Annotated in this window: 51 protein-coding genes and 1 riboswitch (1 of these 52 running past the window's edge); of the genes, 22 read left to right on the forward strand and 29 right to left on the reverse strand. The window is 68.4% G+C overall.

Annotated features, from left to right (window positions below; all coding sequences use genetic code 11):
• From NI1_RS33215 to NI1_RS33255, 9 genes are all read right to left on the reverse strand, one after another.
• Nucleotides 1–720 (reverse strand): AMP-binding protein (locus NI1_RS33215; protein WP_157535473.1); only part of this gene is annotated, 720 nt, incomplete at its 3' end.
• Nucleotides 721–766: 46 nt separating this feature from the next.
• Nucleotides 767–2395, reverse strand: coding sequence for a monocarboxylic acid transporter (locus NI1_RS33220; protein ID WP_067829330.1), 1629 nt, complete (start codon nt 2393–2395; stop codon nt 767–769).
• The gene (locus NI1_RS33225; protein ID WP_067829332.1) at nt 2392–2745 is read right to left on the reverse strand and encodes a DUF485 domain-containing protein; all 354 of its coding nucleotides are present in this window, start codon (nt 2743–2745) and stop codon (nt 2392–2394) included. The genes NI1_RS33220 and NI1_RS33225 overlap by 4 nt, the downstream gene beginning before the upstream one ends.
• A 138-nt stretch (nt 2746–2883) precedes the next feature.
• Nucleotides 2884–4413, reverse strand: coding sequence for a sodium/solute symporter (locus NI1_RS33230; RefSeq protein ID WP_067829335.1), 1530 nt, complete (start codon nt 4411–4413; stop codon nt 2884–2886).
• 1 nt (nt 4414) lies between these two features.
• The gene (locus NI1_RS33235) at nt 4415–4744 is read right to left on the reverse strand and encodes a hypothetical protein (RefSeq protein ID WP_067829793.1); all 330 of its coding nucleotides are present in this window, start codon (nt 4742–4744) and stop codon (nt 4415–4417) included.
• Nucleotides 4745–4798: 54 nt separating this feature from the next.
• Nucleotides 4799–6310, reverse strand: coding sequence for an alpha/beta fold hydrolase (locus NI1_RS33240; protein ID WP_067829337.1), 1512 nt, complete (start codon nt 6308–6310; stop codon nt 4799–4801).
• A 34-nt stretch (nt 6311–6344) separates the two neighbouring features.
• Nucleotides 6345–7130, reverse strand: a complete 786-nt coding sequence (locus tag NI1_RS33245) for a LytR/AlgR family response regulator transcription factor (RefSeq protein WP_067829340.1) — start codon at nt 7128–7130, stop codon at nt 6345–6347.
• A gap of 143 nt (nt 7131–7273) precedes the next feature.
• On the reverse strand, nt 7274–8770 hold the full coding sequence (locus NI1_RS33250) for an HNH endonuclease signature motif containing protein (RefSeq protein ID WP_067829342.1): 1497 nt from the start codon (nt 8768–8770) through the stop codon (nt 7274–7276).
• A gap of 221 nt (nt 8771–8991) precedes the next feature.
• Complete coding sequence (locus NI1_RS33255; RefSeq protein WP_369690159.1) at nt 8992–10095, reverse strand: sensor histidine kinase; 1104 nt, start codon at nt 10093–10095, stop codon at nt 8992–8994.
• Nucleotides 10096–10244: 149 nt separating this feature from the next.
• On the opposite strand from NI1_RS33255, the gene dnaE reads away from it, so the two are divergent.
• Together dnaE and NI1_RS33265 are read left to right on the forward strand one after the other, a co-directional pair.
• Nucleotides 10245–13799, forward strand: a complete 3555-nt coding sequence (dnaE, locus tag NI1_RS33260) for a DNA polymerase III subunit alpha (RefSeq protein WP_084524145.1) — start codon at nt 10245–10247, stop codon at nt 13797–13799.
• Nucleotides 13800–13846: 47 nt separating this feature from the next.
• A complete protein-coding gene (locus NI1_RS33265; protein ID WP_084524176.1) occupies nt 13847–15013 on the forward strand; it encodes a glycoside hydrolase family protein in 1167 nt (388 codons plus the stop codon).
• A gap of 4 nt (nt 15014–15017) precedes the next feature.
• Here the strand turns inward: NI1_RS33265 and NI1_RS33270 are convergent, their stop codons facing one another.
• The 6 genes from NI1_RS33270 to NI1_RS33295 form a co-directional block, all read right to left on the reverse strand.
• Complete coding sequence (locus tag NI1_RS33270; protein ID WP_067829348.1) at nt 15018–16697, reverse strand: ABC transporter; 1680 nt, start codon at nt 16695–16697, stop codon at nt 15018–15020.
• Nucleotides 16694–18163: a glycosyltransferase gene (locus NI1_RS33275; RefSeq protein WP_067829349.1), complete on the reverse strand. Its 1470-nt coding sequence runs from the start codon at nt 18161–18163 to the stop codon at nt 16694–16696. The genes NI1_RS33270 and NI1_RS33275 overlap by 4 nt, the downstream gene beginning before the upstream one ends.
• Nucleotides 18160–19659: a hypothetical protein gene (locus tag NI1_RS33280; protein ID WP_067829351.1), complete on the reverse strand. Its 1500-nt coding sequence runs from the start codon at nt 19657–19659 to the stop codon at nt 18160–18162. The genes NI1_RS33275 and NI1_RS33280 overlap by 4 nt, the downstream gene beginning before the upstream one ends.
• Nucleotides 19660–19666: 7 nt before the next feature.
• Nucleotides 19667–21640 (reverse strand): hypothetical protein, encoded by a 1974-nt coding sequence (locus tag NI1_RS33285; RefSeq protein ID WP_067829354.1) that lies wholly within the window; start codon nt 21638–21640, stop codon nt 19667–19669.
• A 40-nt stretch (nt 21641–21680) separates the two neighbouring features.
• The gene (locus NI1_RS33290) at nt 21681–22322 is read right to left on the reverse strand and encodes an MspA family porin (RefSeq protein WP_245663530.1); all 642 of its coding nucleotides are present in this window, start codon (nt 22320–22322) and stop codon (nt 21681–21683) included.
• Between the two features lie 86 nt (nt 22323–22408).
• A complete protein-coding gene (locus NI1_RS33295) occupies nt 22409–22630 on the reverse strand; it encodes a hypothetical protein (RefSeq protein WP_067829357.1) in 222 nt (73 codons plus the stop codon).
• An 87-nt stretch (nt 22631–22717) separates the two neighbouring features.
• Between NI1_RS33295 and NI1_RS33300 the strand changes: the two genes are divergently transcribed.
• Together NI1_RS33300 and ilvA are read left to right on the forward strand one after the other, a co-directional pair.
• Nucleotides 22718–23155 carry a nitroreductase family deazaflavin-dependent oxidoreductase gene (locus NI1_RS33300; RefSeq protein ID WP_067829360.1) on the forward strand — a complete coding sequence of 146 codons (438 nt, stop codon included), beginning with the start codon at nt 22718–22720 and terminating at the stop codon, nt 23153–23155.
• Nucleotides 23156–23290: 135 nt separating this feature from the next.
• Nucleotides 23291–24634, forward strand: coding sequence for a threonine ammonia-lyase IlvA (ilvA, locus tag NI1_RS33305; RefSeq protein ID WP_439957330.1), 1344 nt, complete (start codon nt 23291–23293; stop codon nt 24632–24634).
• Here the strand turns inward: ilvA and NI1_RS33310 are convergent.
• Nucleotides 24631–25302: a response regulator transcription factor gene (locus NI1_RS33310; RefSeq protein ID WP_067829366.1), complete on the reverse strand. Its 672-nt coding sequence runs from the start codon at nt 25300–25302 to the stop codon at nt 24631–24633. The genes ilvA and NI1_RS33310 overlap by 4 nt on opposite strands.
• A gap of 164 nt (nt 25303–25466) precedes the next feature.
• Here NI1_RS33310 and NI1_RS33315 point away from each other — a divergent pair, with 164 nt between their 5' ends.
• Nucleotides 25467–26714 (forward strand): T6SS phospholipase effector Tle1-like catalytic domain-containing protein, encoded by a 1248-nt coding sequence (locus NI1_RS33315; RefSeq protein WP_084524178.1) that lies wholly within the window; start codon nt 25467–25469, stop codon nt 26712–26714.
• Here NI1_RS33315 and treY read toward each other — a convergent pair whose 3' ends face one another.
• The 3 genes from treY to NI1_RS38980 are packed head-to-tail and all read right to left on the reverse strand — an operon-like array spanning nt 26715 to nt 31444.
• Nucleotides 26715–29123 (reverse strand): malto-oligosyltrehalose synthase, encoded by a 2409-nt coding sequence (treY, locus tag NI1_RS33320; RefSeq protein ID WP_067829800.1) that lies wholly within the window; start codon nt 29121–29123, stop codon nt 26715–26717.
• Between the two features lie 11 nt (nt 29124–29134).
• On the reverse strand, nt 29135–31252 hold the full coding sequence (gene glgX, locus NI1_RS33325; protein WP_067829372.1) for a glycogen debranching protein GlgX: 2118 nt from the start codon (nt 31250–31252) through the stop codon (nt 29135–29137).
• A gap of 9 nt (nt 31253–31261) precedes the next feature.
• On the reverse strand, nt 31262–31444 hold the full coding sequence (locus NI1_RS38980; RefSeq protein ID WP_067829374.1) for a hypothetical protein: 183 nt from the start codon (nt 31442–31444) through the stop codon (nt 31262–31264).
• A 105-nt stretch (nt 31445–31549) separates the two neighbouring features.
• Here NI1_RS38980 and NI1_RS33335 point away from each other — a divergent pair, with 105 nt between their 5' ends.
• Nucleotides 31550–32812, forward strand: a complete 1263-nt coding sequence (locus NI1_RS33335) for an adenosylmethionine--8-amino-7-oxononanoate transaminase (protein WP_067829375.1) — start codon at nt 31550–31552, stop codon at nt 32810–32812.
• Nucleotides 32813–32821: 9 nt separating this feature from the next.
• Here NI1_RS33335 and NI1_RS33340 read toward each other — a convergent pair whose 3' ends face one another.
• Nucleotides 32822–33133, reverse strand: coding sequence for a hypothetical protein (locus tag NI1_RS33340; protein ID WP_157535475.1), 312 nt, complete (start codon nt 33131–33133; stop codon nt 32822–32824).
• A gap of 73 nt (nt 33134–33206) precedes the next feature.
• Between NI1_RS33340 and NI1_RS33345 the strand changes: the two genes are divergently transcribed.
• The 6 genes from NI1_RS33345 to NI1_RS33370 all read left to right on the forward strand — a co-directional run bounded on the left by NI1_RS33345 (nt 33207) and on the right by NI1_RS33370 (nt 38992).
• A complete protein-coding gene (locus tag NI1_RS33345; protein ID WP_067829380.1) occupies nt 33207–34361 on the forward strand; it encodes an 8-amino-7-oxononanoate synthase in 1155 nt (384 codons plus the stop codon).
• A gap of 67 nt (nt 34362–34428) precedes the next feature.
• Nucleotides 34429–35118, forward strand: coding sequence for a dethiobiotin synthase (bioD, locus tag NI1_RS33350; protein WP_067829381.1), 690 nt, complete (start codon nt 34429–34431; stop codon nt 35116–35118).
• A 169-nt stretch (nt 35119–35287) separates the two neighbouring features.
• Nucleotides 35288–35947: a response regulator transcription factor gene (locus NI1_RS33355; protein ID WP_067829803.1), complete on the forward strand. Its 660-nt coding sequence runs from the start codon at nt 35288–35290 to the stop codon at nt 35945–35947.
• Nucleotides 35948–35988: 41 nt separating this feature from the next.
• On the forward strand, nt 35989–37212 hold the full coding sequence (locus NI1_RS40005) for a sensor histidine kinase (protein ID WP_157535476.1): 1224 nt from the start codon (nt 35989–35991) through the stop codon (nt 37210–37212).
• An 89-nt stretch (nt 37213–37301) separates the two neighbouring features.
• Nucleotides 37302–37784: an SRPBCC domain-containing protein gene (locus NI1_RS33365; RefSeq protein ID WP_067829383.1), complete on the forward strand. Its 483-nt coding sequence runs from the start codon at nt 37302–37304 to the stop codon at nt 37782–37784.
• A gap of 59 nt (nt 37785–37843) precedes the next feature.
• A complete protein-coding gene (locus NI1_RS33370; RefSeq protein ID WP_067829385.1) occupies nt 37844–38992 on the forward strand; it encodes an alpha/beta fold hydrolase in 1149 nt (382 codons plus the stop codon).
• 19 nt (nt 38993–39011) lie between these two features.
• Here the strand turns inward: NI1_RS33370 and NI1_RS33375 are convergent, their stop codons facing one another.
• From NI1_RS33375 to NI1_RS33390, 4 genes are all read right to left on the reverse strand, one after another.
• Complete coding sequence (locus NI1_RS33375) at nt 39012–40067, reverse strand: ABC transporter substrate-binding protein (RefSeq protein ID WP_439957327.1); 1056 nt, start codon at nt 40065–40067, stop codon at nt 39012–39014.
• Nucleotides 40064–40858 carry an ABC transporter ATP-binding protein gene (locus tag NI1_RS33380; RefSeq protein ID WP_067829386.1) on the reverse strand — a complete coding sequence of 265 codons (795 nt, stop codon included), beginning with the start codon at nt 40856–40858 and terminating at the stop codon, nt 40064–40066. The genes NI1_RS33375 and NI1_RS33380 overlap by 4 nt, the downstream gene beginning before the upstream one ends.
• 197 nt (nt 40859–41055) lie before the next feature.
• A complete protein-coding gene (locus NI1_RS33385; protein WP_067829387.1) occupies nt 41056–42084 on the reverse strand; it encodes a FecCD family ABC transporter permease in 1029 nt (342 codons plus the stop codon).
• A gap of 33 nt (nt 42085–42117) precedes the next feature.
• A riboswitch (cobalamin riboswitch) is annotated at nt 42118–42253 on the reverse strand.
• 64 nt (nt 42254–42317) lie between these two features.
• Nucleotides 42318–42902: a TetR/AcrR family transcriptional regulator C-terminal domain-containing protein gene (locus tag NI1_RS33390; RefSeq protein ID WP_067829388.1), complete on the reverse strand. Its 585-nt coding sequence runs from the start codon at nt 42900–42902 to the stop codon at nt 42318–42320.
• A 106-nt stretch (nt 42903–43008) separates the two neighbouring features.
• Between NI1_RS33390 and bioB the strand changes: the two genes are divergently transcribed.
• The 4 genes from bioB to NI1_RS38585 all read left to right on the forward strand — a co-directional run bounded on the left by bioB (nt 43009) and on the right by NI1_RS38585 (nt 45247).
• Nucleotides 43009–44046 (forward strand): biotin synthase BioB, encoded by a 1038-nt coding sequence (gene bioB, locus NI1_RS33395; protein WP_067717147.1) that lies wholly within the window; start codon nt 43009–43011, stop codon nt 44044–44046.
• Nucleotides 44047–44058: 12 nt separating this feature from the next.
• Nucleotides 44059–44280, forward strand: a complete 222-nt coding sequence (gene bsaP, locus NI1_RS33400) for a biotin synthase auxiliary protein BsaP (protein WP_067829389.1) — start codon at nt 44059–44061, stop codon at nt 44278–44280.
• Nucleotides 44280–44999 carry a DUF2567 domain-containing protein gene (locus NI1_RS33405; RefSeq protein WP_067829390.1) on the forward strand — a complete coding sequence of 240 codons (720 nt, stop codon included), beginning with the start codon at nt 44280–44282 and terminating at the stop codon, nt 44997–44999. Before bsaP ends, NI1_RS33405 begins: the two co-directional genes overlap by 1 nt.
• A gap of 74 nt (nt 45000–45073) precedes the next feature.
• Nucleotides 45074–45247 carry a hypothetical protein gene (locus NI1_RS38585; RefSeq protein ID WP_169815671.1) on the forward strand — a complete coding sequence of 58 codons (174 nt, stop codon included), beginning with the start codon at nt 45074–45076 and terminating at the stop codon, nt 45245–45247.
• A 94-nt stretch (nt 45248–45341) separates the two neighbouring features.
• On the opposite strand, the gene NI1_RS33410 is transcribed toward NI1_RS38585, so the two are convergent.
• Complete coding sequence (locus tag NI1_RS33410; protein WP_281179524.1) at nt 45342–46184, reverse strand: NUDIX hydrolase; 843 nt, start codon at nt 46182–46184, stop codon at nt 45342–45344.
• A 77-nt stretch (nt 46185–46261) separates the two neighbouring features.
• Here NI1_RS33410 and nadA point away from each other — a divergent pair, with 77 nt between their 5' ends.
• Entirely contained in the window at nt 46262–47299 is a 1038-nt protein-coding gene (gene nadA, locus NI1_RS33415) for a quinolinate synthase NadA (RefSeq protein ID WP_067829393.1), read from the forward strand.
• Nucleotides 47300–47349: 50 nt separating this feature from the next.
• Here nadA and NI1_RS33420 read toward each other — a convergent pair whose 3' ends face one another.
• On the reverse strand, nt 47350–47568 hold the full coding sequence (locus NI1_RS33420; protein WP_067829394.1) for a cold-shock protein: 219 nt from the start codon (nt 47566–47568) through the stop codon (nt 47350–47352).
• A 44-nt stretch (nt 47569–47612) separates the two neighbouring features.
• On the opposite strand from NI1_RS33420, the gene NI1_RS33425 reads away from it, so the two are divergent.
• Nucleotides 47613–49397, forward strand: a complete 1785-nt coding sequence (locus tag NI1_RS33425) for an L-aspartate oxidase (RefSeq protein WP_157535477.1) — start codon at nt 47613–47615, stop codon at nt 49395–49397.
• Between the two features lie 256 nt (nt 49398–49653).
• Nucleotides 49654–50514: a carboxylating nicotinate-nucleotide diphosphorylase gene (gene nadC, locus NI1_RS33430; RefSeq protein WP_067829397.1), complete on the forward strand. Its 861-nt coding sequence runs from the start codon at nt 49654–49656 to the stop codon at nt 50512–50514.
• Nucleotides 50515–50517: 3 nt separating this feature from the next.
• Here the strand turns inward: nadC and NI1_RS33435 are convergent, their stop codons facing one another.
• Nucleotides 50518–51003 carry a tellurite resistance TerB family protein gene (locus NI1_RS33435; protein ID WP_067829812.1) on the reverse strand — a complete coding sequence of 162 codons (486 nt, stop codon included), beginning with the start codon at nt 51001–51003 and terminating at the stop codon, nt 50518–50520.
• 172 nt (nt 51004–51175) lie between these two features.
• Nucleotides 51176–52345, reverse strand: a complete 1170-nt coding sequence (locus NI1_RS33440; RefSeq protein WP_067829399.1) for a winged helix DNA-binding domain-containing protein — start codon at nt 52343–52345, stop codon at nt 51176–51178.
• Between the two features lie 333 nt (nt 52346–52678).
• Between NI1_RS33440 and NI1_RS33445 the strand changes: the two genes are divergently transcribed.
• The gene (locus NI1_RS33445) at nt 52679–53692 is read left to right on the forward strand and encodes an alpha/beta hydrolase family protein (RefSeq protein WP_157535479.1); all 1014 of its coding nucleotides are present in this window, start codon (nt 52679–52681) and stop codon (nt 53690–53692) included.
• A gap of 58 nt (nt 53693–53750) precedes the next feature.
• Here the strand turns inward: NI1_RS33445 and NI1_RS33450 are convergent, their stop codons facing one another.
• Nucleotides 53751–56240 carry an FtsX-like permease family protein gene (locus tag NI1_RS33450; protein ID WP_067829402.1) on the reverse strand — a complete coding sequence of 830 codons (2490 nt, stop codon included), beginning with the start codon at nt 56238–56240 and terminating at the stop codon, nt 53751–53753.
• 197 nt (nt 56241–56437) lie between these two features.
• Here NI1_RS33450 and NI1_RS33455 point away from each other — a divergent pair, with 197 nt between their 5' ends.
• Entirely contained in the window at nt 56438–57382 is a 945-nt protein-coding gene (locus tag NI1_RS33455) for an NAD-dependent epimerase/dehydratase family protein (RefSeq protein ID WP_067829403.1), read from the forward strand.
• 64 nt (nt 57383–57446) lie between these two features.
• A protein-coding gene (locus tag NI1_RS33460) for an arylamine N-acetyltransferase family protein (protein ID WP_067829405.1) crosses the window boundary here: on the forward strand, nt 57447–57671 show its start. The gene runs 651 nt beyond the window's last position; 225 of the gene's 876 nt are visible here — the first part of the coding sequence; it begins with the start codon at nt 57447–57449; its stop codon lies off the right edge, out of view.

The following is a 57671-nucleotide window of genomic DNA, read 5'->3' on the forward strand; positions in this document are numbered from 1 at the left end:
ATCCCACCACAGGTCACGGCCCTCGGTCCATTCGGTCTCGATCCCCGTGCGCCGCACCACCAGCACGTGTTCGACGGTGGCGGCGGCGTCCGAATCGCTGTGCGCGGCAAGCGCTTCGTCCACCGCCGCCTTGAGCGGAGCCGCCGTGCCCCGCCGCCACTGGCCATCGGCGGTGATGACCAGCCGGGCTTGTGCGTCGTCCACCCGCTGCCGTAGTGCGCTCGCCGAGAATCCGGCGAACACCACCGAGTGCACCAGCCCGAGCCGCGCGCACGCCAGCATGGACACGATCGCCTCGGGAATCATCGGCAGATAGATGGCGACCCGATCCCCGGCGCGCAGGCCGAGATCGGTGAGAACATTCGCGGCCCTGGACACTTCGGCCAGCAGTTCGGCGTAGGTGAGGTCCCGGGTATCACCGGGCTCGCCTTCCCAGTGAATCGCGACCTGATCCCCGTGCCCCGCTTCGACATGCCGATCCACGCAGTTGTAGGCCACATTCAGCTGCCCGTCCGCGAACCATTTCGCGACCGGCGCGGCCGACCAGTCCAGCACCCGGGTGAACGGGCGATGCCAGTGCAGCCGCCCGGCCTGCTCCGCCCAGAACGCGTCCCGGTCGGTGACCGCCCGGTCGTACAGGGCGGCCCCGGTATTCGCCTGCGCCGCGAAGCCGGCACTCGGCGGGTAGGCGGCGAGACGATCGTTGACGATGCTGGTCACTGCGTAATCTCCTGTCGAAAAGTCATGCGGGGCACGGGGTCACCGATCAGTGCGCGATGGCCTGCTCGGCGCCCACGCCGGTGAGGGAACGGACCTCCATCTCGGAAGCCTTCGCCGGGTCTTCCTTGTCGCGCCCGGCGAAGGTGCCGGCGATGCCGAGCACGAAGGCCAGCGGGATCGAGACGATGCCCGGGTTGGAGAGCGGGAACCAGTCGAAGTCCATACTGGGCAGCATGGCCGTCTTGGATCCGGAGACGGCGGGGGAGAAGACGATCAGCACGATGGTGGAGATCAGGCCGCCGTACATGCTCCACAGCGCGCCGGTGGTGTTGAACCGCTTCCAGAACAGCGAGTAGATGATGGTCGGCAGGTTCGCCGAGGCCGCCACCGCGAAAGCGAGCGCCACCAGGAACGCGATGTTCTGGCCGTTGGCGAGAATGCCCAGCCCGATGGCCATCAGGCCCACCACCACGGCCGTGATCCGCGAAACCTTCACCTGCTCGGCGTCGGAAACCTTGCCGCGCTTGATGACTCCGGCGTAGATGTCGTGGGCGAAGGAGGCCGACGCGGTGATGGTCAGCCCCGCCACCACGGCCAGAATGGTCGCAAACGCCACCGCCGAGATGATGCCCAGCAGCACCACGCCGCCGAGTTCGAACGCCAGCAGCGGGGCCGCCGCATTCTGCCCGCCGGCCGCGGCCAGGATCTTGTCCGGACCCACGATCGCCGCCGCGCCGTACCCGAGCACCAGCGTGAACAGGTAGAAGGCGCCGATCAGCCCGATCGCCCACACCACCGAGCGCCGCGCTTCCTTGGCGGTCGGCACCGTGTAGAAGCGCATCAGCACATGCGGTAGCCCGGCGGTGCCCAGCACCAGCGCCAGGCCCAGCGACAGGAAGTTCAGCTTCGAGGTCCCGCTGCCGCCGTACTGCGCACCCGGCGCGAGCACGTCACGCTTGGCCACCGCCTTGTTCGCCGATTCCGCCACATGCTGCTGCGCGGAACCCAGGATCTCGGAGAAGTTGAACCCGAACTTGGCCAGCACCAGCACCGTCATGAACGCCGCGCCCGCGATGAGCAGCACGGCCTTGATGATCTGCACCCAGGTGGTGCCCTTCATGCCGCCGATCAGCACGTACGCGATCATGAGCACGCCGACCACCGCGATCACCACGGACTGCCCGGTGCGGGACTTGATATCCAGCAGCAGCGCCACCAGACCGCCCGCGCCCGCCATCTGCGCCAGCAGATAGAACAGCGACACCGCGAGGGTGGTGAGCGCGGCCGCGGTCCGCACCGGCCCCTGCTGCAACCGGAAGCTGAGCACGTCGGCCATGGTGAATTTGCCGGTGTTCCTGAGCATTTCGGCCACCAGCAGCAGCGCTACCAGCCACGCCACCAGGAACCCGATGGAGTACAGGAACCCGTCGTAGCCGTAGACGGCGATGGCGCCCGCGATACCGAGAAAGCTTGCGGCCGAAAGGTAATCGCCTGCGATGGCGATCCCGTTCTGCGGACCGGAGAAGCCGCGCCCGCCGGTGAAGAAGTCGGCGGCGGTGGCATTGTTGCGGCTGGCCTTGATCACCACCACCATGGTGACGGCGACGAACGCCGCGAAGATCAGAATATTGGCGACCGGGCTGCCCACGGTCGCGCCGGCGGCATAGGTGTTCACGCCCGCCCCTCCATCTCGTTGCGAATGGCCTCGGCGCGCGGATCCAGTTCCCGGTTGGCGAACCGCACATAGAGGCCGGTGATCAGGAACGTGGAGACGAACTGCCCGAGCCCGAGCAGCAGCCCGGCATTGATGTTCCCGAAGACCTTGGTGGCCATGAAGTCGTGCGCGTACGCGCCGAGCAGCACGTACACCAGGTACCAGGTCAGGAACAGGGCGGTCATGGGAAAGACGAACCGGCGCAGCCGATTACGCAATTCCTGGAATTGCGGGCTGGCCTGGACGGCGGCGAAATCCGCCGCCGTCGGCGTGTGCGGCGGGGTGGTGCCGCCGACCTCTGTCGTACTCATCGAACGTCCTAGCGTGTGACGTGGCTTACTTGCCGGGAACCGTAACCAGCCGACCGTGACCGCAACATGATGTGGCATGGGTCACTCGCCGAACGCCCCCGCTGTTGCGCCGAACGGTCGATCCGGCGCGACGAACGGTCAGCGCGCCCGCTGCCCCGGCTCGCGGTCGGCGCCCAGGCCGAGTCGTTCCGGGGCGTGCAGGCGCACGAAGATCCGCCCCACCTCGTGCGCTGTCTGTCCGCGCGTGAACCGGCTGCCCGCGATCATCACCGCGAACGCGAGCGGCACACTGACCGCCGCCGGATAACTCAGCACCGCGTCCAGCCAGCCACCGGCGAGCCGTTCGGACACTCCGCCGCTCACCGAGACGACCGTCGCCGCACCCGAAGTGAGTCCGCCCGCGACTAATCCGGCCGCGGCACCGGCGGCGGTCAGCCCCCGCCACCAGATCCCCAGCACCAGCAGCGGGCACAGGGTCGATGCCGCCACCGAGAACGCCAGCCCGACCGTGCGCGACAGGTCCAGGGAGGCGACGGTGAGCGAAAGTCCCAGCGGCACAGCGCCCGACACCAGCGCCGCCAGCCGGAAATCGCGAATCCGGCCCGGCAGCATATCGGTGCCGATCACGCCCGCCAGGCTGACCAGCAGGCCGGAGGAGGTGGACAGGAACGCCGCGATCGCCCCGGCCGCGACCAGCGCGCCCAGCAGTTCGCCCGGCAGCCCGTGCAGCACCGAACCCGGCAGCAGCAGCACGGCCGCATCCGAGGCGTCGCCGAGTTGTTCCGACGGCACATACAGTCGCGCGAAAACGCCCAGCAGCGTGGGGAACAGGTAGAACAGGCCGACGAGCCCGATCACCGTCGCCGCCGTCGTGCGCGCCGCCCGGCCATCGGGATTGGTGTAGAACCGCACCAGCACATGCGGCAGCCCCATGGTCCCCAGGAACGTCGCCACGATCAGCGAATACACCTGGAACAGCGGATGCGCGCCACCCAATCCGTTACCGGGAGAGAGCCATTCGGCGGGCAGCGGCTCCGGCGCGCGCTCCCCGCCGAGGAAGTGCGCCGCCAGCACCAGCGCCGGAATGGCGATGGCGGTCAGCTTCAACCAGTACTGGAACGCCTGCACGAATGTGATCGACCGCATGCCGCCACCCACCACGGTCCCGATCACGATGGCCCCCACCGCGAGCGCACCCACCCAATTCGGCACGCCCAGCAGGATTCTCAGCGTCAACCCCGCGCCTTGGAACTGCGGAATCAGATACACCCCGCACACCAGCACCACGACCAGCGCCGCCAGCCGCCGCAAACGCACCGAGCCGAGCCGGAATTCGGCGAAGTCCGGCACCGTGTACGCCCCCGACCGGCGCAGCGGCGCGGCCACGAACAACAGCAGCCCGAGATATCCGGCGGTGAACCCCACCGGATACCAGAGCGCATCCGCGCCGTACTTCGCGATCAGCCCGGCGACGCCGAGAAACGAAGCCGCGGAAAGATATTCACCCGAGATCGCGGCCGCGTTCCAGCGTGCGCCGACCGTGCGCGAAGCCACCAGGAAGTCGGAGGTGGTGCGCGCCAGCCGAACTCCGTACGCCCCGATCCCGACCGTCGCCACCGCGGCCAGCAGCAGCGCGGCGAGGGTGAATCCCGATGCCCCGGAATCCATCTCAGTCTCCGGTCAATTCACTGAAGTCCTGCTCGTTCCGCTCCGACCATCGCACATACACCCGGCCCACCCCGTACAGCAGCGGATAGGCGACCACACCCAGCAGCAGCCACGGCAGCCGGACGCCGATTACCTCCATCCGCCCCACCGGCCCGAGGAACAGCAACGGCAGCGCACCCAGCAGCACCACCGTCACCAGGCCCAGGCGGGCCGCCAACCCGAATTGCGCCCGAATCAGCCCGCCGATCAGCGCCGCCCCGACCTCGGTCTGCTCGGCCACCTCCACCCGGGTGCGCACCGGCCGCGCCCCACGACGCTCGGCCAGCACCACACGCTCCCGCACGGGTCGCCGCTGCTCGGCATTCACCGGCTCATACTAGGCATGTCACTGCGGGAAATAGCTGGAGTCCGGCGCGCAGGTCAGGTCGGTGTCGGGCAGTGCGCCGGTGGCGAGGTAGCCGTTGACGGCATCGGTGACGCACGGGCTGAGACCGACCCGGAAAGCGCCGTGAATGCGCGCGCCCGCCAGGGTGACCAGGCGCGACCCGGTCAGATCCGCGTGCAGCGCAAGCCCTTCCCGATAGGCGGTCCGGGTGTCGTGCTCGGACACCAGGATCAGCGCCGGTGCGTCATTGCGCACCCGGGTGGCCGGCTCGACCGGATCGGGCCAGTAGGCGCAGGCGGTGATGTTGTTGGCGAACGCCCCGAACACCGGCTGTTCGGCCCGCGTCCGCTCGATATTGGCCTGATACCAGGCGGGGTCGCGCGGAGCCCGGTTGTCGCCGCAGAGCACGGCGGCCAGGCTGGCGGCTTCCAGCGGAACCGCCGCGGTGACTTTGGCTTTCAGATCGTCGAGGTCGAGGGGGAGCCCGTCCACGCCGTCGGAGATCATCCGGACCACGGTGGCCAGGCGGGCGTTCCACTGCGGATTGGCCAGCAGCGCGAAGATCATCAACGGCACCGTGTGCTCGTCCACCAGATAGACCGAGCTGATGCTGGCCACGGGATGCGCGGCGGCCCGGCGGATCATGTCCGCGATGAAGGCCCGGACCGCGGGCGCGGTCGCGCCGAAGTGGTATTCGTCGTCGTGGCGTGCCGCCCACGCGGCCCAGTCGTCGAGCGCGTACTCGTTGATGGCGCCCATGTCCCGGTAGTGGTCCACCCACACCTTGTCCGGATCGACCGCGCTGTCGAGCACGAAGCGGTCGGTGCGGCCGGGGAACATCTGCATGTAGACCGAGCCCAGATAGGTGCCGTACGACGCGCCGAAGTAATTGACGGTCTGCTCACCGAAAGCGCTGCGCAGGACATCCATATCGCGAGCGGTATTGCGAGTGGTGATGTTCCGGATCTTCTCGGCGTCGGGCGTCGTGCACGCCGTGGCCAGCGCGGCCGCGAGTGTGGTGTCACGGGCATAGCCGAGGGCATCGAATCCGGCCGAGTAGAGAATGCTCGGCACCGGGAACGCACAACTCACCTTGTCCGAGCGCCCGATACCGCGCGGGTCCATGCCGATCAGATCGTATTGCGCCCGTACCGAATCGGAGAGATTCTTCTGCGTGGCGACCATGTACCGCAGTCCGCTGCCGCCGGGCCCGCCCGGGTTCGACAGCAGGACGCCGCGCCGCCGCGCCGGATCGGTGGCGGTGATCCGCGAGACCGCGATGCTCAGCGTGCGGCCGTCAGGTTTCGAGTAGTCCAGCGGCACAGTGATATTCGCGCATTGTGCGCCCGCCTCATCCAAGGTCTGGTCATTGCATGCTTGCCAATCCAGGTGCTGGCTGTAGTACCGCTCCAATCCCGCGGGAACGTCCTCGCCGGTCGCGCTCGCTACCGGTGCGGCTGCCGCCAGCAGCGTCACACTCAGTGCGATCCGTCGAATCCATCCGGCGGGCATCGAATCTCCTTGCGGGTCGGGGAGTGGTCGGCGTTCACCGTAGGCCCTTACCGCGCGGTGGTACGAGCTTTTGCTTGAGCTCGCGCACCTGGCGGCGGGCGACCGGCAATTCGACCTCGGGTGCGTCGCCCTCGGCCCGCAAGCGCACCACCGTGCTCGTGCCGGCGGTCCGCAGTCCGGTTACCTCCCGCAGCGCAACCAGATATGACCGGTGCACGCGCACGAATCCGGCTTCGCGCCAGCGGTTCTCCAGCTCGGACAAGGGGATTCGCACCAGATGGGAACCGGTGCGGGTGTGCAGGCGAGCGTAGTCGCCGTCCGCTTCGACCCAGTTCACGCTGGCTCGGTCGACCAGGGTGGTGAGGCCGCCGAGCTCCACCGGAATCACCTCGTGCGGGTCGGATTGGCCCGGGCCGGGCGTGGGGATCGTCCGCGCCGCCGTGATCCGGCGCACCGATTCCGCCAGCCGTGCTTCCCGCAGGGGTTTCAGCAGGTAGTCGGCGGCTCCGAGGTCGAAGGCGGCGATCGCTTTGTCGTCGTGTGCGGTCACGAACACGATTGCCGGTGGATGCGCGAACTCGCTCAGGACCCCGGCCAGCTCCAGACCGTCCAGCCCCGGCATATTGATGTCCAGGAAGACGGCATCAACTTGCTGTGCGCGCAACACCCGCAGCGCCGACGTCGCATCGGGCGCTTCGTGAATAGCCCCGATTTCCGGCTGTGCGCGCAACAAGAACACCAGCTCATCCAGAGCCGGCTTCTCGTCATCGACTGCCAGCACTCGCAGCGCGTCCGGCGTGTTCTCGGTGGTCGGAGTCACAGCCGGTCCATCGTAGGGGCAGAGATCAAGAGATAAAAGATGGAGGTGAGGTTGCGTCGCCTGCCCCGCCGGGCTCGGGCTGACGCCGGGTCGGGTGCCGTCGGCCCGCCGATTCTCGACGGCCGGACCGAACGCATCGCCTTTTACCGATTTTCGAGCAAACGCGCACTCCTCGGGGAGCAGGTTCGCTGTTGGCGGGCCCGGTTTCTCGCGCGTGCACGGGTTTCCCTGAGGAGGTCTTCGGGGCGGTGGATGTGGTTGACGCGTGGGGTTCCGGTGGGGTCGAGGTGTTCTGGGGCGATCCACGCGGTGCGGCCGGGAAATTCCGAATCCTTACCGAGTTTCACCGTTCTCCAGCCGCCGGGTCCGTCGTGGACGAGGGCGTGGCAGGCGTCGCAGGCCAAAGTCAGGTTGTTGATGGAGGTGTCGCCACCCTTGGCCCATTCGGTGACGTGATGCACGGCCGACAGGCTCGCGGGAGCGTCGCAGCCCGGGCGGGTGCAGCCGCGCTCGGACGCGATCAAGGCCAATCGTTGTGCCGGGGTGGCCAGGCGCTCGGAGCGGGCCAGGTGCAACGGCATTCCCGCCGCGTCGAAGACTGCCAGGTAGGGCTTGGAACGTTGGGCCAGGCGCAGGGCGTCCTCGATCGGGACCATGCCTCCGGTGGCTGTGGTCGCGACACCGCCTGCCGCCTTCTCCAATTGATCGATCGACATGGTGACGATGGTGGCGACGGGCAGACCGCGATGACGGCCGAGCCCGTCCGGAGTGACGCCGGGGCTCAACAACGCCACCAGCGCATCGTGATTGCGTTGCCCGACGGTGCGGGTGTCGCGGCGTGCGGCGGCGTCGAGCACCGCGCGCCCGGCCTCGCCCGAAGCTTCCAGTGCGGACAGCGCTGTGGGCGTGGGGCTTTGGGGGTCGTCGGGATTGCACACGCCCGGGCGCGCGAATTTGGCCAGCACGGGATCCAGCAGCGCACGCAGTTCCGGAGTGATTTCTCCAGCGATCGGGGTCATTCCGTCAGCACATTGCCCGCCCACCACGAACTCCCGCCGCCGCGCACGGTCGATGTCGTCGGTCAGCTGCCCGTCGGGGTCCAAGTGCCCGAGGATGCGCGCGCCGAGCACCGACACCCCTTCGGGAAAGCCTTGCCGGGCATAGTCGGCCAGCTGCCATTCGGCCTCGTCTCGCTGCACCGCATCGACGTGATCGGGGATTCGCTTCATGACCGCCGCGATCCGCCGCACGTGATCAGATGAAATCTCACCCGCTTCTTGAGCTTCGGCCGTACACGGCAAAACCGGTGCCGCAATCTCCCCGGTCGGCCCGCACAGCTGCCCGACCTGCGTGGCCGCTCGGACTCGCGCATACGCCTCGGCCCGCGACAAATGCAGAGTCTGCTCGAGAAACTGCCCCACCGTCCGCAGCCCGGCCTTCTCACACAAGGACCGTTCCCCGGCCTGAACGATCAATTTATGCCCCACGAAAGCCAGCTTCCGCGTTACGGTTTCCAGCCCCCGCAACAATTCCACAACCTGCTCATCGGTACACGGCACGAAATCCGCCCCCACCAAACTTTCCACCGCCACGGTCAACAGGGCGACCGTCTCGTTGATGTTCTCCCCCCGCGATTCCATACATCAATTCTACCGCTCAACCAAGCACAAAAGAACGCGAATTGTCCTGGTGCGCAACAATTCCCACCGGTCTCGTCGATAGTGAATCTCGAAAACGCACTGCGTGCAGTCCGCCCGTCGAAAACCGCAGGCCAACGGCTCCCAGCCCGGCGTCAGCCCAGGCCCGGCAGGGCAGGCGACGCAACCACACCTCCATCTTTTATCTTTCCCGCAACACCGGATCAAACCTGAATTCCCGCCCGGAACTTGGGAACCCGCATACTCACTTTGGTTCCGGCCCCGGGCGCGGTCTCCACCACAAGTCCGTAATCATCACCGAAAGCGGCACGCAACCGATCATCGACATTGCCGAGCCCGACATGCGCCCCCTCTGCCGCATCGAGTCCGCCTGAACGTAACAACTCCGGATTCATACCTACCCCGTCATCCTCGACGCTGATTACACAATCGGTACCTTCGTCGACAGCGGTTATGACGATGGTCCCGCCCCCCGCTTTACCCGCAAGCCCGTGCCGCACAGCGTTTTCGACCAACGGCTGCAACGCCAGAAATGGAAGCACGACATTCAGAACCTCGGGCGCGACTTGAAGCCGGACCTGAAGCGCATCACCGAACCGGGCCCGCTCCAGAATCAAATAGCGATCGATGTTCTTCAGCTCGTCGGCCAGCACCGTGAATTCACCCGCCGACCGAAACGAATACCGCGTGAAATCAGCGAAATCCAGAATCAACTCACGTGCCCGCACCGGATCCGTACGCACGAACGAGGCGATCGTATTGAGCGCGTTGTAGATGAAGTGCGGCGAGATCTGCGCCCGCAACGCCCGGACCTCCGCCCGATCCAAACGAGCTCGCGACGCATCCAGCTCCGCGAGTTCGATTTGCCCGCAGGCGTATCGAGCCACCTCGGCCACCGCCCCCACCATTCCCGGATCCGGCTGATCGGAGGTGACCGCACCCAGCGCACCGACCATCCCGTTGTATTCGGTGACCAGCGGCTGAGCCAGCACGCTGCGCCCACCGGTCCCCGCCCCCGAGACCAGCACCGGCCGCCCGGTCTCGACCGCCCGCCGCGCCGCATCGGCGAAGACCGGTTCGAGCTCGGTGTGCGGACCGTCCCACGCCAGCAACGTTCCGGATGAATCGGACACGCCCAGGGCCTCGGCTCCCGTCAATGCCCGCAGTGACGGCGCGGCCTCCCGCGCGGAGTCCGCGTCCAGCCCCCGCCGCAATGGCTTGGCCGCCAGCGACGCGGTGTGCAGCGCCATGTGCACCGCCCGCTCGGCCGGAGTAGTTACCGTCCGGCGCCACCGCAACCACTTCATCGCCCGATTATCACTGTGCCGTTCCCGCAGTGACATTCGCCACGACCCAACTGGACGTCCGAGGCGACACGCGAGGACGCCACGCCGAACTTGCCGGTCGCCTCAGCGTGCCTTCGGAACCCGTCGGTGGGGACGCTTAGTATGTCTGCGTGTCAGCCTCGTCGGGATCATTCGTTCATCTCCATAACCACACCGAGTACTCGATGCTCGACGGCGCGGCGAAGATCACGCCTCTGTTCAAAGAGGCGAACCGGCTGGGTATGACCGCCGTCGGCATGTCCGACCACGGCAATATGTACGGTGCCTCCGAGTTCTACAACTCGGCCAAGAAGATGGACATCAAGCCCATCATCGGCATCGAGGCGTACATCGCCCCCGAGTCCCGGTTCAACACCAAGCGCGTGCTGTGGGGCGACCCGTCGCAGAAGAGCGACGACGTGTCCGGTTCGGGTTCCTACACCCACATGACCATGGTCGCCGAGAACGCGCAGGGCCTGCGCAACCTGTTCAAGCTCTCCAGCCTCGCCTCCATCGAAGGCCAGCTGGGCAAGTGGGCGCGCATGGACGCCGAGATCATCGCCGAGCACGCCGCGGGCATCATCGCCACCACCGGTTGCCCCTCGGGTGAGGTCCAGACCCGCCTGCGCCTGGGCCATGAGCGCGAGGCGCTCGAAGCCGCCGCCAAGTGGCAGGAAATCTTCGGCAAAGACAATTTCTTCCTCGAGATCATGGACCACGGCCTGTCCATCGAGCGCCGGGTGCGCGAGGGCCTGCTCGAGGTCGGCAAGAAGCTCGGCATCCCGCCGCTGGCCACCAACGACTGCCACTACGTGCACGAGAGCGACTCGGCCAACCACGAGGCGCTGCTCTGCATCCAGACCGGCAAGACGCTCTCCGACCCGACCCGCTTCAAGTTCGACGGCTCCGGCTACTACCTGAAGTCGGCCGAGGAGATGCGCGCCATCTGGGACGCGGAAGTGCCTGGGGCCTGCGACAATACGGTGCTCATCGGTGAACGCGTGCAGTCCTACGACGATGTCTGGGCGCACCGCGACCGCATGCCGATCTTCCCCGTGCCCGAGGGCTACACCCAGGCCACCTGGCTCGAGCACGAGGTCATGGTCGGCCTGGACCGCCGCTTCGCGGGCAAGGAAGTGCCGCACGAGTACGTCTCGCGCGCCAAGTACGAACTCGGCGTCATCAACGAGATGGGTTTCCCGGCCTACTTCCTCGTCGTCGGTGACCTCATCACCTATGCGCGTTCGGTCGGCATCAATGTCGGTCCGGGCCGTGGTTCGGCCGCCGGTTCGCTGGTCGCCTACGCCATGGGCATCACCAATATCGACCCGATTCCGCACGGCCTGCTGTTCGAGCGATTCCTGAATCCCGAGCGCGTGTCCATGCCCGATATCGATATCGACTTCGACGATCGCCGCCGCGGTGAAATGGTCCGCTACGCCACCGATAAATGGGGCAGCGACCGCGTCGCCCAGGTGATCACCTTCGGTACGATTAAAACCAAAGCGGCGCTGAAGGATTCGGCCCGCGTCCAATTCGGCCAGCCCGGTTTCGCCATCGCCGACCAGATTTCGAAGGCGCTGCCGCCGCCGATCATGGCGAAGGACATTCCGCTGTCGGGCATCATGGATCCCGAGCACGAGCGGTACAAGGAAGCCGCGGAAGTCCGCGAGCTCATCAATACCAATCCGGATGTCAACAAGATCTACGAGACCGCGCGCGGTCTCGAGGGCCTGATCCGTAATGCCGGCGTGCACGCCTGCGCGGTCATCATGTCGAGCGAGCCGCTCACCGACGCGATCCCGGTGTGGAAGCGCGCCCAGGACGGCGCCATCATCACCGGCTGGGACTATCCGTCGTGTGAGGCCATCGGCCTGCTGAAGATGGACTTCCTGGGTCTGCGCAACCTGACCGTCATCGGCGACGCGCTGGTGAACATCAAGAACAACCGCGGTATCGACCTCGACCTCGACACGCTGCCGCTGGAAGATCCCGCCACCTACGAATTGCTCGCCCGCGGTGACACTCTCGGCGTCTTCCAGCTCGATGGTGGCGCCATGCGCGACCTGCTGCGCCGTATGCAGCCCACCGGCTTCGAGGACATCGTGGCCGTGCTCGCGCTGTACCGCCCCGGCCCCATGGGCATGAACGCCCACAACGACTACGCCGACCGCAAGAACAACCGGCAAGAGGTCAAACCCATCCATCCGGAGCTCGAAGAGCCCCTGAAGGACATCCTGCGCGACACCTTCGGCCTGATCGTGTACCAGGAACAGATCATGCAGATCGCGCAGAAGGTCGCCGGGTATTCGCTCGGCCGAGCAGACATTCTGCGCCGCGCCATGGGTAAGAAGAAAGCCTCCGTGCTGGAAGCCGAATTCGAGGGCTTCGAGGCGGGCATGATCAGCAACGGCTTCACCAAGCCGGCGATCAAGGCGCTGTGGGACACCATTCTCCCGTTCGCCGGTTACGCGTTCAACAAATCGCATGCCGCCGGCTACGGCCTGGTGTCCTTCTGGACCGCCTACCTCAAGGCCAATTACCCCGCCGAATACATGGCCGGTCTGCTCACCTCCGTCGGTGACGACAAGGACAAGGCCGCCGTCTATCTCGCCGACTGCCGCCGTCTGGGCATCCAGGTGCTGCCGCCGGATGTGAACGAGTCCGAACTCGAATTCGCCTCCGTCGGCCACGACATCCGCTTCGGCATGGGCGCGGTGCGCAACGTGGGCGCGAACGTGGTCGCCTCGATCATCCAGGCGCGCAAGGAGAAGTCGAAGTTCACCGACTTCTCCGACTACCTGAACAAGATCGATGCCGTGGCCTGCACCAAGAAGGTCACCGAATCCCTCATCAAGGCAGGCGCTTTCGACTCGCTCGGGCATCCGCGCAAGGGCCTGCTGCTGGTGCATTCCGATGCCATCGACGCGGTCATGTCCACCAAGAAGGCCGAGGCCATCGGCCAGTTCGACCTCTTCGGCGGCCTGGACGACGGTGACGATTCGGTGGCCAGCGTCTTCAATGTGAAGGTCCCCGACGAGGAGTGGGAGACCAAGCACAAGCTCGCCCTGGAGCGGGAAATGCTGGGCCTCTACGTCTCCGGCCACCCGCTCAACGGTGTCGAGCACGTTCTCGCCGCGCAATCCGACACCCAGATCCCCACCATTCTCGAGGGCGATATCAAGGACGGCTCCCAGGTCACCGTCGGCGGCATCTTCGCCAATGTCACCCGCCGCGTCAACAAGAACGGCCTGCCCTGGGCCTCGGCGCAATTGGAAGACCTCACCGGTGGCATCGAGGTGCTGTTCTTCCCGCAGTCCTACTCGGTGTACGGCATGGACGTCACCGAGGACGCCATCGTCCTGGTCAAGGCGCGCGTCAACGCCCGGGACGACCGCATCTCGCTGATCGCCAACGACCTGGTGGTGCCGGACCTTTCGCACATCGGCGTCGAGAAGCCGCTGTCGGTCATCATCCCGACCCGCCTGTGCACCCCCGACAAGATCGACGCCCTCAAGCGGGTCCTCACCAGTCATCCCGGCACCGCCGACGTCCACATCCGCCACGTCGGCTCCCGCGACCGCACCACGGTCCTGAAGGTCGCCGACAACCTGCGGGTGTCGCCCTCCTCGGCGCTGATGGGCGATCTGAAGGCGTTGCTCGGCCCGGGGTGCCTCGCCAGCTGATCCCGGCCTCCACGGAATCCGCTGGTCACGGCGGTAGGGTGCTGATCATGGCGGCCCTACCGCGTGTACGCAGTCTCGCCGTGCTGATGACCGCCGGGCTGCTCGGCGTGACGACGGCCTGCGCCGACGGCCCGCATTCGGTGGTCACCAACTCCGTGCCGCAGGCCGCTCCGGCGAGTGGCCCGCCGTCGGCCGCCGCGGCGGTCACCGCCTCCCCGGCGGGTCTGCGATTGCGCGGGCAGCCGTGGTGGCCTTCGGGATTCAACGCCCCACAGCTGGCCACCGACTACACCGTCAATTTCGGCTGCGGCGCGGAAGTCGACCTGGACTGGTTCTTCCGAACCGTGCCCGAGCAGTCCCTCACCCGGGTCCCCATGTTCCAGGCGCTGGCGGTGAACAAGAACACCGGTGCCCTGGACTTCACGGCGGTGGACGAGGTGATCACGGTCGCCGAGAAGTACGGCCGGCTCGTCCTGCCGGTGCTCGGCGCGCAGACCGGCGACTGCGGTGACGAGATCTTCAAGCAACGGGACTGGTACGTGGACGGCTGGAAGAAGCTCATCCCCGTTCCCGGCCGGTCGGTGCTGAGCTATCGGGACTGGTTGCGGACGGCGGTATCCCGCTGGCGCGGCTCGCCGGTGCTGGCCGGCTGGGAGCTGGTCGGCGAACCGGAGCCCAGCAATTGCTCGGGCACGCAATGCGATCTGCGACTGCGCGAATGCCCCTCCGATGCCGCGCAGGTGCTGCGCGCGTTCATGGACGAAGCCGGGCAGACGGTGCGCGAACTGGACCCGCAGCGGCTGATCTTCGCCGGTTATGTCGGCGGCAGCCAATGCGGTATCGCCGGAAACGATTTCGGCTATGTGAGCGCCTCCGCGAATGTGGATGTCGTCGAATACCACGACTACAGCGACGCCGACACCCCACTGCCGGGCGGCCCGAACAACGGCTTGGCCCGGCGGCTGGAACAGGCGCGGCAGCTCGGTAAACCGTTGCTGGTGGCCGAGATCGGCGAGTTCGCCGGTTCCTGCCAGCCCCTACCGGACCGGCGGGAACGCCTGGGCCGTCGTATCGCCGGCCAACGCGCGGCCGGGTCGGCGGGCGCGCTCATCTGGGCGTTCGTCCCGGACCCGCGCCAGGACCGATGCACCTACGATGTCGGCCCGGACGATCCGCTCTGGGCCTTGGTCGCCGAGCAGACCACCGTCGGCTGACCTATCAGCTGCCGATGACCCGGTAGAGCCGCCAATTGGGCTGTCCCGCCCCGTCATTGGGGATCTCCAGCTCCAAAGTGGCGATCTGCGCCCCGTTCTCGTACATGGTCGGATACCGCCGGTTGACCGCATCGGAGGTGCCGCGGCCGGTGTTCGGCACCGCCAGAATGTATTTCGCCCCGCGCTCGGCGGGCCGGTTGAGAATGCGCACGAAGTCGCGATCCGACGGAATGACGAAGCGTTCGGGCCGCTCGGAGGCGGCCAGCACCGCGAAGCCGTACACCGTGTCCAGCACAATGGAACCGGGCGGCAACTCCAGCGCGTCGAGATAGTCGGCCAGCCGCCGCTCGGTGGAGAAGGTCGCGGCGATCCGTACCTGATCGGCATACTTGTCGGAGACATTGTCCGGATCCGGGAACAGCACCGCACCCAGCGGATACTCCTGCACCGCCATGATCTGACTGTTCATTCCCAACGCCGTGACGGGCAGCGAAACGAGCAACAGCACCGCCGCCGCCCCCGCACCGACCACCGGCCGGCCTCGCCGCGCGGTCGCTGAAACTGCTTCCACCGCCACATGTTCCGTCGCGTTCCGGTCCACCTCTGCGTATCGGCCCAGGCGGCGGCTCGGCGGGCACCCGCGCGCGGGTGCGATGAGCAGGGCCAGGATCGCCGTCAGCGGGATGGCCGCGATATAGAACCGCAGGAACGCGAAGGTGGAGCCGGTGACATAGGTGAGAGTCTGGAACCCCAGCACCGCGCCGAAGAGCAGGATCGGCACCGCCGGTTGCCAATCCCGCCGCCGCACCCCGAGCGCCGCCGCCAGCGGCAGCAGCAGGGGCAGCGTGGGCGCGAGGATCAGCATGGCCGCGAACGAGTACTGCGCGGCGGCAATGGGATGATCCGGCCGTACCGCCCCCGACTGCTCCAGGATCGCGGAATTGCCGTACTGCGAGGTGAACTGCTGGAACGCCTGCCCGGTGATCAGCCAGCTGGTGGCCGCCCACACCAGGAACGCCAACGCCACCGGCGCGACCAGCAGCACCAGATCCATTGCCGCCCCGGCGAATCGCTGCTCGGTACGCCGGCGATAGCTGAAGCCGTACACCGCGAGCCCCGCGACGGCGGCCGGAGCCAGCGCGTCGTACCGGGTCAGATAGGCCAGGCCGAGCGCGATGCCGGCGGCGGCCAGGTCGTGGACGCCGTCGGTGCGCACCCAGCGCATGAGCCGCCGCACCGCCCAGCACAGGCAGCACCCGAACAGCGCCTCGCTCATACCGTTGCCGCCGTAGAACACGATCATCGGATTGAGTGCGAAAGCGGCGGTGATCAGTACGCACAACCATTGCGGCGCACCGCGATCCACGCCGATGCCCCAGATCATGGTGACCGCACCCGCCATGAACAGCGCCGTCATCAGCACCCCGGACAAACCCCATCGGGTGATCGCCGGGAACCACTGCGAGAGCGCCACGAACGGCAATTGCGCCAGCGAGGTCAGCGGCGTGAACACGAAACCGATGGCCGACAGGTGCGGGTCGCGGCTGAACAGCGCGGACTCGGTGGCCGAGACCCGGCTCAGCGCATCGCCCATGAGATCCCCGCGCCCGGCGGTGAGGAAGGTCCCGGTCACCAGGTACAGCAGCGTGGACGCGGCGAACACGATCCGCGGCGCGCGCCTCACGACTTGTCCTGTGCCGCGTTGCCCAGACCGTGAAAAGTCTTCTCCCAGTAGGACGGATTGCGCACCAGCTGCCAGCAACCCTTGGCCGCCGCGACCGCCATCAGCAGCCAGTACAGCGGCGAGAGCAGGCAGGCGAGCAGCAGATCGGGCCGGTCGTTCTCCCGGCAGGCGATCAAGTTCATGTACACCGTGGCGGCATTGCCGAGCACCAGCGCGAGGAGCGCGGGGAAGTAGACGGCAGCGGGGAACATCTTCTCGATCAGCTCGGGCTGGCCGAAGATCCAGGCCATCGAGATGAACCAGAACACCAGATTCAGGCAGGCGATGATCGGGGTCCCCGCCAGGATCAGCGTGAACCGCAGAAAGCTCACCGCGCCGATCTCGCGCCACAGGCGGACCGGCCGCCGCGCATGCACCAGCCAGCTTTGCAGATAGCCCTTGTACCAGCGCGAGCGCTGCCGAATCCAGTTGATGGCGTCCGGATTCGCCTCCTCCAGGGTGACCGAATCGATGACCGCCGTGGAGTAGCCGCGCGCCGCGATCCGCACCCCCAGATCCGCGTCCTCGGTGACGTTGTACGGATCCCAGGCCCCGATATCCACCAGTACGCCGCGGCGGAAGTGATTCGAGGTGCCGCCCAGCGGAATCGGCGCGCTGCTGCGCATCAGCCCCGGCAGCAGGAAGCTGAACCACAGGCCGTAATCCATGGTGAACCAGGCGGTCAGCAGATTCTGCCGGGCATTGTGGAACGCCAGCTTGGCCTGGACGCACACCACCGAACGCGGCAGCGTCTCGAAAGCCGCCACCACCCGCCGCAATTGCAGCGGATCGGGAATGTCCTCGGCGTCGTAGATGGTGACGATATCGCCGGTCGCGGCATGCAATCCGTAATTGCACGCCTTGGGTTTGGTGCGCGGATCGGCGGCCGGCACCAGCACGATGGTGATGTGTTCGCTGCCCGCGCTGCCGATTCCGGCCCGCCGCGCCGCCTCGATGGTGGGCGAGTCGTCCTCCTCCAGCAGCAACAGCGCCTGCATCCGGTCGCGGGGATAGTCCAGGCCGTTGAGCGCCGCGATCAGATCGCCGACCACCTCGGGCTCCCCGTAGGCCGGAACCAGGATGGTGTACGACGGCAGCCGCTCGTCCGGCAGAGCGCGCGCGGTGTCGTCGTCGATGGTCAGGATGGCGTCGCGGGACATGCCGCGGGTGAACACCAGCACTCGGTCCACCATGACGGCGATATATCCGAGGGTGGCCACCGCGATCATCGTGGTGAGCGTCGGCATGGGGGCGAGCACCGCGCACGCCAGCAGCACCGCGCACCCAGCCAGCACCGTATTGCGTTGCCAGGGCAGGAAAGCCACCGACGCCGAGGCCATCGGATCGGTTTCGCGCAGTCCGTGCACCGCCGCGTGCAGCGCCCGCGCGCGCTCCTCGGGGGTGGCCAAGCCGGGTAGTTCGCTCATCCGCCCGACCCGATCCGGACCACCTCGCGGGCCACCGCGGTGAGCATGGCCTCGTCCTTGTACTCCGAATCCGGTTCGCCGAAGTCCGATTCCGGATCGATCACCACGGCATTGCCGCGCAGCACCTGATGCAACTGGTTCTCGAAGAGCACCCGCACCGAGGCGTTCGGCTGCGGGAACACCGCATCCGGCAGATGATTGTCGGCCGCGATCAAGCTGACCCGTTCGGCGCCGTCCCGGCCGACCCAGTTCCAGCTCAGCCACGTCCAGCTGAGCAGCTGCCGGTCGTCGACGACGGTATTGAGCCGCGCGGTCACCCCGTGCCCGAGGTCGATGCGCCGCGGCGGGCTCACCCGGGGCTGAGCGAGGGTGTACACCGTGAGTTCGGGGAAGTACTCGAGGCCCCGGGTCTGCTGCGTGCGGATGACATCGACCATGATCCGGCGGCGCCGGGATTCCTTGTCCCACTCCGGATTACCGCGCACCGCCTGCCACTGCTCCCGGTGCCAGCTGGTGGAGGGACCGAAGAACCGTGAGGCCCAAGGATATTCGCGTTCGTTGAGCAGCTGCCAGCCCGGCGGTGTGGCGGGACTGGCGGCGATCGACATGTCCGGGGTATGGGCGATCTGCACCAGGTACTGGGTGGGGAAGGGAATTAGCGCGGTCAATGCGGTGGCCACGAGTACCGTCAGCAGCGCGCTCGGCGAACGAGAAGCGGTGTACGGCAACAGCGGTCGATCGAACGGCCGCACGTGCGCCCAGCCCCGGTAGGCGAGGTACATGACGGTGGTGGCCGTGTACACCGCGACGATCGGCGGAACCAGCTGGTAGTACAGCGCCGACACGTCCGGGAACCAGGCCCACAGCACGAACAGGGCGAGCGCTCCGGCCGCCAGCGCGATCGCCCCGCCCGCGCACGCTCGGCCCCGGGTGCGTCCCGACCCGATGGCCGCCGCGGCCGCCGCCGGAATCAGCAGCACCGCGCCCTTGGCCACATACGATCCGCCCAGCAACGCCACCGCCAGCCGGTACTGCGCCGGGGTCGCGCAGAGCAGCACCAGCAGCCACACCGGCCAGAACCGGAACACCGGGCGCAATCCGAACAGCAGGATGGACGCGCTCATCAGGAACAGCGGCGCGGACAGCAGATCCAGATGCCAGATCTCGTATTCGTAGGGGTAGCGCAGCACCAGCAGCCCCTCCAGCGCGGCGGTGCCGGCCAACCCGAGCAGGCCCACGATGATGTCGGTCTGCCGGTCGTAGATCGGCAGTTCGGGTCCGCGCCGCAGCGCCATCCCGGTGGCCGCGAACGCCGCCAGCACCGGCAGCGCGAACACGTAGCCGATATCGGAACCCTGCCCGATGTCCTCGATCAGTTCGGCCCACAGCCCCCAGAACGCCAGCCCGGTGCAGGCGACCACCAGCACCAGCCGCAGCGCACTCAGCCACGGGAAATGGCGTTCCGGTGCGGAGGTCTCCGCCGCGGTGACGGTCATGGCCGGGTCAGCGGGAACGCCGTCGCTGCAACAGGATCGCGAGCCCGCCGATCAACCCGGCCAGCAGTACGGCACTGCCCACCAGGGTCAGTTTGCGGGCCAGCGGGATATCGGTGTCGGGGGCGCTGCTCACCGCCGCGAGCTCACTGTCGGGGGAGGCCGCGGGATCGAAGAATTCCGGTTCGCGCTCCCCGGCCTGCACCAGCACCGGACCGCTGAGCCGGAAGGAGCGATCCGGGTCGGCGGTCAGCCAGTTCAGCAACCGGTCGAGGTTTGCGGGGGCCTGCGTCGAGGTGGCGATCACCACGGTGCGCTTGCCGCTCCAGGTCGCCTGCAACGAACCGAACGAAAGCGGCGGGGCGAGATCGATTTTCGTCTCCAGTTCGGCATCGTCGCCGTACACGGTGAGGGTGTCGCCGCTACGGTCCAGCGGCAGCGTGATCGCGGACGGCACCCCGCCGTCCGGCGCGATCAGCACCGCGGGCAGCGTGCCCCGCACCGCCTCGTCGAAGGAGACCAGCTCGGGCCGCAGCGGCACCGAGGTCAATCTCTGGATGGCGACGAGAACCTGTGCGGCGCGGACGGTATCGGCGTAGCCCGGCGTCTGCAATCCCACCCGCACCCGCGGCAGTAGCGCCTGCGCGATCGCGCCCAGCCCGCCCGGCGCCGGCGGGGCCGCGAGCTTGCTCTGCACCGCGCCTTCGGGATCGATGGTCAGGGTGATCGGCTGCTCCAGCCCGCAGCCGTGCGTCAATCCGGCCTGCTGCAAGGTGACCGACACATTGGTGATCCGGCCCAGCAGCTCGTCGGGGATGGTGACCCATTGGTCGAACCGTCCCGAAGGCTCCACCGGCCAGGCCGCGATCTGGCGTTCGCCCACCGCCACGCTCAGCTGTCCGTTCAGCGTGTCCGGCAGCGGAGTGTGGTTGCCGTGCAGGTTGATTCGCACCTGCCGCGACGGCCGGCCGAGCCGGGTCTGATCGATGGCGAAGTTCACGCGCACGTAGCCGATGGCGGTGGCGCTGAGCCGGCTCTGGCCGAGCTCCTGCAAGGTGGTCGATTCCGGGGCCAGCCGCGGCACCGCGGGCATTCCGGCCGCCGAGGCCGCCGAACCGAGCGCCGCACGCGCGAGATCGCTGGTCAGCAAACGCATTTGGACCGGCATCGACTTGTCGTCGCCGGAGACCGTGAGCACGGGGGTGGGGCCGCCGCTCACCCGCAACCCGGCATCGCCCGATTCCCGGATCACGATCTGCCGTTCCAGGAAGGCCGGCGGATGATCGGGAACCGCGGTGCCGGAATCGCTTCGGCGCACCTCGACCGCGACCGGCCGGCTGTAGTAGCGCGCGGTCACCGCCGTCACCAATTGCAGCGCCGCCGCCGATTCGGTCTGCGAGGGACCGCCGGGCAGGTACACGGTGAGCCGATCCAGCACCGGCGGCAGGAAGTCCGCCACCAGCGTCGGCTGCGTCTCCTCGCCGAAGTAGGTGACCGCGCCGTCGGTGAGCGTCAGCGGCTGCCCGGTCCAGTCGTCCGGGCAGATCCCGGGCTCGGGCATCAGCGCCGATGCCAGCGTCACCGTGACCGCACCGCCTTCGGCCTCCGCCCCGGCGAGCGAAATGCGAATGGGCGCACGGGGTTCCAGCGGCAGGTTCACCCGATCCAGCAGCCGCGTCCCCGACCGGGCTTCGAGGGTGCCGCGCGACAGTGTCGGTGGCAGCTGCACGGTGCCGGTCAAGGCGGTCGGCGCGAGCCCCGGCAACAGCGGCAGGGTGAGCGTGACCTCGTGCACCCGGCCCGGGAATTGCAGCGATTCGCCCAGGCCCAGGCCGGCCAGCGGCACCGGGTGATCGCCCGGCTCGGCCGCCGCGGGTCCCGCCACGATCATGGGGGCCACCGCGGTGAGCGTGACCGTCGCCAGGGTGAGCAGCGCGAGCGCCGGGCGGCGCAGGACACCGGGGGAGCGGACACACAGGGTCATGGCAGGACTCCTGAGCTATGTCGGTAGGCGCGAAATCGCGCTACAGCCAAGTGGATTCGCCGAAGACCGCGCCGCTGTCGTCGACCTCGGGGGATTTGGTGTACAGATACGTGTAGTGCCGGATCGCCACCGGCCCGGTGCACTGGTTGACGATGATGTGGAAGTCCCGGATCACGATGGTCCCCACCGTGCCCGGGACGATCTCCTTCTCGCCGACCGGCACCTCTTTCACCTCACCGGCCGAGAGGTTGAGGGTGGCAACGGGATTCGGGTTCGCGCCGAGGATGAGCGGCGGGATGGCCGCGCCCGGATCGGTGCCGAGCATTTTGCCGGGATCGATGGTGGTGCCGACATTGAGGTCCGGGGTGGCGCCGACCGTGCCCGCGCCGATGCTCACCGCGCACCCGACGTGATAGCCGGTCTTGAGCACGCCGGTGGCCGGGCCGAGAATCCGCCCGTAGGCGATGTTGTCGACGAAGGCCTCGCGGGTGGTGCCCACCATATTGAGCGGGGCGACGCGATTGACCTGTTCGTCGCGGTGACCGACGACGAAACTGCCGTTGATCGATTGAATGGTGCGCTCGTGCGGCGGCAGGGCTTCGACATCGGCGTGCGCCGCGGCGAACGAGGCGAGAGTGGCGGCTGCGATGAGAAGGCTTACGGTCCCGAGTTTGCTGGCCACCAGCAAACTGTAGTAGCTGACATGCATCAATCTTCGGAAGACACGCGGTCTCCGGAGTGGGACCGCCGACTCGGGAAGGGTGCGCCTCAGGCGCGCGCGAATCCGATCAGCCAGCGTGCCGCCGCGATGGTCGCCGCCGCCAGGACGGCGATCTGCGGAGACCCGGTGATGAGTGCCAGGGTCAGCGCCGCGACCAGGCCCGCGGCCAGCGCCTCGAGCTTGTACACCGGCCAGGGCGTACCCGCGATATCGACCGTCGCGGCCCGCGAACGGGGGCGCTCGACCTGAGTAGGGTGAACCACTGCCATCTGCTCAGGGTACCCGGGGACCGAAAGTTCGGGCAACCGAAACTTCTTGTCGGGAACATAACAGGATGCCTCGGTGTTAGCTGGGTCATGCCACTAACCGGAGAGTACGAACCCAGCACATCCGATTGGGCCCGCGAACAGGCCGAGAAGTTCGAGAATTCGGGCGGCACCGAAGGCACGACCCTCCAGGGCAAGCCCATCATCTTGCTCACCACCGTCGGCGCCAAGACCGGCAAACTCCGCAAGACCGCGCTCATGCGCGTCGAGCACGACGGTGAGTACGCCGTCGTCGCCTCGCTCGGCGGCGCGCCGAAGCATCCCGTCTGGTACTGGAACATCAAGGCGCAGCCGCATGTGGAGCTGCGCGACGGCACCGTGGTCAAGGACTACGACGCCCGCGAGGTGACCGGCGAGGAGAAGGCCGTGTGGTGGAAGCGAGCCGTCGAAGCCTGGCCGGATTACGCCGCGTACCAGACCAAGACGACCCGCGAGATCCCGGTCTTCGTGCTCACCCCGCGCGACTGATCCGATCCGGAGCGGCCCCGGCGGTTTGCCGCCGGGGCATTTTCCTGTCCAGCAAACCGGACGATTCGCCCTGTTGTCGGCGCTGCCGCAAGCTGCCGCCCTGCTCCCGGCTAGCATGTTCGAGTGTCTGATCCGCTGGCTGTAGCCGAGAAAGTGTCCAATCCGCTGCCCGAACTGACGGCGGATGAGATCGATGCGGCCGCTAAGCGAATTTCGGACATTATCGAGCCGACCCCGTTGCAACGGATCGCCCGCCTGTCGGCGCTGACCGGGGCCGAGGTCTACCTCAAGCGCGAGGACCTCACCGCCGTGCGCTCCTACAAGCTGCGCGGCGCGTACAACCTCATCGTGCAGCTGACCACCGCCGAGCGGGCCGCCGGAGTGGTGACCGCCAGCGCCGGAAACCACGCGCAGGGTGTGGCTTTCGCATGCAAGGCGATGGGCATCAAGGGGCGGATCTACGTGCCGACCACCACCCCGAAGCAGAAGCGCGACCGGATTCGGGTGCACGGCGGGGAGTTCGTGGAGCTCATCGCCACCGGCGACACCTACGACGCCGCGGCCACCGCCGCCGCCGCCGATGTCGCCCGCACCGGCGCGACCATGGTGCCGCCCTTCGACGATCCGCGCACCGCGGCCGGGCAGGGCACCATCGCCGCCGAATTCCTGGAACAGCTGGGCCGCGGCCCCGATCTGGTGATCGTGCCGGTCGGCGGCGGCGGCTGCCTGGCCGGCGTCGGCACCTATCTGCGCGAGCGCTCCCCGCGCACCGCGATCCTCGGCGTCGAGCCCTCGGGGGCGGCCTCCATGACCGCGGCGCTGGTGGCCGGGGGACCGGTGACGTTGCCGGAGATCGACCCGTTCGTCGATGGCGCGGCCGTGCGCCGCATCGGCGCGGTGCCGTTCCAGGCGGTGTCGCGCTTCGGCGGCCACGTCCGCTCGCACGCCTCGCTGCCTTTACTGACCAGCACCGAAACCGATTCGGGCGCAGGCTCTTTCCGCATGATGCAGGTCGACGAAGGCGCGATCTGCACCGCCATGCTCGAGGTCTACCAGAACGAGGGCATCGTGGCCGAGCCGGCGGGCGCGCTGTCGGTGGCCGCGCTGCGCGAGATCGCGATCGAACCCGGTTCGACGGTGGTGTGCCTGCTCTCCGGCGGCAATAACGACGTCTCCCGCTACGGCGAGGTGATCGAGCGTTCGCTGGTGCATCAGGGGCTGAAGCACTATTTCCTGGTGGACTTTCCGCAGGAGCCCGGCGCGCTGCGGCGTTTCCTGGACGAGGCGCTGGGGCCCGACGACGACATCACGCTGTTCGAGTACGTCAAGCGCAACAACCGGGAAACCGGTGCGGCGCTGGTGGGTATCGAACTGGGCACGCCCGATGGCCTGGACGCGCTGCTGAGCCGGATCAAGGCCTCGCGGATCCAGTGCGAGCGGCTGGATCCGGGCTCCCCGGCCTACCGCTACCTCACCTAGACGTGCAGCCGGTAGCCGGCGGCGGACTGGTGGATCAGTTGTGGCGCACCGAGTTTGCGCTCCAGCCGGGCCAGCAGCTCGTCGACGGCCGGCGCCGGTTCGGCGCAGTACAGGGCCAGCTCACCGCGGGTGACCAGACTGCCCGGCCGGGCCGCCAATAGTTCGAGCGCGGAGAATTCGCGCACGGTCAGGGTCAGCAGCACCCCGCCGCGCTGTACTCGCCGCCGCATCCGGTCCACCACCAGATCGCCGATGGCCAGCACCTGCGGCGGCGGTTGCGCGCGGCGATGGCACAGCGCCCGCACCCGGGTGGCCAATTCCCCGAGCGAGAACGGCTTGGCCAGGTAGTCGTCCGCGCCGCCCGCGTAGCCCTCGGTGCGCGTGGCGGGGGTATCGCGTGCGGTGATGATCAAGGCGGGGGTGTGGTCACCCGATTCGCGTTGCCGCCGCACCAGATCCAGGCCGTCGCCGTCGGGCAGGCCGCGATCGACGATCAGGCAGTCGTAATGCCGGGCCCCGCAATACCGGCACGCCTCGGCCAGATTCCGGGTCAGATCGACGGTGAATCCGGCCTCTCGCAAACCCTCGGCTACACGTGCCCCCAACTCGTCGTCGTCCTCGCACACCAATACCCAGGCCGTGCGTCCGGTTCCGCGATCGTCGAGCATGCCGCCAGATTGTCATGCAGATCATGAACGAATCATGAGCGATCGCCGAATCGGGCCCGGGCGTTAACACTGCGGTCCGGGTTAACAATCGCGCCGCGGGCGGGCGATGACTCGGGTAGTCCACTATGCATGAAACCGAACAGTCAGGGGTGGAGGCTCGTTTCATGAAGAAAAGGCTGGTGGTGTGCTGCGACGGCACTTGGAAGGCCGAATCCAGCGACACCGTTTCCAATATCGTGAAGATCGCGCAGGCCGTGTGCCTGGACGGCACCGGCGCGGCGGGGGAGCCGGTCGGGCAGCGGGTGTTCTATGTTTCCGGGCCGGGAGCGCACGGGTTCGCCACGGACAAGATCCTGGGCGGCGCCTTCGGGTACGGGCTGGAAGCGAATCTCTCCTCGGCGTACTGGCAGCTGGCATTGAATTGGCAACCGGGCGACGACATCTACATCTTCGGATTCAGCCGGGGCGCGTACACCGCGCGCAGCCTGGCGGGGATGATCGACCGGCTCGGAATTCTGAAGCCCGAGGCCATGATCGAGAAGAAGATCTACTGCGAGGCGCTCGAGATCTACCGGACGCCGAAACCGAAGCCCGGTGATCCGGAGCCCGACCGGGCGGTGCGATTCCGGGCCGAGCACTGCTACCCGGATTCGCAGCGGATCCACTTCCTGGGCGTCTTCGACACGGTGGGCGCGATGGGAATTCCCGGGATCTCGCGCAAGAAGCACCAGTTCCACGACGTCCATCTCGCCAGCAGCGTGCACTGCGCGCGGCAGGCGCTCTCCATCGACGATCGGCGGCGCGCGTTCGAACCGTGCCTGTGGACGGTGCCGGTGGAGTTGCACAAGAAGTATCGCCGTACCGACCGCGTCAAACAGGTCTGGTTCGAGGGCAGGCACAGCGATGTCGGCGGCGGCCTCGACAGCTGCGTGCTCTCCGACCTGAGCCTGCGCTGGATGGTCGGCGAGGCGCACGCCGAAGGCTTGGAATTCGATCCGGTCCGGCTGCGCGAATTGCTCCCGCCGGCCCGGACGCCCGCCCTGCGGCTCGAACTGAAGACCTGGCCGGGCGTGCCCTACACCATCCTCAATTGCGTTCGCCTGCTTCGGCATCCGCGCAGTAAGCGGTTCTACTGGGATGCCTGGCGGCGGCTGCTGGAGGAGGGCGACCAGAACAGCTATCTGGCCTCGACCGTCGAGGTGGAGCGGCACGCCAACCTGCGGCGCTGGCGGGACACGCTGGCGGACAAGCAGATTCCGGCGGGGCTGATCGAACAGATCCCGAGCGGGCCACTGCCCGAACGGCCTCCGCGCACCCGGCCGATCTTCCTGCCCGGGCCGGTCACGCCCCTGCCCGACCCGGTGGTGACGGTATTGGACACGACCGAACCGGACGACGAGACCGCTGCCTGATCAGCGCACCAGCAGCGCCACGGGTAGGCGCGCGAAGAGCTTCTCCAAGCGCGCCCGCCCGGAGAAGGTGTGCCCGGTGAGCCGATCGGTCCAATGCCCCTGCGGCAGATCCAGGACCGTATCGGCCCAGCCGCCCTCCTCGTCCAGGCGAATGCTGTGCCGGGTGGCGGCCACGATCACCTCGGGGGTCTCCCCGGCGCGGCCGCGCGCGAAGGACACCAGGTGCGCGGCCTGCTCACCGCCGGCGAAGAGCGGGGTGTAGGTGCCGCCGACGAAGCAGTCCGGTCGTTCCCGGCGCAGCCACAGCGCGTACGCCACGATCCACATCTTGACCGCACCGGAGGGATCGAGATCCGGTGTGCCGGTGAGCGATTGCAGCAGCAGGGTGCGGTGGGTGAAGTCGACCGGCCGCCGATTGTCGGGATCGACGAGCGCGTCCTCCCACAGCTCGGTGCCCTGGTAGATATCCGGAATGCCCGGCCCGCACAGCTGCAACAGCTTCTGCGCCAAGGCATCCGACCAGGCGTGGGTGGCCAGATCGGTGACGAACTCGCCGAGCTCCGCGCCGACCGGGCCGTCGATGACCGCGTCGATCCACCGGTGCACCTTGTTCTCGAACTCGAGATCCGGTTCCTCCCAGGAGGATTGGGTCCCGGCCTCGCGAACCGCCTTCTCCGCGAACACGTGAATGCGCTCCCGGAAGCCGGGCACCGCGGCGGCGGGCCGGCCGTCGGCGGGCCAGACGCCGAAGATGTTCTGCAACAGGAACAGGGTGGTCGCGCCGTCCGGGCCGGGAACCATCTCGTTCCAGGTGGTGACCGCGCGCGCCCAGATATCGGGCACCTGGGAGAGCATGCCGATGCGGGCGCGCACATCCTCGCCGCGCTTGGTGTCGTGGGTGGAGAGCGTGCTCATGGTGGCGGGCCAGCGGGCGGCGCGCTCGGCATTGGCCAGATGGAACTCCACCAGCGAACGGCCCCAGCGGGTCGGATCCGCGCCCATCTCCTGGAGTGAGACCAGGCGCGCGGCGCGGTAGAACATGGTGTCCTCCACCGCTTTCGCGCTCATCGCCGCACCGACCTGATGGAAGCGCACGGCCGCCTCGCCGTTGACGGCCAGCGCGGTCGAGAGCACCTGTAGCGGCGGGGTGAGTTCACCGTTGCGCCGGGCCACCTCGGCCACCACCGCGCGCACCACCCCGGCCAGCGGCGCGTAATCGGTGCGGGCCACCGGCATGAACGACAGCACCTCGATGACGGCATTGGTGAGCGCCATGGTGTCGAAGGAGCCGGCCCGGGCATCGCTCTTGATCGCGCCGACCAGCCGGCGGATCTCGGGCACCAGCATTGTTTCGGCAACCGCGCGTTTGATGCGATGCCGCTGCTCGTCGAACCAGGCGCGGTCGCTGCCGTGCCCGATGAATTGCCGGGACAGCTCGGTGAGTTGCTTCTCACCGTCCGGATCGATGAGCACGCCACCGATATCGGCGAGCGCGTCGTAACCGGTGCTGCCGTCGATGGGCAGGGTGGCGTCCAGGGGTTCCTGATCCGAGAGCACCTTCTCGATCAGCAGTAATCGCCCCGGGCCGATGAGTTTGCGCAGCCGCTCCAGGTATTCGGCGGGGTCGGCCAGCCCGTCGGGGTGGTCGATGCGCACGCCGTCGATCAGATCGTGCTCACACCAGGCCGCGAGTTCGCGATGGGTGGCCTCGAAGACCGCGGTCTCCTCCTGCCGGACCGCGGCCAGCCCGCCGACGGTGAAATAGCGCCGGTAGCCACATAATCCGGACTTCCAGTTGACCAGGCGGTAGTGCTGTTTGTCGTGGATGCGCAGCGCGTTCTCGCCGTCGGTGCCGGGCGCGATGGGGAAGCGCATATCGCGCAGCGCCAGCATGGGTTCGGGGCCGGAGCGGTCCACGGTGAGCGCGGCCGGATCGTTCTCGTTGGCCAGCACCGGCAGTGCGATGCGCCCGCCCGCGCCGTTGGCGGGGCTGAAGTCGAGATCGAACCAGTGCGCGTACTGCGAATCTTTGCCATTGCGCAGGACGTCCCACCACCAGGCGTTCTGCCGGGGATCGGCGACGCCCACATGGTTGGGCACCAGGTCCACGATCAAACCCATGCCGCGGCTGCGCACCTCGTCGGCGAGCGCCTTGAGGCCGGTCGGCCCGCCCAGCGCCTTGGCCACCGTGGTCGGATCGGTGACGTCGTAGCCGTGGGTGGAGCCGCGCGCGGCGGTCAGGATGGGCGACAGGTACAGATGCGAAATGCCCAATTGCTGGAGGTATTCGGCGATACCGCGGGCATCGGCGAAGGTGAGCGCGTCGGGCCGCAGTTGCAGGCGGTAGGTGCTGCGCACGGGCGTCTGCCGGGCGATGGGTCCGGTGGTGTGTTCGGGCGAGCTGGTCATGGCGGTATCGATCATGCCGTACGGCGCAGCACGAGCAGACAACGCGCGGGGACTTGGACGCTCGACGCGGCAGGGTGGGTGCGCGGCGCGTCCGGTAGCCCGGTGGGGGCCGAGCAGTCCAAGGCTACCTCCCAGTTATCGCCGTGTTCCGGTGCGGGCAGGGTGAACTCGAGGGCGGCGTCATGGGCGTTGAAGCAGAGTAGGAACGAGGCGTCGGTGATGCGTTCGCCGCGCGGGCCGGGTTCGCGAATGCCGTCGCCGTTGAGGAAGACGGTGAGCGAGCGGCCGAAACCGTTGTCCCAGTCCGGATCGGTCATGGCCGCGCCGTCCGGGGTGAACCAGGCGATGTCGTCGGGGTGGTCGTGGGTGGGGGCGGGGCGGCCGTCGAAGAAGCGGCGGCGCCGGAACACCGGGTGCGCGGTGCGCAACGCGACCGCGCGGCGGGTGAATTCGAGCAGGTCGGCATTGGTGTGCATGAGGGACCAGTCCATCCACGACACGGCATTGTCCTGACAGTAGGCATTGTTGTTGCCCATTTGGGTGCGGCCGAATTCGTCGCCGTGCACCAGCATCGGGGTGCCCTGGGACAGCAGCAGGGTGGCGAGCAGATTGCGTTGCTGGCGGGCGCGCAGGGCCAGGATCGCGGGATCGTCGGTGGGGCCTTCCACGCCGCAGTTCCAGGAGCGGTTGTAGGGCTCGCCGTCGAGATTGCCCTCGCCGTTGGCTTCGTTGTGTTTCTCGTTGTAGGACACCAGATCCGCGAGGGTGAAGCCGTCGTGCGCGGTGACGAAATTGATACTGGCGCTGGGGCGGCGGCCGGTGGCCTCGTACAGGTCCGAGGAGCCGGTGAGGCGGGAGGCGAACTCGCCCAGGGTCGCCGGTTGCCCGCGCCAGTAATCGCGCACGGTGTCACGGTATTTGCCGTTCCATTCGGTCCAGGCGACCGGGAAATTGCCGACCTGATAGCCGCCCTCGCCGACATCCCACGGTTCGGCGATCAGCTTGACCTGGCTGACCACCGGATCCTGGTGCACCAGATCGAAGAAGGTGGAGAGGCGGTCCACATCGTGCAATTCGCGGGCCAGCGTGGCGGCCAGGTCGAAACGGAAACCGTCGACGTGCATTTCCAGCACCCAGTAGCGCAGTGAATCCATGATGAGTTGCAGGGTGTGCGGATGCCGGACGTTCAGGCTGTTGCCGGTGCCGGTGTAATCCATGTAGTGCTGTGGATCGTCGTCCACCAGGCGGTAATACGCGGCATTGTCGATGCCCCGGAAGCAGATGGTCGGGCCGAATTCATTGCCCTCGGCGGTGTGGTTGTAGACCACATCGAGGATCACCTCGATACCGGCGGCGTGGAAAGCCCGCACCATGGCCTTGAATTCGGTGACCGCCGCACCCGGCACCGGGCTCGCGGCGTATTCGGCGTGCGGGGCGAAATAGCCGAAACTGTTGTAGCCCCAATAGTTTCGCAGCCCGCGATCCAGCAGGATGCGGTCGTGCAGGAACTGGTGCACCGGCATGAGCTCGACGGCGGTCACGCCCAGGCTCCGCAAATGCCCGATGATCGCCGGATGCGCCATGCCCGCGAAGGTGCCGCGCAATTCCGGCGGGATCTCCGGATGGGTGTGCGTCATGCCCTTGACGTGCGCCTCGTAGATGACCGTCTCGTGGTACGGCCGCTGCGGCGGGCGGTCGTTGGCCCAATCGAAGAACGGGCTGATGACCACGCCGGTCATGGTGTGGCCCAGGGTGTTCTGGCCGTGGTTGTAGGGCGCGGCATCGGCCCCGAAATCGCCGGTGAACGCTTTGCCGTACGGATCGAGCAGCAGTTTGGTCGGATCGCAGCGCTGCCCCAGCGCCGGATCGTAGGGCCCGTGCACGCGGAACCCGTAGCGCTGCCCGGGCCCGATGCCGGGCAGGTAGGCATGCCAGACATACCCGTCCACCTCGTCCAGGGTTATCCGGGTCTCGCGGTCGCGCTCGTCCAGCAAACACAGCTCGACCCGCCGGGCGACCGCGGAGAACACCGAGAAATTGGTGCCGGCTCCGTCATAGGTCGCGCCCAGCGGGTAGGCGGTTCCCGGCCAGACCCCGAGCGGGGCTTGGTCGGTGGTCGCATGGGCCATGCCCAGACCCTAGCGCCCGGGTGCGAGGTCCGAATCGAGTGCCCTGCGCCAGGTCTGGCCGACCAGATCCCGGCCGAAGCTGTGATGCGGATTCGACTCCACCAACTCGAATCCGGCACGCTGGTTCGGCTGGTCGCGGCGGGGTTCGCGGTGATTGCCGGTGTTGGTGCTCGGAGGTCCCGCTGACTGCACCCGGGCTCCCGGAAATGCTGTTCCGGTGATAACTTGAACGGCGTTCAAGGCTGTCACGGCGGGTGCCGTGCGGCCGGTCGCCGACCCGGAGGGCTACCCGTGGCAATGACCCCCGACGAGATCACCGCGGTGGACGCGGCGCACGTGTGGCATCCCTATGGCGGATTTCCGGCGAGCACCGAGCCGTTGGTCGTCGCCTCGGCTTCGGGTACGCGGCTGACGCTGGCCGATGGCCGGGAGTTGGTCGACGGGATGAGTTCGTGGTGGGCGGCGGTGCACGGGTATGCGCATCCGGTGCTGGACGCGGCGCTGCTGGCGCAGTCGCGGAAGATGAGCCATGTGATGTTCGGGGGGCTGACTCACGAACCGGCCGTTCGGCTTTCGCAATTGCTGGTCGAGTTGACGCCCGCGGGTTTGGACAAGGTGTTCCTCTGTGACTCCGGGTCGGTGTCGGTGGAGGTCGCGGTCAAGATGTGCCTGCAATATCAGCGGGCGCTGGGGCGGCCGGAGAAGCGGCGGCTGTTCACCTGGCGGGGCGGGTATCACGGCGACACCTTCACGCCGATGAGCGTGTGCGATCCCGAAGGTGGCATGCACTCGCTGTGGACCGATGTGCTGGCCACCCAGATCTTCGCGCCGATGCCGCCGAGCGAGTATGAGCCGCAGTATGTTTCGGAGCTGGAGCGAGCCCTTGCCGAGCATGCGCACGAGGTGGCGGCGGTGATCGTCGAGCCCGTGGTGCAGGGTGCGGGCGGGATGCGGTTCCACCATCCGCGCTATCTCGAAGACCTGCGGCGGCTCTGCGACGCACACGACGTACTGCTCGTCTTCGACGAGATCGCCACCGGATTCGGCCGCACCGGAACGCTTTTCGCGGCCGACGCGGCCGGGGTGCGGCCCGATGTGATGTGTGTGGGCAAGGCGCTCACCGGCGGGTACATGACGCTCGCCGCGGCGCTGTGCACGTCGGAGATCGCCGAGACCGTCAGCCGTGAGCACGGCGGGCTCATGCACGGTCCGACCTTCATGGGCAATCCGCTGGCCTGCGCGGTGGCGGTGGCCTCGATCGAATTGTTGCTGTCGCGGGATTGGCAGGGTGAGGTGCGGCGTATCGAATCCGAGCTGCGGGCCGGGCTCGCACCGGCGCGCGACCTCTCCGGCGTGGCCGATGTGCGCGTGCTCGGCGCCATCGGTGTGATCGAACTAGACCATTCGGTAGACATGCGGAAGGCGACTCATGCCGCAGTCGACTCCGGCGTGTGGTTGCGGCCCTTTCGCAACCTGATCTACTCCATGCCGCCGTTCATCAGCGGCACCGATGACATCGCGCGGATCACGACGGCCATGCTCGCGGCTGCGGCCGGCTGATCCGGGAGGTCAACGGGTAGCGCGTTTTTCCTTCATCCGATCCGGATTGTCGCTGTCCGACAGCACTTCCCAGACTCGGAAAACGCAGTGATAGTCGTCGGACCAGCCCCGGGCGATCAGCATGAAGGTGTCGCCGTCGCGCAGGATCGTGCGGCGGCTGACCATCTTCGGATGATCGGGGATGAATTTCGACACGAGGTCGGGCAGTTTCGCGAGGGCTTGTTCGCGGGTGCCCACCACCTCGGTGAGGACCTTCGGACTCCAGCTCTTGCTGTCTCCGAAGCCGGTCGTCTGCTCGACCACTATTGCCCACCGTGGCATCGCGCAGCCTCCTTACGCCTTCCACCATAGCGCCGGGTGACTCTTGAACGCCGTTCAAGTATGCTTCCGAGCTGTGACTGCCGATCCCCTGAGCTGGTTGGACCGTCGCGCCGCCGAGCGCGTGGACGCCGGGCTGCGCCGCGAACTGCGCGCCCGCACGCCGGAAACGGCGAGCATCGACCTGGCCTCCAACGATTACCTCGGATTGGGCCGCCATCCCGAGGTCATCGACGGCGGTATCGAAGCCCTCCGCAAATGGGGCGGCGGCGCCACCGGATCCCGTCTGGTCACCGGCACCACCACCGAACACGAACTCCTCGAAGCCGAACTGGCCGAATTCGTCGGCGCGGAAGCAGGACTGGTCTTCGCCTCCGGATATGCGGCGAACCTCGGCGCGGTCACCGCGCTGGCTGGACGGGACGCCCTCGTCGTCTCCGACGCGGGCAGTCACGCCTCCCTCGTCGACGCCTGCCGGTTGTCCCGCGCCCGAGTCGAAATCGCGCCCCACCGAGACGTGGCAGCGGTCGACCGGTTGCTCGCCGAACGCGGCGAAGAACGCGCACTCGTCCTCACCGATTCGGTATTCAGCGCGGACGGCGACCTTGCCCCTCTCGCCGAATTGCATCGCGTAACCCGCGCCAACGGTGCGGTTCTCATCGTCGACGAAGCCCACGGCCTCGGCGTGCGCGGCGACGGCGGCCGTGGTCTGGTCCACGAAGCCGGCCTCGCCGGATCGCCCGACCTGATCATCACCGCCACCCTGTCGAAGGCATTCGGCTCCCAAGGTGGCGTAGTCCTGGCCCCAGAACGCGTCCGTGCCCACCTCATCGACACCGCCCGCACCTTCATCTTCGACACCGGCCTGGCCCCCGCCGCCGTCGGAGCCGCCCGCGCCGCCCTCCGACTGCTGCGCGCCGACCCGGAAATGGCGACCCGAGTCCTGGCCCGAGCCGCCGACCTGGCCCGCATAGCCGGTGTCCCGCAACCCGATTCGGCCGTCGTCTCCGTCGTCCTCGGGGAAGCCCAGGTCGCTTACGACGCCGCACAAGCCTGCCGCGCCCGCGGCCTCGACGTCGGCTGCTTCCGCCCACCGTCGGTCCCGGAGGGCACCTCCCGACTCCGCCTGACCGCGCGCGCCGACCTCACCGAACCCGAACTGGCCACCATCGCGACGGTGCTGAGCGAGGTCCTGGCCGAAGCCCGAAGCCGCCACGCCGTCTCGGCATGAGGGCGCCGGCCGTGATCGCGTCCACGACAAACACTTTCCGCGTCAGTATCGCTCGAAAGGCCATCGCGTGAGTCTGCTCTTCGTAACCGGCACGTCGACCGATGTCGGCAAGACCGTCGTCACCGCCGCGCTGGCGGCGACCGCTCGCTCCGCCGGTGCATCCGTCGCCGTGGTCAAACCGGCCCAAACCGGCGTCGCACCAGGCGAACCCGGCGACCTGGCCGAAGTCACCCGGCTGAGCGGCGTCACCCGCACCGTCGAACTGGCCCGTTACCCCGAGCCGCTGGCCCCCGACACCGCCGCCCGCCGCTGCGGCGCACCCCTGCTCACCTTGGCCGAAACGGCGGCCGCGATCGAGGCGTGCGCCGACGCCGACCTCACCCTGGTGGAGGGCGCGGGCGGCCTGCTGGTCCGCATCGGCGAATTCACCCTCCTCGACCTCGCCCAAAAACTTTCCGCCCCGGTCCTGCTCGTCGCGGCCGCCGGCCTGGGCACCCTCAACCACAGCGAATTGACCACGCGCACACTCCAATCCGCCGGCGTCCCCTGCGCCGGCCTGGCCATCGGCTCCTGGCCCGAAACCCCCGACCTGGCCTCCGAATGCAACCGCACCGACCTCCCCGCCGTCACCGGCGTAGACCTGGTCGGCACCCTCCCCGCCGGAGCCGGCAGCTGGTCCGCCGCCCCCTTCACCGAAGCCGCCCCGACCTGGTTCGATCCCACCTGGTCGGCGCGATACCTCCACCCCGCCGTATAGGTCAGCCCCGCCCCGGCAGAAGAAGCTCACGAATTCCTAACGAGCCGCCTGCCACCGTTGGCGAATGGGTGAATCGCGGTTCAGTGGCACATCGCCGAGGGCTTTTGCCCGGATCGACCACCGTGGTGTGCCACTCGATCCGATGTTTCCGGGTGGTGTAATGGCGCGGGTGCGGGTTTTGGTGTGTGAGGACGATCGGGCGCTGGGGGATGCGGTCGTGGCGGGGTTGCGGGCGGCGGGGTTCGCGGTGGATTTGGCGCGCGGTTACGGGGACGCGGATTTGAAGGTGGCGGTCAATCGGTACGACTGTTTGGTGATCGATCGGGGGCTGCCGGACGGGGATGGGCTGGAACTGGTTCGGGCGCAGCGGGAATCGGGGGAGCGGACGCCGGTTTTGATACTCACCGCTCGGGATGCGCTGGCGGATCGGCTGGATGGGTTCGCCTGCGGCGCGGACGATTACGTGGTCAAGCCGGTCGCGATGGATGAGCTGGCGGCGCGGGTGCGGGCGCTGTGTCGCCGGCAGGAGATGCCGGCGCCGACTCGGACGGTGGTGGGGGATCTGGTGGTGGATCGGCCGCGGCGGCGGGCGCAGCGGGCGGGCACCTTGCTGACGCTGACGCCGAAGGAGTTCGGGGTGCTGGAGTTGCTCGCCGTGCGGGCGGGCACCGTGGTCACCCGGGGTGAGCTGATCGAATGCTGCTGGGATGAAATGGCCGAGCCCGCATCGAATGTGGTCGATGTGATCATCGCCCAGTTGCGTCGCAAGCTCGGCGCGCCCGCCCTGATCGAAACCGTGCGCGGTGCCGGCTTCACGATCGCGGGTTGATGATGTTCGGGCGGATTCGGCCCGGGAACGGTCGCGGTGCGGTGACCCCCGGACGGTTGCGGCGGACTCGGTGGGCGTTGACCGCGCTGTTCACGGTGATCACCACGGTATGCCTGATCGTGCTGGGCGCGGTGGCGGCGTCGATCGATGCGCAGTCCCGGGATCGGGCGCTGAACGACGGGGTCGATCGGGTGGTGACCGGGCTGGCGCGGGAGGTGTATTGGGACGAGAACGGCGGCGCAGACCTCGAGGCGGTGCGGGAGGACGATCTCGCGCAGGGGACCACGGCCGTGGCGGTGCTGGTGCGCGATGGCGAGGGGCGGTGGCGGGAGGCGTTCACGCACCAGCGGGCCGGATTGCCCGCCGAGACGGCGATGCTCGCCGAGGACGCCGCCGCTGCCGAGGAACTGGTATTGAGCACCCTGCCCGATCGTGACGGGAACCGGGTGCGGGTGGCGGCCGAACCGGTGTGGGGCAATGAATCCGCCGTGGACGCGGTGGTTTTCGCGGCGGCGCAAACCTCCGCGGGGGAGCGGGATCACCGGCGGCTGCTGCTGGCGTTGGAGTTCGGCGGGCTGGCCTTGGTCGCCCTCGCTGCCCTGGCGGGGCATCTGCTGTCGGGGGTGAGCATGCGCCCCGCCGCGCGGATGCTGGCCGAACAGGAGCGTTTCCTCGCCGACGCGTCCCACGAACTACGCACCCCGCTCGCCACGCTGCGGCTGTATCTCGATGCTGCACTGCGTGATCCGGCGGACGCCCGGCGCGCGGTCACCGACGCCCGCTCGCTCACCGATCGAATGGCGCGGCTGGTCACCGGATTGCTGGCGCGCACCCGCACCGAGACCGGCCTCGGCGAACTCGACACCCAGCGCCTGCATTTGGATCAGTTGGTCGAGGGCGTGGTGGCCGAGAGCGGAGTGCCCGATATCCAGATCCGCACCGAACCCACTGCGGTGCATGCCGATCCGGACCTGCTGGCGTTGGCGGTGCGCAACCTGCTCGACAATGCGGTGGTGCACGGCGGCGGTGGCATCGAAGTGACGGTGGCGGCCGGGCGGATCACCGTGCGTGATCACGGCCCGGGATTGGATCCGGCGCTGACCGATCCTTTCGAGCGCGGCGCCACGGGTGCGAGCGGGCGGCACGGCATCGGCCTGTCCATCGTGCAATGGGTGGCGCGCGTGCACGGCGGCACCGTCGAGATCACCGACGCCACGGACGGGGGCACCGTAGCCACGTTCACCCTGCCGCCCGCCGAGGCGTGAATCTCCGCCGCGCACCGCGACACGCAAGGCCCCTTGCGGTTCGCGCCAACCTGCTGTGATCTATCTCACCCCGGGCGTATGGTGCTCGCGTGACCGCCACCAATGTCGAATGGCTCGTGAGTGCGCAGCGTCCTAACGTCTTTCGCGCGCTGCTGGACGCGCGCTCGGTCCGCACCTGGATGGTGCCGGACGGAATGACCAGCCGGATCCACGAATTCGATGCGCGGGTGGGCGGGAAGTTCCGGATCTCGCTCACCTACGACGTGCCGAACGGGGCCGGGAAGACCTCGGCGCACACCGACACCTTTCACGGCCGGTTCGCGCGGCTGGTGCCCAATTCCGAGGTGGTGCAGACGGTCGAGTTCGAGACCGAGGATCCGGATCTACAGGGTGAGATGACCATCAGTTACACCCTCGCCGACGTACCGGGCGGGACCAAGATCGTCGCACGGCACGACAACCTGCCGCCGGGGCTGTCCGCGCAGGACAACGAGGTCGGATTCCGGATGGCGCTCGCCAAACTGGCCGCGCTGGCCGAGCGCTGGGCGGCCGCCAACCCCGAATCGGATTGAGCCTGCCGGGCTTCCGGTAGGGCTTGATCGTTTACGGCTCGTGCTTACAGTGGGTTGGTATGGCTTTGCCGGATTACCCACGTCCGTCCACGGCCGCCGAGTACGACGACCGGCGCCGCCGGGCCCGCCTGCTCGACTCCCGCTGGGGCCAGGACTGGGTGCGCTGGCGGCGCGCCCGGCTGATCCTGTTGCGGCTCAGCCTGATTCCACTCGTCCTGCTGGTCGTCTTCGCCCAGTACATGGCGCGTGACGTCGCCCCGGAACGGGCGCGGCTGGCCCGCACCACCCCGGCGGTGCTGCCCATCGCCGCGCCCGACGGCGCCCAGGCCAAGGACACCGCCGTCTTCGATCTGGTCGGTCTCGGCGTGCTCGACGCCTCCGATACCGCCCGCGCCCTGCCCGCCCTCACCGAGTTGGGGTCGGTGTGGGCGGTCCGCTACGACAACGCCGGTATCGACACCAAGGTCATCGCGGACCTGATCGTGCGGGTCACCGAAGCAGCCAAGATCTCGACCGTCACCCTGGTCGGGCACAGCATGGGCGGGGTGATCGCGCTGGAGATCGCCAGCCATCTGCACACCGGCAGCACCCGCAGAGTGGCCGCGGTGATACTGGATTGCACCCCCGTCGACCTGCACGCGGTCCGCGCCGAGAGCCGCGACCAAGGCGAGAATATGCAGCGCTGGATGGGCTGGATCCCCGGCGCGCGCGAAAGCCGCCTGTTGCGCTTCGCCGTCGAAACCTATGCCCGTCACGACCGTTTCCTCGGCGGCCGGCGCGGCTTCCGCGCCGAGGAGTTCCGCCAAGTGGTGCTGGACGTGCTGGAAGACAAGATCTTCAACACCGACACCGCCAGCAACGGCCTGATCGAAGCCCAGTTCAAGGCGATCGTGGCCGGCGGCGCCGTCGACGACCTGCGCGCACTGGCCAAACCGGCCGACGGCAAACCCCGCCCCGCCATCGTGTTCATCCGCCCGCACGATGCCTATCGTGACCCGGTCGTCGACGTCGACTACTCGCACCGCGCCCTGATCGACCGGGTCGGCGGCGTGGACGGCACCCTGCTGGTGGTGACCACCCGAACCACCGCCCACGCCAACCCGATTCAGCGCCCGGAGGAGTACAACAGGGTCATCGCCCAGCAGGTGGTGCCGTTCGTGCGGCTGGTGCAACAGGAGTCCGCGACCGGGTCGTCGGCCGGGCGATAGTTCGAACGTTTCCCCGGCGTCACCGGACCACGTCGTCGAAGGCCGGGCGGATGCCGGAGGCGGGGACGAGGTTCCAGGCTTCCAGCTGCACGCGCAGCTGTTCGGCCGCATCGATGTTCAGTGGGCCGCTGGTCCACAGGGCGTACGGGAGGTTCAGGAAGCGGCCGGCGGTGACTGCGCGCAGGTTCTGGATGCCGGGCTTGGAACGCAGCAGATCCACCTTCTGCTCGAAGGTCTGCGGCGGGTAGTCGACGAAGACGATGGCGTCCGGATCGGCGGCGGCCAGGCGTTCCCAGGACACGGCGGTCCAGGTGTCGGAGACGTCCGCCAGGGCGTTGCGGGCGCCTGCGGCCTCCAGGATCGCTTGTGGCGCACCGAATTTGCCGCTGGAGAAGACGGTGTCGGAGGCGCTGTCGAAGACGAAGATGGTCGGCGTGCGCTCCGGCCGCGGCGCCGCCCGCAAGGCCGTGAGCCGCCTGCCGATATCGGCGTCGAGCGCGGTGGCCCGCTCGTCGCGGCCGGTGATCGCACCCAGATCGGTGAGATCGGTCCGCAATGCCGTCCAGGCGTCGGTGATCCCGCGCTCCCCATCGGGCCGGCGGCAGCTCTCGGTCAGCGTGTACGGCGCGACCCCTGCCGCCCGCAGTGAATCCGGGGTCAGATTCGTCGCCTCCGAATAGCCGTAATTCCATCCGGCGACCATCACATCCGGTCGCTGCGCGAGCACCGTCTCGCGCGAAGGATATTCGGGCGCAACCTGATTCAACCGGTCCACCGCATCCCCGTAATGCCGCCGCAGGGTGTCGGCATCGCGTTTGAGGCTCGACACCGCCACCACCTGATCCTGCGCGCCCAAGGCCAGTGTCATGGAGATCAGGTTCCCGTCATTGACGAACATCCGCTGCGCCGGCGACGGAAACTTCACCTCCACACCGCAATTGCGCACCGTCAGATCACCGCTCGCCGCCTGCGGACTCCCGCACGCCGCCACCGAAACCACTACCGCCGCGACCGCGGCGACGCCCAGACCCTTCGGCGTCGCGGCCACCGCCGTGCCCTTCGTAACCTGTTTCACGCCTGTGCCTTTCGCGCCGTGATCAGTAGATGTGATTCGCCGGTACCGGGGTGCGCCACTCGTGTCGCACACACTCCGAACACCGTTTCGAGCACCTCGTCCCGCAAAGCCGTCGCGGGTTCGGCCGGCGCCTCCGCGCGCCCGTCGTGCACCACCAGCACCCGATCGCAATATCGATCCGCCAGCGCCAGCTCGTGCAGGCTCATGACCACTGTTCGCCCCAATCCCCGTGCCAGCTCCAGTAATTCGAGCTGATGCGTCACATCCAGATGATTGGTCGGCTCGTCCAGCAGCAATACCGGCGTCTGCTGCGCCAGCGCCCGCGCCAGCATTACCCGCTGCCGCTCACCGCCTGAAAGCCGATGCACCGCACGCCCTTCGAACCCCGACAGATCGACCCGCGCCAGCGCTTCCGCCACTGCCGCTCGCTCCCCGTCCCCGCCCGCACCCCACGGCGGCAGATACGGCGTCCGCCCCAGCGCCACCAATTCCCCCACCAGCAGATCCTCCGGCGGCCGCTCGTCCTGTCCCACCAGCGCGACGAGGCGAGCCCGCACCCGCCCCGAAACCCCGTGCAGCAGCCGCCCGTTCACGAACACCTCGCCCCGCACCGGCGCGGCCAGCCCCGCCAATGTCCGCAACAGGGTGGTCTTTCCGCTCCCATTCGGCCCCACGATGCCGATGACCTCCCCGGCCGCCACCGAGAACTCCACCCCGGCCACCACGGTCCGCCGCCCAGCCGCACAAGCCAGCCCCCGCACCTCGATCCCGGCCGCGTTCGGAACGGCCACCGTACTCGGCGTCCGGGCAGGCTCGGCCGTACTCGGGCACCCGGCCGCCGCACTCACGGTGGCTGTCGAGGGTGCGGTCTCGACTGCCTCGGCGGGTTCGGTCCTGAATCCCGCGGTTTTGTCAGCGTTCTCGCCGCCGGCCCCGCGCCGGAGCCACCGTCGGCTCGTCCGGGCCTCGTCCGTGCCGCCTCCCCGCCTCATGACGCACCGAATCGGTAACGGCGGCGGCCCATGAGCAGCAGGAAGGCGGGTGCGCCGATGAGGCCGGTGAGGACGCCGACCGGGATTTCGGTGGGGCGCACCAGGACTCGGGTGGCGGCGTCGGCCGCTACCAGGAAGATCGCGCCGCAGAGGGCTGAGGTCGGGAGCAGGATGCGGTGGCGGGGGCCGACCAGCAGGCGGGCGGCGTGCGGGACCACCAGGCCGACGAAGCCGATACCGCCGGAGACCGCGACCAGGACGCCGACCAGGACCGCGAGCAGGACGAACAGGGCGATTCGCAACTCGCGCACCGGGACTCCGATGGAGGCGGCGGCATCCGGGCCGAGGCCCAGCGCGTCGAGCCAGTTCGCGGCGAGCATGAGGATCGCCGCGCAGGCCGCTACGACGGTGGCGGGGAGCAGGATTCGGGTCCAGTCCGCGCCGGCGAGGCTGCCCAGCAGCCAGAACAGCACCGATTGGGCGGCGGCGGGATCGCTGCTGCGGAAGATCAGGTAGCTGCTGCACGCGGCGAAGGCCGAGCCGAGGACGGTGCCGGTGAGGACCAGACGCAGTGGGGTCAGGCCGCCTTGCGCTATCGCGATGATGAAGACCGCCGCTGCGGCGAGCAGGGCTCCGGCGAGCGCGCCCGCCGACAAAGCCCACAGTCCGGCTCCGGCGAACACCCCCGAGGTGATAACCGCCGCCGCACCGACTCCCGCGCCGGAGGACACCCCGAGCAGGTAGGGGTCGGCGAGCGGATTGCGTACCAGCGTTTGCATCGCGGCCCCGGCGATCGCGAGCCCCGCGCCGACGACGGCCGCGAGAATCGTTCGCGGCACCCGCAATTGCCACACGATGGTGTCGAGTCCCGAGCCGGTGGCGTCGCCGGTCACTCGCCGGACCAGGACGTCCACGACCGCGCGCACCGGCACGAGCTCCGCGCCGAAGCCCGTCGCCAGCACCATGGCGACGACCAATAATCCCCCGAGCAGGGGCAACCACAACGATGTCCGCGCACGGCTCATCGACCAAGCTCCACAGGCAAATCGCGGCCTCTCCAGAGTTCCATCCGGTGGGGGAGGTCTGACTCGCGCACGAAGCCGTGCGCTCACAGTGGCGCGACCGTTCCGGATTCTCACCGGATTCCCGCACCCACCAACGACAACGCCGGAACTCTACCGCCTGGTCTGCTGGAGTGGTCGAGCCAGCCTCACCTTATTGAAAACTATTTCCAATAAGGTACCGCATGGCGGGCCGCTCAGCGCACGCGGGTGCCGAGCAGGTGGCGGACGCCGGAGACGAAGAGCTGCAAACCGAAGTCGAAGCGGGCGGTGGCATCGATGGTGTCGTGCAGTGGCGAGTTCTCCTCGGGAAGCGCGCCGGCGGAGTCCATCTGGATGCGGGACTGCTCGTCCACGGTCTGGCCGAGCACGTAGTAGAGCAGGGTGAAGGCCGCGAGATCGGCTTCCTCCCTGGTCATTCCGGCGCGAATGGCGGCCGAGGCCAGGCGTTCGCGGCCCTTGGAGGTGGTCAGGCGCGAGGCGTAGGTGGACGAAACCAGTTCCGCCCCATCGCGATAGGCGAGCAGGCAGGAGCGCAGCCGGTGCGCCAGCTCGGTCAGCTGCCCGGACCATTCGTCCGATTCCACCGGCTCGTCCATCGGCGCGAGAATGCGGTCCGCCACCGCGCCCAGCAACGCCTGCTTATTGGGGAAATGCCAGTACAGCGCGCCGGGCTGGACATGCAGCGAACCCGCCAGCCGCCGCATGGTGAGGTCCGCGAGGCCGTACTGATCGAGAATGGCGATGGCCCCGTCGACCACATCCGTGCGGTGCAGTTGCACTGAATCCGACCCCTTCGTGTTCCGGCTCACGTTTCCGGCTGCTAGCCTACCCTGAACACCGTTCAAGTTGCTCGGCCACAGGGCCGGACGAAGGGATTTGCGCGCCATGACCCAGGCAGCCGTCACCACCGAAGCCGCCGGCTCGGCCAGCGACGACATTCTCGCCATCGCCCGCGAGCAGGTGCTCGAACGCGGCGTCGGCCTGAACCAGGAACAGACCCTCGAGGTGCTGCGGCTCGGCGACGACAAGCTCGAGGAGCTCCTGGCTCTCGCCCACGATGTGCGCATGAAGTGGTGCGGCCCCGAGGTCGAGGTCGAGGGCATCATCTCGCTCAAGACCGGCGGCTGCCCCGAGGACTGCCACTTCTGTTCGCAGTCCGGCCTTTTCCAGTCGCCGGTGCGTGCGGCGTGGCTCGATATCCCCTCGCTGGTGGAGGCCGCCAAGCAGACCGCCAAGACCGGTGCGACCGAATTCTGCATCGTGGCAGCGGTTCGCGGCCCGGACGAGCGCCTCATGGCGCAGGTCGCGGCGGGCGTGGAGGCCATCCGCAACGAGGTCGACATCCAGGTCGCCTGCTCGCTGGGCATGCTCAACCAGGATCAGGTCAACCAGCTGGCCGCCATGGGCGTGCACCGCTACAACCACAACCTGGAGACCGCGCGCTCGCACTTCCCGAACGTGGTCACCACCCACACCTACGACGAGCGCTGGGAAACCCTGCGCATGGTGCGCGAAGCCGGTATGGAGGTCTGCTGCGGCGGCATCCTCGGCATGGGCGAATCCCTGGAGCAGCGTGCGGAATTCGCCGCCGACCTGGCCTCGCTGGAGCCGGACGAGGTGCCGCTGAACTTCCTCAACCCGCGCCCGGGCACCCCGTTCGGCGACCTCGAGGTGCTCCCGGCCGCCGACGCGCTGCGCGCCGTCGCCGCCTTCCGCCTCGCGCTGCCGCGCACCATCCTGCGTTTCGCGGGCGGTCGTGAGATCACCCTCGGCGACCTCGGCGCCAAGCAGGGCATCCTCGGCGGCATCAACGCCGTCATCGTCGGCAACTACCTGACCACCCTCGGCCGTCCGGCGGAATCGGATATCGATCTGCTCGGCGAGCTGAAGATGCCGATCAAGGCGCTCAACGAAACCCTCTGAGATAGTAGAAGGATGGTCGTGGACATCGAGGAGCGCTACAACCCGTTCACGGGTAAACGAGTGGTGCCGGGCCTGGACGATCCGATTCCGCCTTCCGCCGCACTGGGTTTGGAGCCGCCGCGCTTCTGCCAGCAGTGCGGCCGGCGGATGATCGTGCAGGTCAGCCCCGACGGCTGGTGGGCCAAATGCTCCCGGCACGGGGTGCTCGATTCGAGCAACCTGGAACGCCGCTAGTGGCAGCCACATTGGCCGGCGCCGCGCCCGGCAGGCTATCCGCCGACGTCGTCAAGCGGGAAGGCCGGGCCGCGGCGCTGGTCTTCCTCGCCGTGAGTGCTTTCAGCGCGCTCGGCGGGGTGGTGTGGGCGTATCTGGCTCCCGCCGAACAACTTCTGGTGGTCGAACCGGATCGCGGCGCGCCGCTGACGGGGGAGAGCACGCATCGGTTCGATGCCGTGGCGATCTATGTGCTGATCGCCGTGGTGGTCGCGGTGCTGACCGCGGTCGCCACCTGGCGCTGGCGGCGCATGCGCGGTCCGATTCTGCTGGTCGGTCTGCTCGGCGGGGCGGCGCTGGGGTCCTCGCTCATGCGCTGGGTCGGCGAGGCGGTGGCCGAGCAATTGCATACCCGGCCCGCACATCCGCCGGTCAAATCGATCGTCGAGATCGCGCCGGTCGTCCAGGGCTGGCCGGTGCTGCTGGTGCAACCGCTGCTGGCGGCGCTGGTCGTGCTGATCATGGCGGCGCTCAGCACCTCCGATGATCTGGGCAGCGGCGAATACCTGCCGTTCGGTGGGGAACTGCCGCAGCCCGAGGTCGTCGCGCCCGGCTTCGGCACCGCCATGACGTACGGCCCGTATGCGAACGAGGGTCCGTCGCAACCGTTCGGTCCGCGAAACCCGGTGGTGCCGTTCGAAGCTCCCGGCTCGGTGCCGGACTCCGACCGCACGCGCTGAAATTCGCTGGCCGCCTGTCAGTGCCTGCCCTTACCTTGTAGTCCGGACTTCACGGACTACAAGGGGGACCGGCCATGGGTGCCGTCGCTTCTCAGCCCGGTCCCACCCCGGAAACCGCCGGGGAGCGACCGGATCTCACCGCGTGGCGGCAGCGCCACGAACTACGCCGATCCAATGCGGCGCAACCTGTTCCGAGCGGGCGGGCGTACAAGCGCACCGGCAAACACCGCAAGCGCGACCGCGACTAGCCGCCTCGTCATCCCGGCGTGTTTTTGGCCGGGATCTCACCTATCGATGTGAGATTCCGGCCAAAAGCATGCCGGAATGACGGAGGATGAGGTGTTAGCTGGGCGGTCGCAGGGCTGCGAATTCGTCGGTGACGCGGATCTCCGAATCGGTGAAGCGGTAGACCGCCGCGGGTCGTCCGCCGGCGCGGCCGGGGGAGGCTGTCGCGCCGGTCGGCATGATCACCTTGCGGCGGGACAGGACTCGTTGCAGGTTGGTCGTGTCCACGTCGTATCCCAGCGCCGCGCAATAGATTTCGCGGAGTGTGGACATGGTGAAGCGCTCGGGGGCGAGGGCGAAGGCCATGTTCGTGTACGAGAGTTTCGCGGCCAGGCGGGTGCGGGCGTGCTCGACGACGATGCCGTGATCGAAGGACATGTGCGGTAGATCCGAGACCGGATGCCAGCGGGTGTCCGGGGGAAGTTCCGGCTCCGCGGTCAGCGGCACCAATCCGAGGTAGGCCGAGGCGATGCGGCGGTCGCCGGGCACTCGGTCCGGATCGCTGAAGACCGACAGCTGTTCCAGATGCGTCAGCTCCCGCACATCGACCTTCTCGGCCAGTTGGCGCGCGGCGGAGGTATCGAGATCCTCGTCGTCGCGCAGCCGCCCGCCGGGTAGCGACCAGGTCCCCTTGGCCGGATCCAGGGCCCGCTCCCACAACAGCACCGCGAGTTCGGTGCGCTGGCCCGGTGGGCAGCGCTGCGCCGTGGCGGCCTTGCCCGCCGCCGCGGCGGTACCGCGTCCGTTGGCCGCGAAATCGGGCGCGGAACCGGGATTCGCATGTCCTGCACCACTTTCCGGTGCAGCTTTAGCACTTCTACCTGCACCGATAGTGTCCGGGAAGCGACGAACCTGGAACACGGCGGTGAGCGTTTCGTGGATGGTGCTACTATGGGGCACGTTTTCGATTCTAAGTCGAAAACCGGTTGTATGCGAATCGGCGAGGTGGCCGGTCGCATGAGAGAAGGAGCCACGCCATGGCTGCACTAGGTGCGACGATCGCGCTTTCCGAGCGCATCGTGGACGGCCCGTCGGGTTTCGGCGGCGTCGAGGCCACGCCGGAATGGGCGGCGGAGATCAAGCGGCTGGCCCGCGAACGCAACGCCACCATCCTGGCGCACAACTACCAGCTGCCCGAGATCCAGGACGTGGCCGACCACGTCGGCGACTCCCTGGCGCTGTCCCGCATCGCGGCGGAGGCGCCCGAGGACACCATCATCTTCTGCGGCGTGCACTTCATGGCCGAGACCGCGAAGATCCTCAGCCCCGAGAAGACCGTCCTCATCCCCGATCAGCGCGCGGGCTGCTCGCTGGCCGACTCCATCACCGCCGAACAGCTCGCCGAATGGAAGGCCGAGCACCCCGGCGCGCTGGTGGTCTCCTACGTCAACACCACCGCCGCGGTGAAGGCGCTCACCGACATCTGCTGCACCTCCTCCAACGCCGTCGACGTGGTCGCCTCCATCGACCCCGACCGCGAGGTGCTGTTCCTGCCGGACCAGTTCCTGGGCGCGCACGTCAAGCGCATCACCGGCCGCGAGAACATGCACATCTGGATGGGCGAATGCCACGTGCACGCCGGCATCAACGGTGACGAGCTGAACGAACAGGCCCGCACCCACCCCGACGCCGAACTCTTCGTGCACCCCGAATGCGGTTGCGCCACTTCGGCGCTGTACCTCGCGGGCGCGGGGGAGTTCCCGGCCGATCGCGTGCACATCCTGTCCACCGGCGGCATGATCGACGCGGCCAAGGCCGCCAAGTCGAAGCAGGTCCTGGTCGCCACCGAGGTCGGCATGCTGCACCAGCTGCGTAAAGCGGCCCCGGGCATCGACTTCCAGGCCGTCAACGACCGCGCCTCCTGCGCCTACATGAAGATGATCACCCCGGCCGCCCTGCTCCGCTGCCTGGTCGAGGGCCGCGACGAAGTCCACGTCGACCTCGAAACCGCGGCCCTGGCCAAGAACTCGGTGCAGCGCATGATCGAGATCGGCAACCCGGGCGGCGGCGAGTAGCCATGGCCCCCGCCGGGGCCGCGGGCCATCTGCCCGCGCCGCACCAGAATTCAGCGTTTGCGCACCCGGAGAGCGCGAAACCGGAAGCTGTCCTGTTGGGCGGCCTCGTAGTCGAAGGTGACCCGGTCACCGGCTTCCAGCGAGCGGAAGCCGGTGCCTTCGATCTCGCGCAAGTGCACCCACGCGTCGAATCCGGACGGCAGTTCGGGGGACGCGATCGCGCCCCAGCCGCGCTCGGCGTGGAAGAACTTCACAATCCCGTCGGCCATCTGTCGAGCATGGCAGCGGGTCTCCCCTGGAAGGGGTGGATGTAGTGAACACATCCGTATCGATCACTTGGGAAGCCGAGGCCGACCTGGTCGTGGTGGGCGGCGGCGTCGCGGGACTGACCGCGGCGCGCACGGCCTCGCTGCGCGGGCTGCGGGTGCTGACGCTCAGCAAGGGCGGGCCCACCGATACCTCGACGCAGTACGCGCAGGGCGGGATCGCCGTGGTTGCGCCGCACGGGGATTCGGTGGAATCGCATGTGCAGGACACCGTGGTGGCGGGGGCCGGGCTGTGTGATGCGGAGGCGGTGCGGTCCATTGTCGAAGGCGGTGTGGATGCCGTCGCGGCGCTGACCGATCTCGGGGCGGTGTTCGATCTCGGCCGGGACGGGGAGGTTTCGCGGACCCGGGAAGGCGGGCACAGCACCCGGCGGATCATTCACGCCGGCGGCGACGCCACCGGGGCCGAGGTGCAGCGGGCGTTGAACGCGGCCGGGCTGCCGGTCATCTTCGGGGCCGCGGTACTCGAGATCGTGACCGGGCCCGAAGGGGTTCGAGGTGTGATCGCGGTGTCGGAGCAGGGGTTCGGCGTGGTGCATACGCCGGCCGTGCTGCTGGCCACCGGCGGGCTCGGGCAGTTGTACGCGTGCAGCACCAATCCGTCCGGGGCGACCGCCGACGGCATCGCGCTCGCCTTGCGCGCCGGTGCGCTGGTCTCGGATCTGGAGTTCTTGCAGTTCCATCCGACGGTGCTGTTCACCCCCGGCGGGCTCGGGCGGCGGCCGCTGATCAGCGAAGCCGTACGCGGCGAGGGCGCGATTCTGGTTGATTCGCAGGGCGATTCGGTGATGGCGGGCGTGCACGAGCGCGGGGACCTCGCCCCGCGCGATATCGTCTCGCGAGCCATCGCCGCGCGGATGAAAAGGCTGGGCGCCGACCACGTGTACCTCGACGCCCGCGCCCTGGACGGCTTCGCGCAACGCTTCCCGACGATCACCGCGTCCTGCCTGGCCGCGGGCATCGACCCGACCGAAATGCTCATTCCGGTCGCGCCCGCCGCGCACTACCAGTGCGGCGGCGTCGTCACCGACACCTCCGGCCGCACCACCGTCCCCGGTCTCTACGCCGCGGGCGAGGTGGCGCGCACCGGATTGCACGGGGCCAACCGGCTCGCCTCCAACAGCCTGCTGGAGGGTCTGGTGGTCGGCGAACGCGCCGGTACGGCCGCCGCCGAACGGCTCGGCACGGCGGCCCCGATCACCGAGGTCGGCCCGCTCCGGTTCCCGCGCGCGGACCGGAAACTGTTGCAGGAACTCATGACCGAGCACGCCTCGGTGGTCCGCGACGGCGACGGCCTGCGCTCGGCCATCCTACGCATGGTCGGCCTGATCTCCGACAACAGCGCACCCGGTCTCGCCGTCCGCTTCGCGCCCGGCGGACCCGCCGATGCCGTGCCCGCCGGGGTTCGGTCGCAGCCGGACGCGGCCGCCCTCATCGGCGACGTGGCGCAGGGATCCGAGGTGGTCTCCGACGCGATCGGCGCGACCCCGGACGACGCGAAGATGATCGCCGCCGATTCGGCTGCGGCGGTGATTCGCGAGTTGGAGGATTCGGCGCTCACCCTCACCGCTCGCGCGCTCTTGCTGGCGGCCGCCGCACGCACCGAAAGCCGTGGCTGCCACACCCGTTCGGACTATCCCGAGCCTCGCGAGGAGATGCGCCGCAGCACCGCGGTCCGGCTGGGCTCCGACGGCCGCCCCAAACTGGCCGCCGACGGATGGGCAACCACGTTGGCCGACGGGGTCTCCACCGAGCTGCGGTCGGCGTCATGACCCGGCAGCGCGCACTGCGGCTTCGCGAGGAGCAGTGCCGCAATACCGCGGTCCGGCTGACCGGCGAAAGCTGGACGACTACTGCCGCGCCCGGATCTCCGCGCACCCGGGGCACGGCGGGTTTTCCGCCACGCCGTGGGCCGGCTGCGCCGACGACTCTCTCGATCGCCTATAGCGCGATGCGGCCGGCCTCGGCTCCGGACCGCCGCGACATCATCGGGCCCGCTTCAACTTTCATGTGAGAAGGAACGTAGTTATGGCACTCGACTCCAGCCTGGATCGCGACGAGGTCGTCGCGCTGATTCGCACCGCCCTGGATGAGGATCTGCGGTACGGGCCCGATATCACCACGATGGCGACGGTTCCGGCCGACGCGGTGGCCAAGGCGGCCATGGTGTCGCGGCAGCCGGGGACCGTGGCCGGGCTGGATGTCGGGCTGCTGGTGCTCGACGAGGTGATCGGGGCGGGCAATTACGAAGTGAGCGAACGGGTCGCGGACGGGACCCGGGTGCAGCCCGGGGATACCGTGTTGCGGCTGGTCGCGCCGACGCGTGAGCTGTTGACCGCCGAGCGGACGCTGTTGAACCTGGTGTGTCATCTCTCGGGGATCGCCACCGCGACCTCCGCGTGGGTGGACGCGGTGGCGGGCACCGACTGCAAGATCCGGGACAGCCGTAAGACGCTGCCGGGGCTGCGGGCTCTACAGAAGTACGCGGTGCGGGTGGGCGGCGGCGTGAATCACCGGATGGGACTGGGTGATGCGGCGCTGATCAAGGACAATCACGTGGTCGCGGCCGGGTCCGTGGTGGCCGCGCTGCGCGCGGTGCGGGAGTTGAATGCCGATATCGAGTGCGAGGTCGAGGTGGACAGCCTCGAACAGCTGGACGGCGTGCTGGCCGAAGACGTGCAGCTGGTGCTGCTGGACAACTTCCCGCTGTGGATGACCCAGTCCGCGGTGCAGCGGCGCAACAACATCTCGCCGGCTACGAAACTCGAGTCCTCCGGCGGCCTTTCGCTCGATATGGCCGCCGACTACGCCCGCACCGGCGTCGACTATCTCGCCGTCGGCGCGCTCACCCATTCGGTGCGGGTACTGGACCTCGGTCTGGATATGTGAAGCTCAGAGCCCGAACTCGCGCGGATCCAGGTGCAGCACCTGGCAGGCTTCCTTGACGGCGGCGATCTCGCTCGCATCGAAATCGCCGTCGGCATTGCCGATCATGATGCCCATCTGCACCACCGCGCGGGCCTCGGTGTCCTTGCCGGTGGACTTGGCGATCTGCTGCATGACGTAGGCGCGGCCGAAGGCCGGATCCATGGTGATGCGATTGCAGTTGTCCTCGAACAGGGTCCGCAGTTCATCGGTGGCGAAGTGTTGCAGGATCGGATCGGACCCGATGAGCTGCGCCACCCGCATGCGCTCACCCGGATCGATGCTGCCGTCCGCCGCCGCGACCAGCGCGCAGATGCCCATGGTGGCATCCCGGAATGAGCCGCCGCGCAATTCGTTTCGCTTGCTGAGTAGTTGTTCCCGCCATTTCGGCGCGCTGTCCATCAGTTTGCTGATCGACGTGGCATGCGAGATGAGGCGGTTGAGGAAAGCCATGACACACTCCGAGAATTCTTCCCGGACCGACACCACAACCCCCGTGTCCAGGTCCGGACTGCGCAACGTTACAAGCAGACCCTAACAGCAGGTTCGCCGGTAGGGGCACGAAAATTATTCGGCGACAATCGTACTCGCAGCCGCGGCCGCGCGTGGGGTATGACCAGGGAATTCAGGCGGTGAGTTCGCGTTCGAGCGGTGTACGGAAGCGTGGGATGGGCCGTACTTCGCCGTACCACTCGCGCATGCGCTCGGCTTCGGCGGCGATCGCGGCGCTCGCGTCCGCGCCCACGTCCTCGAGCAGCCGCCAGACGATCTCGCCGTCGGTGCGCTGCGCCCAGCCGCCGACAATGTGCCCGTTCCACCAAATGGTCGGTCCGACATTGCCATTGCGATCGAAGAGGGCGGGGCCGTGCGTACCGAGATACCAGTCGCGGGACTGCCAGCCCATCGGGGTGGGGTCGAGCGCGGGCAGCAGTGCGGCCCAGGGGTCGGGCTCCGGGGTCGGTTCCAGATCATCCGACAGCGCCAGCCCGGTGGTGCCGTCCAGATCCACTTCGGTGACATCCAGCGTCGCCAGGGTCTTCTTGACCTCGCCGGCCGTCCAGCCCGTCCACCATTTGATATCGCTCACCGGCGCGGGCCCGAAGGTCCACAGCCAGCGCCGCACCAGCTCGGCCCGCGCTTCCTCGATCGTGAGCTCCGGAATCCCCTGCGGCACCCACGATTCGATGGGCGCCCAGGTGTATTGACTGCTGCCCCAAGACCCGTTCGGCCGCCCGCGCACGATCCGGCCCTCGGCACCGAGGGTCACCAGCACCCAGGTGGTGATGTTGGTCGGCTTCGAATACGACTTGCCCGGCGCGGTATTCACCTGCGTTCGCAGTCGCGGCACATCCTTGCTCAACTGCGCACCCGTCGCGGCCCCGCGCGTCAGCAGCGCCGCATGCGTCTCCGCCTCCACCTCGGCCCACCAGCCGGCGACATCACCCTCGACGACGCCGGCCTTCTCCAGATAGCCCGCATAGGTCTTGCGCTGCTTGTGCGCCAGCCCGTCCCCGCACGAAGCCTGGAGTGCGGGCACCAATTCGAGCGGCGCGACGAACATGGTCCGCCGCATGGCCAGCAACCGCAGCAGCGTCCGGTCCTCGTACAGCGCCTTCTCCACATGCCCCGGCTGCGCGGTCCGGCTGCGCGCCGCGACCGACAGGTACACCGTGGCCGGATCGGTGGCATGCAGCACCACCATCGACCGCACGATCTCGTCCACGTCATCGCTACGCTCGGCCCGCGCCAGCCGATGCCGCACCCCTACCCGGGCCCGCCGCTCCGCCACACTCATCGAAAGCACGATCGAAGAGTAACCACTGCCACTGACAGCACCGCTGATTCGGCGAGCGCCATCCTTCTCGGTCCGCGCGCTCTCGTCATTCCGGCATGCTTCAACCGGAATCCGCGGCACGAATTGGCCGCTGGTCGGATCCGACAGCCGCTCCGGGCTCTCGTCCGAACGGGAACAGGAGCTGTCCACCGGGTGTCGGTTTGCGGCACTGCCCGTGTGTATCCCGCCTGAAAGCGCGCCGGGACGGCGGGTTCGGGCACGATGACCGGACGCGAGCCGGAACGCTCGGCGCGGATGCCCGGTGACGGGGCGGGGACGTGCGATGATGCCGCGATGCGAGGTCGGAGCGCGGGCGCGGTGGTCGGAGCGGTACTGGCGGTGCTGGTCGCTACGGGTGGTGTGGCGCTGGAGGTTTCGGCCGCCTCGCCCGCGGCCGCCGATCCCGTGGCGAGCGTACGCGTCGACATCCAGGACGTGTCGCTGACCGTCGATGGGGAGACCGCGACGGGGCGGCTGTACGAGCCGTATCGGGAGCATCCGGGGGATCTCGAGGCGCGGGACCTGATCGTCGCGGTGCACGGGCATGCGGGCAGCGCGGCCGACTTCGAGGGGTACATGAGCTCGATCGTGCGCAATACCGGCGCGCCGTTGCTGACCATGGATCAGCGGTCGGCGCAGGGTCCGTGGCGGACGGGGGAGTGGAATGTCTGGGCGGGCTGGCGGGACACGGTGAGCGCGACGCAGTGGTATCGCGGTGCGCACCCGGCGATTTCGCGGACCGTGCTGTGGGGCTGGAGCCAGGGCGGGGTGACGAGCGGGCTGGCGGCCGCGTACGCACCGGCCGGGACCTACGACTATTGGGTCGATACCTTCGGGCAGTCGGGCGACTTCACCGGCTGGCTCGAAGCGCCATTCGCCGGACCCGCGCTGCGGCCGGAGATCGAACGGGACGCGGGCGGCTGCACACCGCTGTCCTGCCCGCAGGCGTACGCGGACCGCACGCCGACGCTGCTGGCGAACCGGATGAACATCAAGCGCGCCTTGATCGTTCACGGTACCGCCGACAATCTGGTGCCCTACGCGTCCGGGTTGGAGACGCGGGCCGCCATGACGCTCACCGGCAAACCGGTCTCGATGTATACCGTGCTGACCGGACGCGATCTCGACGGCAGCGTGGTGCCGGGCGGGCACGGGCTCGGCCCGGTGTTCTACGAATCCGGGTGTGTGGTGCAGCGGTTGCTGCTGAACACCGAACCCCTGGGCGGTGACCACGACTATCTGATCGATATCGCCAACGGCATCGACACCGCTCCGCCCGCCCCGCCGAACACCCTGTGCGGCGGCTGATTCCGGATCGTCCAGCCCGTCCGCAGGCAGATACGGTCGGGGCGCGGCCGGTCCGAGATCAGTCCGCGCTGACCGCGTCCACGATATCGAGGCGGGCGGCCCGGACCGCCGGTGGAATCGATCCGAGCAGGCTCAGTGCCAGTGCGCCGCCGGTGAATACGAGCAGCATGGGGCCGGGCCGGAAATGCACGTCCAGACTCATCAGATCGGTGGCCAGGAACGAGTACAGGAACTGATTGGTCAAGCCGAACAACATCCCCAGCGCGGCCCCGACCAGTCCGATCCCCAGCGCTTCGGCCAGCACCATGCGTAGCGCGAAACGGCGGCTGGACCCGACGGCCCGCAGTATCCCCAATTCCCGGCGGCGTTCCAGCAGCGCCAGGGTGAGCGTATTGAGCAGACCCATGGCCGCGATGACCGACACGATGACGAGCATGATGCGCGAGAGCGCGAGCCCCTGCTTCATCGCGCTGCTGACGCCGTCCAGCGCCGCGTCCCCGGTGTAGACGTGCACATCCGGCGGCGCGACCTGCCGGACCGCATCGGCCAGCGCGTGGCGATCCGTCCCGGGCGCGGCGGTGATCTGCAAGGTCGAGGAGCCGGGCCGTTCGAACCATTCCCGCATGAGAGTCAAACTGAGCGAAGCGGTTCCGGTGAGCGCGGAGAAATAGGAAATGGTCGCCAGCACCCGCACCTGCCGCGCGCCGCCGGGTGTCTGCAAGGTCAGCTCCTCGCCGGTCGAAACCCCCAGGGTGTGCGCCAGATCGCGGGACAGCACGATGCCCTCGCCCGCCAGTACCCGCTGCTGTGTCCGCGCGTCGAGGGCGTCGAGCATGGCGAAGTTGCTGTCCGGTTCCACGCCGTACAGCAGGGCTTTGGTGCCCGCCAGCGTGGCGAAGGACAGTTGCCCCTCGACCACCTTCGCGACCCCGGGCACCGCGGCGACCAGCTCGGCCAGATCGTCGGGGAGTAGAGCGGTGGGCACCGCGTCCTCGGGCGGCACCGTGATCCACACGTCGGTCTCGGCCAGCGCGGCGAAGGTCGAACGGGCCGAGGTCACCGCGTCCGCATTGGACCCGGTGATGGTGATGGTCATGGCCACCGCGATGGCGACGGTCATCAGCGTGGCCCACACCCGGCGCGGCGCGCGGTCGATACTCACCGCGGCGAGCACCCCGGGCGCACCCAGCCGCCGGGTCAGCGCGCCGGCCGCCCATACGATCGGCCCGGTGCAGGCGAAGGCCAGCGCGATCTCCGCGGTGAACGCCAAACCCAGTGCGACAGCGGCGAACAGGCCCAGATGCGCCCGGGTGGTCAGCACCGTCGCGACGATCAGCAGCCCGCCCAGGGCCGCGGCCACGACGCGCAGCCGGCGCGGGATATCGTCGGCGTGCGAGCCGCCGACCGGAGCCAGCGCCTCCACCGGTGACACCCGGTAGACCTGGCGGGCCGCGACCGCCGTGGCCGCGACGGTGGTCAGCACGGTGGCCGCCACCGCGGCCGGGATCGCGTAGGCGGGCAGGAAGTATTGCAGCCGGGCGTCGGTCACCTGGGTGAACGCGCCCGGCAGCAGGCCGATCGCGTACTGCCCGGAGAAGATGCCGAGCACCGCGCCGATCAGGCCGCCGAGCAGGCTCAGCGCCAGGGCCTCCACCAGTACGTCGCGCACGATCGTCTGCTTGCGCCCGCCGATGGCCCGCAGCATGGAGATCACCTGCCGCCGCCCGGCCAGGGCCATGCTCATGGTGTTGTAGATGAGGAAGGCCGCCACCACGAAGGCGATGCCCGCCCCCATGGTGCCGATGAACTGGATCATCACGATGCCGTTGCCGGTCTGCGCCGCCTGCGCCCCGGGCAGCCCCACCACCGCGCGCCCGGCCACCGCGCCGATGACCGCCGACTTCAGCTGTGCCGCATCGGTATCCGGCGCGGCGACGATCAGTACCGAGTCGATCTGTTCGCCGCGGTCGGTGATGCGCTGCGCCAGCGGCAGCGGTGCCACCAGGAAGTGCCCGCCGTTCAAGTGCGCCGACTGCGCATCGGTGAGTACGGCCGCCACGGTGACCCGGTGCGGTCCGATCTGCACGGTCTCGCCTTCGGCGTAACCCGCGCTGGGACCGGCGAACACGCCGTCGCGCACCCTGGTCAACTTGCCGATCGCAGCGGTGTCCACGGCGCTGCGCAGATCGGAATCGAGTGCGGCACTGGATCCGTCGACGCCGAGGATCAGCAACTGGCCGGAGTGCGGTCCGACATTGGACCGCAGCATGGGCACCGCGGCCCGCACACCGGGCACCTGCGCCACGTCATCCCGCACCGACTGCGCGAAGCCGGCGTCGGTCACCCCCGAGATCTCCAGTGCCGCATTGCCGGACAACCCGGCCGAGAGCCGTTCGATGGACCCGGTCAGGGATCCGGAGATGCCCAGCACGGTAACCAGGAATGCCGACGACACCGCCATTACGAATACCGCCGCCGCGGTCCGCCCCCAGTGCGTCGCGAACTCGCGAACGGTGAACAACCGCAAGCGATCCAGTAACGCGATCATGGGATCAGGCTAGGGTGCCGGGTGAACCGGTGTCCATGGGCGCGACGGCTTCGCGCGAGGGCGATATCCCGCGCGTGTCGGGGCTGTTCGGACCGGCCGCACCGGAGCGCGAGCAGGGCGGCTCGCAGCCCTGCGGAGTGTCCGTCTCAGACGGTAAGCTCGGCGGGCGGAGGACGTGTGAATCAGGGTGGTAGGCAATGAAGATCATCGTGGCCGGCGCGACCGGAACCATCGGCAGACCGCTGGTGACGGCGCTGCGGCAGCGCGGGCACCGGGTGTACGCGCTCACTCGGGGCGGGCGCGGCGCGGAGGTGGCGCGTTTCCTGGGTGCGACGCCGTTGATCGCCAATGTGCTCGATGCCAAGAGCCTCACCCGCGCCACCGAACGGCTGACCGCCGACGCGGTGATCCACCAGCTCACCGGATACCGCAATTCCCCGCCCACCCACTATCACAGCCCGGGATTGCTGCGCACCAACACCTTACGAGAGATCGGCAGCAAGCATCTGGTGGAGCTCGCCGAAAGGGTCGGCGCCACCCGCTATCTCACCCAATCGATCGTGCTCGGTTACGGAATGCGCGACCACGGCGCGGAACTCGTCACCGAACAGGCCGGATTCGCGCGCCTGCAAGGCGATCACAACGACGAATTCCTGGCCGCCCTGCACGAAGCCGAGGCGCATGCCTGGCGGGCGCGCGGCCTGGACGGAATCGCGCTGCGCTACGGGCTGATCTACGGCCCCGGCGCCTCGGATCTACTGGTGCGCGCCATGAAGCTGCGCCTGGTACCGGTGGCCGCGCGCGGTGTGGGACAGATGAGCTTCGTGCACATCGACGACGTGGTCGGCGCGACGGTCGCGGCCCTGGAACACGGCCGCGGCGGGCAGAGCTACAACATCGTCGACGACGAACCGGTCAGCTGGAAGGTCATGTTCGACGCCATGGCCGCCGCGGTGGGGGCGCGCCGCCCGCTGCGGGTTCCGGGCCGCGCGCTGCGGATGAGTTCGCCGCTGGCCGCGGCGCAGATGCTCGATCTGTCGATTCGCGTCTCGAACGCCAAGGCCAAGACCGAGCTCGGCTGGAAGCCCGCGCTGCCCACCTATCGGGAGGGGACGGCGACGCTCGCCACCGCGGTGCGCTGAACCGGGAACAGCCGCGGCTCGCCTACCGTTGGCCCGGTAAACGAGGCTCGGCAGAGAGGCAGCCATGACGACTCCGGTGGACCCGTCCTATCGATGGGACGGCGGCGACTTGGACCTGGACGGCTACCTGTCCCGGATCGGTTTCACCGGTGCGCGCACCCCGACCCTGGCCACCCTGCGGGAGCTGGTCTACACGCACACCACCACCATCCCGTTCGAGAACCTCGAGATCATCCTCGGCCGCGGTGTTCCCCTGGACGTGGAGTCCTTGCAGGACAAGCTGATCCGG

The organism is Nocardia inohanensis NBRC 100128 (assembly GCF_001612945.1).
In the GTDB taxonomy this organism is placed as follows: domain Bacteria; phylum Actinomycetota; class Actinomycetes; order Mycobacteriales; family Mycobacteriaceae; genus Nocardia; species Nocardia inohanensis.

What these genes read in the sequence shown, in the direction of transcription:
- NI1_RS33300 (WP_067829360.1), top strand. Translation starts at nt 22,718, where the DNA reads ATGCCACTAACCGGAGAGTACGAACCCAGCACATCCGATTGGGCCCGC.
- NI1_RS33420 (WP_067829394.1), bottom strand. Translation starts at nt 47,568, where the DNA reads ATGGCCGACGGGATTGTGAAGTTCTTCCACGCCGAGCGCGGCTGGGGC.
- NI1_RS33250 (WP_067829342.1), bottom strand. Translation starts at nt 8,770, where the DNA reads ATGGAATCGCGGGGGGAGAACATCAACGAGACGGTCGCCCTGTTGACC.
- NI1_RS33285 (WP_067829354.1), bottom strand. Translation starts at nt 21,640, where the DNA reads ATGACCCTGTGTGTCCGCTCCCCCGGTGTCCTGCGCCGCCCGGCGCTC.
- treY (WP_067829800.1), bottom strand. Translation starts at nt 29,123, where the DNA reads ATGACCAGCTCGCCCGAACACACCACCGGACCCATCGCCCGGCAGACG.
- NI1_RS33385 (WP_067829387.1), bottom strand. Translation starts at nt 42,084, where the DNA reads ATGAGCCGTGCGCGGACATCGTTGTGGTTGCCCCTGCTCGGGGGATTA.
- nadA (WP_067829393.1), top strand. Translation starts at nt 46,262, where the DNA reads ATGGCTGCACTAGGTGCGACGATCGCGCTTTCCGAGCGCATCGTGGAC.
- NI1_RS33340 (WP_157535475.1), bottom strand. Translation starts at nt 33,133, where the DNA reads ATGCCACGGTGGGCAATAGTGGTCGAGCAGACGACCGGCTTCGGAGAC.
- NI1_RS33265 (WP_084524176.1), top strand. Translation starts at nt 13,847, where the DNA reads ATGGCGGCCCTACCGCGTGTACGCAGTCTCGCCGTGCTGATGACCGCC.
- NI1_RS33455 (WP_067829403.1), top strand. Translation starts at nt 56,438, where the DNA reads ATGAAGATCATCGTGGCCGGCGCGACCGGAACCATCGGCAGACCGCTG.
- glgX (WP_067829372.1), bottom strand. Translation starts at nt 31,252, where the DNA reads ATGGCCCATGCGACCACCGACCAAGCCCCGCTCGGGGTCTGGCCGGGA.
- NI1_RS33450 (WP_067829402.1), bottom strand. Translation starts at nt 56,240, where the DNA reads ATGATCGCGTTACTGGATCGCTTGCGGTTGTTCACCGTTCGCGAGTTC.
- NI1_RS38585 (WP_169815671.1), top strand. Translation starts at nt 45,074, where the DNA reads ATGGGTGCCGTCGCTTCTCAGCCCGGTCCCACCCCGGAAACCGCCGGG.
- NI1_RS33435 (WP_067829812.1), bottom strand. Translation starts at nt 51,003, where the DNA reads ATGGCTTTCCTCAACCGCCTCATCTCGCATGCCACGTCGATCAGCAAA.
- NI1_RS33310 (WP_067829366.1), bottom strand. Translation starts at nt 25,302, where the DNA reads ATGCTCGACGATCGCGGAACCGGACGCACGGCCTGGGTATTGGTGTGC.
- NI1_RS33230 (WP_067829335.1), bottom strand. Translation starts at nt 4,413, where the DNA reads ATGGATTCCGGGGCATCGGGATTCACCCTCGCCGCGCTGCTGCTGGCC.
- nadC (WP_067829397.1), top strand. Translation starts at nt 49,654, where the DNA reads ATGGCACTCGACTCCAGCCTGGATCGCGACGAGGTCGTCGCGCTGATT.
- NI1_RS33370 (WP_067829385.1), top strand. Translation starts at nt 37,844, where the DNA reads ATGGCTTTGCCGGATTACCCACGTCCGTCCACGGCCGCCGAGTACGAC.
- NI1_RS33315 (WP_084524178.1), top strand. Translation starts at nt 25,467, where the DNA reads ATGAAGAAAAGGCTGGTGGTGTGCTGCGACGGCACTTGGAAGGCCGAA.
- NI1_RS33280 (WP_067829351.1), bottom strand. Translation starts at nt 19,659, where the DNA reads ATGACCGTCACCGCGGCGGAGACCTCCGCACCGGAACGCCATTTCCCG.
- NI1_RS33225 (WP_067829332.1), bottom strand. Translation starts at nt 2,745, where the DNA reads ATGAGTACGACAGAGGTCGGCGGCACCACCCCGCCGCACACGCCGACG.
- bioB (WP_067717147.1), top strand. Translation starts at nt 43,009, where the DNA reads ATGACCCAGGCAGCCGTCACCACCGAAGCCGCCGGCTCGGCCAGCGAC.
- NI1_RS33445 (WP_157535479.1), top strand. Translation starts at nt 52,679, where the DNA reads ATGCGAGGTCGGAGCGCGGGCGCGGTGGTCGGAGCGGTACTGGCGGTG.
- NI1_RS33255 (WP_369690159.1), bottom strand. Translation starts at nt 10,095, where the DNA reads ATGAAGTGGTTGCGGTGGCGCCGGACGGTAACTACTCCGGCCGAGCGG.
- bsaP (WP_067829389.1), top strand. Translation starts at nt 44,059, where the DNA reads ATGGTCGTGGACATCGAGGAGCGCTACAACCCGTTCACGGGTAAACGA.
- NI1_RS33295 (WP_067829357.1), bottom strand. Translation starts at nt 22,630, where the DNA reads ATGGCAGTGGTTCACCCTACTCAGGTCGAGCGCCCCCGTTCGCGGGCC.
- NI1_RS33440 (WP_067829399.1), bottom strand. Translation starts at nt 52,345, where the DNA reads ATGAGTGTGGCGGAGCGGCGGGCCCGGGTAGGGGTGCGGCATCGGCTG.
- NI1_RS33275 (WP_067829349.1), bottom strand. Translation starts at nt 18,163, where the DNA reads ATGAGCGAACTACCCGGCTTGGCCACCCCCGAGGAGCGCGCGCGGGCG.
- NI1_RS33335 (WP_067829375.1), top strand. Translation starts at nt 31,550, where the DNA reads ATGACCCCCGACGAGATCACCGCGGTGGACGCGGCGCACGTGTGGCAT.
- NI1_RS33240 (WP_067829337.1), bottom strand. Translation starts at nt 6,310, where the DNA reads ATGCCCGCCGGATGGATTCGACGGATCGCACTGAGTGTGACGCTGCTG.